This window comes from Pseudomonas petrae (genome assembly GCF_021728295.1).
Classification (GTDB): Bacteria; Pseudomonadota; Gammaproteobacteria; order Pseudomonadales; family Pseudomonadaceae; genus Aquipseudomonas; species Aquipseudomonas petrae.
Map to the genome: position 1 here is coordinate 1 of NZ_JAKJXE010000013.1, position 57,671 is coordinate 57,671.

The window sequence follows — 57,671 nt, forward strand, 5'->3', positions numbered from 1 at the left end:
AGCAACAACGGCGCCATGCCGAAAAGCTTCACTTCTTTGGTGTGCGACTCATGGGACAGCAATGCTTCCAGGTAATTTTGATGGCGCGTTTCCGGGGCTCGACGCTGAAACAGACGGAAGGCATTTCCGGAAAAATGCGTCTCGGCGAAGAACACCGGCAGCGCGCCGAGCACCAGGATCAGCAGCGCCCAAGGGGAAAAATGCACCAACAGCACCGCAAAGCTGACAAGCGAGATAAGGTTTTGCGTAAGCCCCAGGCCTTTTGTGACGAGGCCCAGTGGCCGGGTCGATGCATCCCGGCGCACGCGCACCAACTTGTCGTAAAAGGCCGAGTCCTCGAACTGCAGCAGCGAAAGGGTCTGGGCCTTTTCCAGGATCATCAGGTTGACCTTCTGCCCCAACTGCACCCGCAGTAGCGCCTGTTGCATTGAAAGCGCCCGTTGCGCCCCGGCCAGCAAAGCTAATACGCCCGCCTCGGCCAACACATAACGCAGGACGGGCCATACCGGCGCCTGGCTGCCATTGCCATGGATCTGCATCGCCTGAACCACCGCATCGACGATCCGCTGGCCGATCCAGGCGGCAAGCGCGGGTAAAATGCCGGCGATCAGCGTCGCCACGATCAAGCCGCCGAACAAGGGGCGGGAAGTCGCCCAGACAAGGCCGACCGCCCTGCCGCTCTGGGTTGAAAATGCAGTCAAACGATTGAACAACGACATTAAGGGCGCAGGCTCCGGGTTGTCTGTGACAGGGGATTGTACCGGCTAGGTCGGCCGGCTTCGCCGGTCTTGTTGATCGCTCCAGCGCGCTCTCCGGATGAGCCCGGTTCGCCCTGAAGGAATGAGTGATGCGGTTTTGGTAAATTGGTTAAGGCTATCAAGCTTTTAAGCAACACATAGCGCCGACTGTTCGCTCCCAATACCTATCGAAACAGGCTTTGACGGAGGTTCACTTCTCTTCCGACGCCGACCCACTGCAGACCTTTGGGGTATTGAAGCGATTTGCTCCTAAGTTCCATTCGTCAATCAGGCGGGTCAGAAACCGGAAGCCTTAGCCAAACGCCTCTTTCTCTAGCGCCTCAATCTGCGGGGGCAGATGGGTGATCAGTTGAATGTTGACCTGTCTCATGCATCGTCCTTAATGCGTGGAAACCTGTCTGGCTGAAGAGACCCTTCGAGCGCACCGCCATCAGCAATGGTTGATCTCACGCCTTGCCAATACCAAGCAATGAACGCAGCCAGCCTGCCGACTTCCTTTCATAGAAGGGTGTGGTTTCCTTGAGGAAGTAATCGCTGAGGCCTGATTCACCTTCGTGAACGCGATAGAGATCAACGGGATCGCCATCCGGAGCGGTATCCCCGGCAACGGCACCGGCTTCGCGCATGACCCGTTCAAAATCTCCGTCCGCTTCAATGCCAATGATGAGATGAGGCTTCTGATCAATCGATGCGTCATGCATCAACGCCAGAAATGCACGTTTTACATTGCGATGTTTGGCAAGTAACTGGGTGAGCGAGTTGACCATCCTCGACGGGTATTGCGACGGCTGTCCGAGCAGCACGTTCGTGTCTTTTTCAACCGTGCGCTGCACCGGCTTTTGGCCGATCTCGTCGGAAAGCAGATGGCGCACTTCCTCCGGCAAAAACTCTTTGCCGTAAGGAGACTTTGGGTTGATGACAAGAGGGCTGCCCAGTGTGATTTCAAACAGCGATCTGGCCGGAATTTCTACGTAGGACTCTTCGCTATCTATGGATGCTTGCAGTGTTTGCAATGAAGAGAAAAACGGGATCACAGCGGAGCCGTCAGCCTTGTACCAATTCGCGATGCTGATGTTGCTACCCGCTTCGAGTGTGACATGACCTTTGCCAGTCCCGGCAGTGCCGAGGACGTAGACGGTGGAACTCAACAGCGTCTTGAAAAAGTCAGGTCGATGGGCCGGCTCATCCGCCGCCAGCCTGAGTGATTGTTCGAGGGTGTTTTCTTGCTGGGTATCCATGATATCCATCCGTAGCTCCATCAGATCAGACAAAAATTGAGCGCAAACAGCGCGTAGTTTTCCACGCAACTGTGAAAACAGGAAGAACAGGACCCTAATGAATCTGAGGCATGCGAAGAGTCACCCTGAAAGGATTTCCGAAGAGCGCGCCGGCCTGGCCTTGGTGGACGAAGAACCAAATGCGGTTCGTTCCTGCCTCCCGTCAGCCAATCGGCTCGAACCGCCGCCGCTTCAGGAACAACCCTATTCCCAGCGCAACGGCAAAGATCGCCGACAACGCCAGGTCAAACCCCAATATACGGACCTGGCTTGCGGCAACGCAGCCAACCGCACCCACCGCCACCAGTAGCAGGGCGAGCCACTTGCGCAGCCTGTACGACTTAACAAACCGATCGAGCAGAAAGTACAGCACCAGGGCAATGACCATCTGGGTAATGTCGGACATGTGTTTCTCCCGTCAGGTCTTGATGATCAGCGTCGAACGGCTGCGCTGCGGGCCGATACCGCCGTTTACCTGCGCCTCGATGCTGACCAGCACGTCGCCTGCATGATAAGTGGGCAGGGTTTCGTTCACATACATACGCACACCGGCCCCGACAGGAACACCCACGTACGGGGAGGCTACATAAGAGGTGGCGCCAGCGAAGGCCGAGGCCGCAAGGTTAGCGATCCTGGTACGTTGGGCGTTGAGGGTATCGCCCTGTTGACGGGTCAGCGGCTTGGAGATGCCGATCATCATCAGGCACGGAAGGTTCTTGGCCAACATCCTGTCGTACAGCGGTTGACCTCATAGTGGGCGCTTCTCGCCTCACCAAAATGCAGCTCGCTGAGGCGTCCACGATCACTGTCGATGAGGGTGATCTGCGAGACGTTGAAAACGATTCCGTGATTGCCAATGTATTGGAAAGTCCCTTCGAACTTCATCGCACGCATCCTTTCGAGCCAGAGACGGGAATTCTCTACAAGTAGCGCATGGGGTTCAAATCATTTCACCCTGGCAAGGTGTATGCGGCCGCAAGACTTAGCCCAATCGGGCTTATCAGCTTTTCTTCTCTGTTTTTTTGTCATCAGACCCCGGGCCGCGAGTGACCTCAAACCGCCTCACATTCTTGCGCAACCAACTCATAAACCCACTGGCATCCGCAACCACCGGCTTAGCTTCCAACAACGCCGCCCGAGCCTTGACGCGATACTTAGCCAGCCCTGCCAACGCCCCAATCAATTCCGGATGCTCTACCAGCCACGGATCCAGATCGGCCTTGTCGATGCGATAAATCATGCAGTCGGTATACGCGCAGAAGCGCGCCAGCGTCGGCGTCGCGTCGAGGAAACCGGTCTCACCCAGCAGCTCGCCCGGCCCCATGCGGCCGACTTCGAGCCAGCCATCCGGCCGTTGCAGCGACGCCGACACGACGCCGGACTCGATAATGAAAAGCGCATCAGGCACCACCCCTTCAGCAAGCACGATGTCTTTCGCCGGATAAGCGCCCAGGCGCATGTGCTGTTCCAGTTGCGCACGGTCGGCATCGCTGAGCATGCGCAGCGCATTCACGGTATTGAGCACGGCAGACTGGCGGGTTGTGGGGCGCTGCTGGTCCTGGCGAGTTTCGGTCGACGCCAGTTGCCGATGAATCAGGTCGAACAGCTGATTGCGCACCGATGAACGCCGGTCCCGGGATTTCACGTAGCCGGTCACTTCGTATTCGACGATGCGCAGGCCGGACTTGACCACCACCGCCGACGGCGCGGGCTGGGCCAGTAATTCGCGGCAGCCGAGCAGCGCCTTCTCCAGGGAATCCAGCACCAGGCTGGGCCGCAAGCGCGTCGACAGTTCGATGGACAGGGTGACCGAATGGAAATGGTCCGGCCGGCTGAAGTTGACGATGCGAGTCTTGGCGGCCATGGCGTTGGGAATCACCGCCATGCTGCCTTCGGAGGTCAGCAGGTGGGTGGAGCGCCAGTCGATTTCGATGACTTTGCCTTCGATGTCGTCGACGCGAATCCAGTCGTCCACCCGAAACGGTTTGGTCGCGTTGAGGACGATGCCGGAGAACACATCGCCCAGTGTGCTCTGCACGGCGAGGCCGAAGATGATCGCCACGGCGCCGGAGGTCGCCAGCAGACCTTTGACCGGCAGGTCGAGCACGTAGCCAGCTGCCGCCACAGCCGCGACGAGGAAGATGATCGCGCCCATCACGTCTTGCAGCAGATGGCCCTTGCCGCCGATCCGCGGCTCCATGACCACGGTGGCGAGCACCGTCAGGGTCCGCGCGCCGAACAGCCACCAGGCGATGGTCAGAATCGTGCCGAGCACATGCCGGGGAACGGACCAGTCGGCGGGCACCGGATACAGCGGACTCAGCCCGCCATCGAGCAGCGCCATGCTGAACAGCACGAACAGCGCAAGCCGGCACGCCAGCTTGCGCCGCAGCCAGCGCGGCTCCAGCCATTGCCAGAGCGTAAGGTCGATGACCAGCAGCACGGCAGCGCTGATCAACGGATAGGCGAACCACAAATGATCCATCGATGTTCCCTGACGGTGGACAGCCCGTGGAGCTTAGCTGAATACCCTGCAGGGAAGTGTCGGTCACATCATCTGGGCAGCAATGGAGCGAATTGGGGCGAAGGCTGATGCTGGTGCTGATGTCAACTCTGAAGGAGCCGGCTTGCTGGCGAATGCGGGGGGTCAGGCGGCTGGATGTCGCAGCTGATATTTTTCGCGGGCAAGCGCGCTCCTACAGTTGATCTCGACAACATCCGAAATCTTCGGTGCACATGAATTTTGTAGGAGCCGGCTTGCTGGCGAATGCGGGGGGTCAGCGACGACGATTTTGACCAATAGACTGCGTTCGCCAGCAAGCCGGCTTCTACGGAGTGAGTTCGTCCGATCGTGGCCCGAAGTAAGTGAGCTCCTACGGAGTGAGCGGTGAGTCAGTCAACCGTGTGGAGAATGATCAGACGAATCAAAACGCCGTCACGCCCCCATCCACCGCCAGTGAGTGCCCGGTGGTGAACGCGGCGCCGTCGCTGCACAGGTAGAGCACGGCGGCGGCGATTTCTTCGACTTTGCCGATCCGCCCGACCGGGTGCATGGTCGCGGCGAATTCGGCCTTGCGCGGGTCGGCTTCGTGGGCGCGGCGGAACATGTCGGTGTCGATCACCGCCGGGCACACGGCGTTGACCCGTATGTGTTTCTTGGCGTATTCGATGGCGGCCGACTTGGTCAGGCCGATCACCGCGTGCTTGGACGCGCTGTAGATGCTCATTTTCGGCGCCGCGCCCAGCCCGGCGACCGACGCCGTGTTGACGATCGCCCCGCCACCCTGGGCCAGCATCAGCGGCAACTGGTATTTCATGCACAGCCAGACGCCCTTGACGTTGACGCCCATGATCGCGTCGAACTCGGCTTCGCTGCCTTCGGCGAGCCGGCCCTTCTCGATTTCGATGCCGGCGTTGTTGAAGGCGTAATCGACGCGGCCGTAGGCGTCCACGGCTTGGGCCATCATTTGCTGCACCTGGGCGTCCTTTGTCACGTCACACGGCAGAAACAGCGCTTCCCCGCCCGCCTGACGAATCAACTCGGCCGTGCCCTCGCCGCCCGCGCTGTCCAGATCCACCACCAGCACTTTCAGGCCATGTTCGGCAAACGCCAGCGCGGTCGCTCGGCCAATGCCTGCAGCGGCGCCGGTGACCAACGCGACCTGGCCGGAAAACGTCATGCTCATGGGTTCGTCCTTTTTTGTACTTATTAACGGAAGGTTCGGCAAACGCCTGTGATGCGCCGCAGCTTAGCGGTCGCGGCACAATCAGCGTCAGCACTATCAAGAGGCCGGTTGCCGGGCCATTGGCGGCGATGATGATCAAAGACGAGCGCCATCATCAGCATGGATCGGCGGGCATTCGGTGCAATGGCAATCCTTGCTGTCCGGGTCGTTCCGGTCTATCACTGCCGCTTCGCCGATAATCGAGAGCCCTGCCATGACCGCCTTGAACAACCGCCAATTCCTCCTCGCCCGCCGCCCGGTGGGTGCTGCCAGCCGTGAAGATTTTACCTTCCAGACCGTGCCCGTTGCCGATCTCGCTCCGGGGCAGATCCTGGTGAAAAGCGAATACCTGTCGCTGGACCCGGCCATGCGCGGCTGGATGAACGAAGGCAAGTCCTACATCGCACCCGTCGAGCTGGGCGCGGTCATGCGCGCGTTGGGTGCGGGCAAGGTCATCGAGTCGCAGCACCCGAAATTCGCGGTGGGCGATTACGTTCAGGGTGTGCTCGGGGTGCAGGATTATTTCGTCGGCGAGCCCAAGGGCTTCAACAAGGTCGACCCTAAACTCGTGCCGTTACCGGTTTACCTGGCAGCGTTGGGCATGACCGGTATGTCGGCGTACTTCGCCTTGCTCGAAGTCGGCCAGCCAAAAGCTGGAGACACCGTGGTCATTTCCGGGGCGGCGGGTGCGGTCGGCAGCATTGCCGGGCAGATCGCCAAAATCAAAGGCTGCCGGGTCATCGGGATTGCTGGCGGCAAGGAAAAGTGCCAGACCCTGATCGATGAGTTCGGTTTTGACGGCGCCATTGATTACAAGAACGAGGACATTCATGCGGCGCTGAAACGCGAATGCCCCAAAGGCGTGGACGTGTATTTCGATAACGTCGGCGGCGACATCCTCGATGCGGTCCTGACCCGCCTGGCGTTGAAGGCGCGGGTGGTGATCTGCGGCGCCATCAGCCAGTACAACAACAAGGAAGCGGTCAAAGGCCCGGCCAACTACCTGTCGCTGCTGGTCAATCGCGCGCGCATGGAAGGCTTCGTGGTGATGGACCATGCCGAACATTTCGCCAAAGCGGGAATGGAAATGGCCGGCTGGCTGGCCCAGGGCAAGCTGAAAAGCAAAGAGCACATCGTTGAAGGCCTTGAGACCTTCCCCGAAACCCTGCAGATGCTGTTCAAGGGCGAGAACAGCGGTAAGTTGATCTTGAAGGTGTGAGTTGAAGGTATGAGCTGAAGGTGTGAGCTGGAGGTGAAGCCTCAAGGTGTAAGCCGTCGCTGATAATCCGCTGAACAACTCACGGATAACGCTGCCAAAACCACCAGAGGGCGCACTCTGGTGTAAGCTCGTGCGCTGTTGATCCGACCCATCGAGAGGCTTATGCGGGCTCCCTTCCGACGTTCTACCCTTGCAGCGCTGCGTGGTTTTGAATCCTCCGGCACGGCGATCACGATTCTGCCGAGTGCAGCCGATTACCGGCAGACACTGCTGGCGAAGATTGCCGCCGCCACCCGGCGGATTTACATCGTTGCCCTGTACTTGCAGCAGGATGAAGCCGGCCAGGAAGTTCTCGATGCGCTATATGCCGCCAAGGCTGCGCGCCCGGAGCTGGACGTCGTCGTACTGGTCGACTGGTTCCGTGCCCAACGCGGCCTGATCGGCGCCGGCAAGCAGGCCGGGAACTCGGCGTGGTATCAGGCGCAGAACCTGGAACACGATCAGGAAGTGCCGGTGTACGGCGTGCCGGTGCAAACCCGCGAGCTGTTCGGCGTGTTGCACCTCAAGGGATGCGTTATCGACGATTGCGTGATTTACAGCGGCGCCAGCATCAATAACGTTTATCTGCACAAGCTCGGCAAATACCGGCTCGATCGCTATCACCTGATCGAAAGCAACGGCCTGGCCGACTCGTTCCAGCGCCTGGTGCAGCAGGACATTCTGCCGTCCGACGCGGTGCATCGCCTCGACCTGCCCTCACCCCCGAGTTCACGCAGCCTGCGCGGGGAGATTCGTCAGTTCCGCCAGCACCTCAAGCGCGCCAGTTACGACATCAACGATGGCGTCCGTGACAATGGCGAGCTGCGCGTCATCCCGCTGCTGGGCATCGGCAACAAGAACCCGCTGAGCAAAACCCTCTGCGACCTGATTGCCGCGACCGATGAGCAACTGACGCTGTGCACGCCGTACTTCAACATGCCGCTGGTGGTGAAGCGCGAGATCAATCGCGCGCTCAAGCGGGGCGTGAAGGTCGACATCATCATCGGCGACAAGACCGCCAACGACTTTTTCATTTCGCCGGAGGAGCCGTTCAAGGTGATCTCCGCGCTGCCGTATCTGTACGAGATCAGCCTGCGTCGGTTCATGCAGAAGCATCAGACGGCGATCGCCAGGCACCAGCTGAACATCCATCTGTGGAAAGACGGCGACAACACCTATCACCTCAAGGGGCTGTGGTCGGACGACCGCTACACCCTGCTGACCGGCAACAACCTCAACCCGCGGGCCTTTCAGCTGGACCTGGAAAACGCCGTGCTGATCGATGACCCCAAGGGCGAATGGCTGAAGCCGCGCGCGGAAGAGATCGCGTTGCTGATGCGCAACACCCATCGGGTGGGCAAGTTCGACGAGCTGGATACCCTGAGCGAATACCCGATTGGCGTGCGCACGTTTCTGCGGCGGGTCAGCCGGGTCCGCGTCGAGCGCCTGCTCTACCGGATTCTGTGAAGAGCATGGGCAAAAGCACCGGCGTGCGTGCGCAACAGGCCGATCAGACCCGGGCGCGCATTCTTCAGGCGGCGATCACGGTATTCACCCGCGACGGCTATTCCGGCGGGCGCATCGAGAAGATCTCCGCCGAGGCCGAATCCAACGACCGGATGATTTATTACTATTTCGGCAGCAAGGAGAAGCTGTTCGTCAAAGTGCTTGAGCACACCTACGAGCAGTTCAACCGCGCCGAAAGCCTGCTGTCACTGGACCCGTCGACGCCGGTTCAGACGCTGCGCCAGTTGGTGGCGTTCGTCTGGGACTATTACGTCAGCCACCCGGAATTCGTCGCCATCCTCAGCATCGAAAACTTGCACAAGGGCAGGCACGCGCGCCAGTCCGGTGAGCTTCGACGCCTGTCAGGCGAAGCCGTCGGCGTGCTCAGACCGATCATCGATGCCGGTCAGACGCAGGGTTTGTTTCGGCAGGACCTCGACATCAAGCACGTGTATTTGATGATCGCGTCGCTGTGCTACTTCTATAACTCCAACCTGCATACCCTCAGCTCGTTCCTGGGTCAGGACATGGCCGCTGAGGGGGAGCGCACGGACTGGCTGGCGTTTATTCAGGATTTGGTGATGCGTGGCGTCATGGTGTTGCCTCAGTAGCCTGATCGATAAAGCACCTGTAGGAGCGCGCTTGCCCGCGAATGCGGTGAGTCAGGCGCGTGGATGTCGCAGCTGATATTTTCGCGGGCAAGCGCGCTCCTACAGTCGAACCTGGCAATACCTGATGGCCGCGGCGTACGCAAAATCGATCTTGGGAGCGCCTCAAATCTTCGGCGGACGCATGACCTGTAGGAGCCGGCTTGCTGGCGAATGCGGTGGGTCGGGCGCGTGGACGTCATGGGCTGACAGTGTTCGCGGGCAAGCGCGCTCCTACAGTTGATCTCGGCAACATCTGCAATGTTCGGCGTACGCGTCATTTGTAGGAGCCGGCTTGCTGGCGAATGCGGTGGGGCAGGCGCGTGGACGTCATGGGCTGATATTTTTCGCGGGCAAGCGCGCTCCTGCAGTTGATCTCGGCAGCATCTGAAATCCCCAGCGAGCACCTTCAGTTTTTGTGGCGTTAGTGGGTGCCGAGATTGGCTTTCAGATGCGCCACTTTCTCCGGCAACCCCGTCCACTGCGGCTCATTCGGCGCGAAGCGGCTGCGCAAGTACGCGGCCAGGTCGCTGATCTGGGTATTGGACAGGCTGTCCTTGAAGCCCGGCATATAACCCAGATCCGCCGTCGCCGGTTTGTCGATCCCTTGTTGAATCACTTTGATCAGATTGTCCGGCAGCGTGCTGTGGACGTTGGTATTGGTCGCCAGCGATGGGCTCACGCCAAACAGCTTCGGCCCCAGACCGTCGGCATGACAACCCTGACACGAGCCTTCGAACACCCGCTGGCCATTGCTCAACGATTGGGGCGAAACGCTTGGCCTCTCTGCGAGACGGGCCTCCGTTGCCGGACGGGCATCGGCGCTGCCAGACACAGGCTCATTCAACGCCGCCAGATACACCGCAATCGCACGCACGTCACTCTTCGGCAGTTTCGCCAGTTCCGAGACCACCGGCCCCATCGGTCCTGCCGCGACGCCGTGGGCATCGGAATACCCCGTGCTCAGGTAATTGAACAACTGATCCTCGGTCCACGGCGTCGGCGCTTTCGACAGGCTGTTGAGCGCCGGCGCTTCCCAGCCGTCCACCGTGCCGCCTGCGAGAAACGACGTGCCGCCCTTCTCCGCCCCCAGCAGATCCCGGGGCGAATGGCAGGCGGCGCAATGCCCCAGACCGTTGACCAAGTACTGGCCGCGATTCCACTGAGCGCTTTGCTGCGGCTGCGTCTGCACCTCGCCGTTGCGCAGGTACAGCGCGTTCCAGCCGGCCATCAACGGCCGCACGTTGAACGGGAAGCGCATGTCATTGACGGGCTGCAGTTGGTTCACCGGCGTCTGCGACATCAGGTACGCATACAGCGCCTGCATGTCGGCGTCTTCGATGTTTCTGAAGGCCGTGTAGGGAAACGCCGGGTAAAGGTGTTTGCCATCACGACTGATGCCGTCACGCATCGCCCGCTCGAACGCCGGATAGGACCAGTTGCCGATGCCGGTTTCCGGGTCCGGGGTGATGTTGCTGCTATATAAAGTACCGAACGGCGTCTGCATCGCCAGCCCGCCGGCATTGCTGGCGCCAGTCGGGGCGGTGTGGCAGACCGCGCAGTCGCCGACCGCTGCCAGTAAACGTCCGCGTTCCAGGGTCGCCGATGACCAGGTGCCCGCTGCGGGCGGCGTAATCGGCGCGATTTCCGCCCGCCAGGGCAACGCCGTCGCAGCCATGCCCAGCAACGCGCCGAACGCTGCAAACAACGAACCGAACAGCCACTTCGAGCGCCTGGCTTTCGGCGATTGCGGCGGGTGGCTGTTGGATTCCACGCCAGCGCCGTTCAGCGCGGCAAGAATGCGTTCCGCAGTGATCGGCAGCTCGCGAAAGCGAATCCCGGTCGCGTCATACACGGCGTTGGCAATGGCCGCCGCACTCGGCACCGACGCCGACTCCCCTGCCCCCATGGGCGGTTCGGCCTGGCGCGGCATCATCAGGACGTCGACTTTCGGGACTTCCGGGAACGTCAGAATCGGGTACCCGCCCCACTCCTTGCTCGCCACCGTCGACTCCTCGAACGTCACCCGCTCCTTGAGCACGCGGCTGGTGGACTGGATGACGTTGCCGTGAATCTGATGCTGCACGCCGGCCGGGTTGACCATCATGCCGGCATCGTGGCCGATCACCACGCGGGTCACCGACACATCACCGGTGTGCTTGTCGATCGCCACGTCCGCAACCCACGCCGCCCACGCTGCGCCGCAGCCGGGAAACTTGCTGTGGATGTAGCGCGCGTAAGCAAAGCCTCGCCCGCGCAGCACCCCGTCTTCTTCCGGAATCTGCATCGGCTGGGTACGCGGCGTCCAGTCAGCCCGGGCAGCCGTGGCGCGGACCAGTTCGGCAGCGCGCTCGTCGTGCAGGTAGCGCAGGCGATATTCGATAGGGTCAACGCCGGCCGCGAAAGCCAACTCGTCGATGTAGGACTCATGAGCGAACGTATTGGGAAGCGCTGACACACCGCGCATCCACGAGGCCCGCACAATCGGCGCCATGTCGTGAATGGTGACGCGCATGTGTTCAATGTCGTACGGCGGGATCGAGGTGCGATCGCCCATTTCGAACATCGTCGCCACCGGTTCCACGCGCCCGGTCAGCAACAAGGCCAGGGTCGGCGAGTTGTTCGACGGGTAACGGGTGCTGAAGTCATAACCGGCGATGCCGCCATCGGCGTTGAGCCCGCCGTCGACTTCCATCAGTTGGGCGGTGCCTTTTGGCTCCCAGGCATGTTCCTGCTCGCGGGTCAGTTGCACGCGCACCGGCCGGCCCACGGCGCGTGACAGCAACACCGCATCGGCGCAGACATCATCGGCGCAATTGCGCCCGTAACAACCGGCCGCTTCCATGCGGATGATGTCGATGCGCTCTTCGGGGTATTCCAGCAGCCAGGCCAGATCGGCGCGCAGCATGTGGGGATTCTGCGTGCCGGACCAGACCCTAATGCCTTCTTCGCTGTAGTCCGCCAGCCCGCAGGAAGGTCCGATGGAGCCGTGAATCTGGTAGGGCCACAGATAGGTTCGCGTCATCCGCTCGCTGGCCTGGGCCAATGCGTCATCGACATTGCCCTGATCGAGCACCACCCGCTGAATGCTCGGGTTGTCGCGTATCGCCTGCTCGATGTTGCTCATGTCCGGCAACTGATGCCGCCAAGGCTTCCAGGTGACCTTGAGTTCACGCGCCGCCTTGGCCGCCTGCTCTTCGCGCATCGCCACGATGCCGACGAAATCGCGAATCACCACCACGCGGACGATGCCGGGAATGTGTGCGATAGAAGATTCGTCCACTTCCAGCAAGCTGGTGCCGACGAAGTCGCCCGTGTCGTAACCGGCGTAGGGCGGTCGTACGACGCGACCGTGGAGCATGTCCGGCAAACGCATGTCGTGCACGTAGGTCAATTCGCCAGTGGCCTTGCCCGGAATGTCGACACGGGCGGCGCCCTGCCCCACCAGCTTGTAGTCCTCCAGCCGCTTGAGTGGCGCGTTGCCGGAGATGCGCAGCTCGACCCGCTGATCGACCAGCAGTTGACCAAACGTCAATTCGCGCCCGTCCTGCGCCTTGATCACCCCGCTTTCAATGACCAATGAATCCACACCGACCGCCCAGTGCTGCCCGGCCTGTTGCAGCAGATAGCGCCGCGCCTCGGCGGCAGCATTGCGCAACGGAATGGCGGAGATCTGCAGAGTGGCGCTGGCGATGGTCGCGCCCTGATTCGGCGCACGCTCGGTGTCGCCCAGAATCATCGTCACCTGATCCATCTGCAGGTCCAGCTCTTCGGCGACGATCTGCGTCAGCGAGGTGCGGATGCCGGTGCCGAGGTCGACATGGCCGTTGAAGGCATAGACACGGCTGTTCTGATCGATGGCGATGAACAGCCCCAGCTCCATGGGCCGGACCGTTGGCGTGCCGCCTTTGGCGACCGGACCGGAGGGCGGCAGGATGTCGTCGACGATCAGCAGCACGCCATTTTGGGCGAGCAATTCATCGCGCGTGGGCAAGGTCTGGGTCATTGGACGGAATCCGGGCTGGGCTGATGACGTGCGGCACGCATGACCGCACTCAGGATTTCCAGGTGTGTGCCGCAGCGGCACAGGTTGGCCGACAGTTCGTTGCGGATCTGCGTTTCGGTGGGGTGCGGGTTGCGGTCGAGCAAGGCTTTGGCGGTCATGATCATGCCGTTAATGCAGTAGCCGCATTGCGCGGCCTGTTCATCGATGAAGGCTTGCTGCACCGGATGCGGGCGGTTTCGCGTGCCGATGCCCTCCAGCGTGGTGATCTGCCTCCCTTGCGCGCCTGCCAGCGGAAACACGCAGGAACGTGCGGCGACGCCGTCGATGATCACCGTGCAGGCGCCGCACTCGCCCAGCCCGCAGCCGTATTTGGGGCCATTGAGGTGCAGGTCGTTGCGCAGGATCAGTAACAGCGGCGTGTCAGGCATTGCCGTGACGCGTGTGGTCTGACCGTTGACGTTCAGGGTCACGGTCTTCTCCGCCGCCCGCGGCAGCTCGCTCGTGTCAGCCTTCATGTGTTACCCGCTGTAGCTTGCATTTGATGAAGTGATTACTTCATGAAACGAGAGCAGGAAGCATGCCAGCGGAGAAACGGCTGTAGGACGTTGGAGTTTTCCGGATGGATATGACGCCTGACGAGGGGGTCAGGCGGCGTTATTCATCGCCCTCATCGATCAGCTTGCGCAGCAGAAACAATACGGCCACGCGTTCGGCGGGGTTGAGTTTGCTCAGGGTCAGCTCACTGATCTGCGCGGCGCGGGGCACGGTTTCCTGCACCAGTTGCAGGCCGCTGTCGGTCAGGCTGCAGATGACTTTGCGGCGATCCTGCGGGTCCGGCTCAAGGCTGATCAGGTCCCGGGCTTTCAGGCGATCGACGATGCCGCGAATGGTCGCCTGATCCACGGCCGTGGCCTTGACCAGCTCGGTTTGCGAACTGGGGCCGTGATCACGCAACGCGCACAGGGTCACGAACTGCACCGCCGTGAGCTGCGAATCGCCGACATTCTGCTGGAAGATCGCCAGATGCCGCTGGTAGGCCTTGCGCAGCAGATGGCCGACTTGCTCGGAAAAGGTGTAGGACGAATTGTTATTGGAAGGGTTGTCAGTGGACACGGATGGCTCGTTCGGCAGGATCTGAAAAGTGGTGGCTACAGTAACGTCTGCGGGGGTTGAGGGGAATCTTCGGAATGAGCGCGTTTATTCGCCCAGACATGCGCGGAGGGATAAGGCGATATGAACTGTAGGAGCGCGCTTGCCCGCGATCGCGGTGGGTCTGTGACGTGAATGTCGTCTGACACACCTTTCGCGGGCAAGCGCGCTCCTACAAGTCTGCGGTGGGATGGAAATCTGCCTCAGGCCTTCGACGCCTCGGGCGCCACCACTTCGCCGGCCAGCACCACGGCCTGGTCGTCGAGATAAATGTCGCAACGACGCAGCGGGATATCCAGATGGCACGGGGTTTTGCGGGTGCCGCCGACTTCGGTGTTCGGCCCGGTGGAGAAAAGGAAATTGCCATAGAACGCCCGGGCGTCCATGCACATGCCGTCGTTCTTGTCGTGCAGGCCCATTGCCGTCCACTGGGCGCGGGGTTGCAGGCCCCAGCCGATGTGGGAAATGCCGTAGACCTCCGGGTCGTTGAAGTACTTCAGGTAATCGCGCAGGTATTCAGCCTCGAATCCGCCATGAATCCCGGTGATAAAACCCTTGTCGATTTCCAGGGTGATCTGCTCGCGGGAGTAGGTTTTGAACGGCAGCACGATGTCGCCGACATCAATGACCAGCGTGCCCTCGGCGGTCTCTTCGTTGGGCCAGGAAAACAGAAAACCGCTGGGCCAGTGGTCCCAACGGCCCGGCTCGTCAGCGAAACCGTATTCGGTGACGGAAGGGTATTGCCCCAGTTGCGCACGAAAATCGCTGCCGGCGCGGGACTTCACCTGAATCGAGCGCGCCGCCTTCAGCACCTGTTCGGCGGCCAGCACCCGTTCCTTGTCCGCCACCGTCGGCAGCATCCGCGCCAGCACTTCCGGGGGCTCCACCGCCAGCAAAATCCGCGTGCCGGTCTTGAGGATCTGCTCCTGCTCCGGCGAGTGCAGCAGCATCATCGTGTCGACAATCAGGTCAGCTGCCTCAAGGGCACGTTGCGCCGCGACGTTGCCGGTCAGCGCGGTGTCGCCGCAGTAGGCGGTCATGTCGTTGCCCATGGCTTTGGGATGATTGAACGAGGGCAGCTCGACCGCATAAACCTTCGCGCCCAGGCGTTGAGCGGCGTCCATGGCGGCGCGCACCGTGCGCGCATCGGAGTAGTGGCTCTTGAGCACGGCCACGCTCTGGGTCGCATCCACTTTCGACAGTGTCAGGACGTGCTCGAACATCTGGGTCAATTCGCAATCGCTAACCGGCATCTCTTTTTTCCTCTCGGGGGATGACCGGTCGGATGCACCATCGCAAGGCATCGCGCATCAGACCGGTGCATTTTTAAAGCGTACACACTTATTTAAAGCGATAAGACATCAATCCGGACGCCGCTGCAATAGGCACGCCATAGTGTTACTCGACCACACAAATCCCTGCATATTAGGGTTACAGAGGGTTACATGCCTGATTGCGACGTCGGCTGACGTTTCTGGAAATATCGGTTCACTTTTAAAAATATGAGCGTATACACTTTAAAAACCCAGCGACGCGACAGACCCGTTTCGCCTCGCCGTCATCCAGAGCTCCTGTCATTCAGAACTCATGAACACGAAGGAATGCGCGCCATGCCAACCCCGCAAAAAATCGCCATCGTCGGATCCGGTCTGGGAGGCGCTGCGGCTGCGACGCTGTTGCAGAAAGCCGGCTTCCAGGTCGACATCTACGAGCAGGCCCCCGCGTTTTCTCGCATCGGTGCCGGGATCCACATGGGCCCGAACATCATGAAAATCTTCCGTCGCATGGGCATCGAGCAACAGCTGAGCGACATGGGTTCGCACCCGGATTTCTGGTTCAGCCGCGACGGTGCAACGGGGGATTACCTGTCGCGCATCGCCCTTGGCGAGTTCTCCCTCAAGGAATACGGCGCGGCCTACATCACCGTGCACCGTGGCGATTTGCATGCACTGCAGATGTCGACACTGGCGCCGGGCAGCGTGCATTTCAGCAAATGCCTGACCACCCTCGAAGAACGCGACAACGGCGTGCGTCTGAATTTTGCCGACGGCACCCACGCCGATGCGGACATCGTGATCGGAGCAGACGGCATCAACTCCAAGATTCGCGAAGAGCTGCTGGGCCATGAGAAACCGCTGTATAGCGGCTGGGTCGCCCACCGCGCGCTGATCCCCAGCGAGGTGCTGACCAAATACAACCTGAATTTCGAGAACTGCGTGAAGTGGTGGAGCGAGGACCGTCACATGATGGTTTATCACACCACCGGCAAGCGCGATGAGTACTACTACGTGACCGGCGTGCCCCATGCGGCATGGGATCTCGAGGGTAATTGGGTCGACAGCAGCCGGGACGAAATGTACGAAGCCTTCGCCGGTTATCACCCCACCGTGCAGGCCTTGATCGAGTCCACCGAGAGCGTGACCAAGTGGCCGCTGCTCAACCGTAATCCGCTGCCACTGTGGAGTCGCGGCCGCCTTGTTTTGCTCGGCGACGCCTGCCACCCGATGAAGCCGCACATGGCCCAGGGCGCCGGCATGGCCATCGAAGACGCGGCCATGCTGACCCGCTGCCTGCAGGAAACCGGCCTCACCGACTACCGCACCGCGTTCCAGCTCTACGAAGCCAATCGCAAGGAACGCGCCTCTCGGGTGCAGGCGGTTTCCAACGCCAACACCTGGCTGCGCACCCAGGAAGATCCGGCCTGGGTCTACGGTTACGACCTGTACGGCCAGGAGCTGAAATCGGGGGTGGCAGCGTGAGCACCTTCATACACGGCGGCAACGTCCACGCTAACGGCATCCGTCAGCATTACCTGCGCTACGGCGGCGACAAACACTCCGGCAAACCGGCGCTGATCCTGATCCCGGGCATCACCAGCCCGGCGATCACCTGGGGTTTCGTCGCCGAACGCCTGGGCCATTCTTTCGACACCTACGTACTGGATGCGCGCGGTCGCGGGCTTTCTTCCACGGGGCCGGATCTGGATTACAGCGTCGACACCTGCGCCGATGACATCGGGGCGTTCGCCGCCGCCATGGGCATCGACAGCTACCACTTGGCCGGTCATTCCATGGGCGCGCGTTTTGCGGTACGGGCTTCGGTTCGTTGTCCGCAGGGGCTGAAAAGCCTGGTGCTGATCGATCCGCCGGTGTCCGGTCCGGGGCGTCGTGAATACCCGGCGAAGTTGCCGTGGTACGTCGACTCGATCCGCCAGTCGCAACAAGGCATGAGCGCGGAAGACATGCGCGCGTTCTGCCCGACCTGGACCGACGAGCAACTGCAGCTGCGCGCCGAATGGCTGCACACCTGCTACGAACCGGCCATCGTGCGCGCCTTCAATGATTTCCATGACGTGGATTTCCATCAGGACCTGCCGAAGCTGCCTGTCCCTGCCCTACTCATCGTCGCTGAGCGCGGGGGGGTGATTCAGGCGGAAGACGAAGCCGAGATCCGACAGCTACAACCGAACATTCTGATTTCGCGAGTGGAAAACGCCGGGCACATGATCCCGTGGGACAACCTGCCGGGGTTCTTTGCCGCGCTCGGGGATTTTCTGGGCATGCCGCTGGCTTGACACAGAGGAGTACCGAATATTTATGTCAGGCGCTGGACTTGTAGGAGCGCGCTTGCCCGCGAAGGGATGCTCCAGACACATCACCGCCAACTGACCCGGCGCGTTTCGCGGGCAAGCGCGCTCCTACAGGTGTCCTGCGTTGACAAGAATCTCCGTGCTCAGGCCGGGGGCCGTTCAGGATATTTATCTAGCGCGACGCCAAATCGACTTCAATCCTATTGAACGAGGTAAACGCAATGACCGACCCACAAAGCGCAGACGCCAACTATCAGGGCGTCTGGGGCAATCGCATCGGTTTTGGTGCAAAACCGGCCCTGTTGATGATCGACTTCATGCAGGGCTACACCCAACCTGGCGCGCCTTTATATGCGCCGGGCGTGGTCAGCGCCGTGGCCGAAAGCGTCGAGCTGCTGGCCTGCGCGCGGGAACACGGCATCGCGGTGGTGCACACCAACATCCGCTACCACCCCACGCATTTCGCGGACGGCGGCATGTGGGTGAAAAAGGCGCCGGTGATGAAGGACATGGTCGAGGGCAACCCGCTGGCCGTGTTCTGCGACGCCGTGCAGCCATTGCCCGAAGAGGTCGTCATCAGCAAGCAGTACGCGAGTTCGTTCTTCGGCACGTCACTGGCATCAATGCTGCACGCCCAAGGGATCGACACCGTTGTGCTGGCCGGGTGCTCCACCAGCGGCTGCATTCGGGCGACAGCGGTGGATGCCGTGCAGCATGGTTTCCGGACCATCGTGGTGCGCGAATGCGTGGGCGACCGGCACCCCGATCCCCATGAAGCGAACCTGTTCGACATCGACAGCAAGTACGGGGATGTGGTCGGCAAGCAAGAGGCAATGACGCAAATGCGAGCGGCAAGCGGTAAGCGATGAGCTGCAAGTGAAGAGCAGACGCGCATGGCTTGGCGCTTGCCGCTTCTCCCCCATATGACAACGCCGCAAACGCAGGCAAAATCAGCCGCCGCGCTCACCGGCCGAAGAACCGCCAGGAGACACCCATGCCCTCTGCGAATGTAGAAACCTCCGCGACTGTTGCCGCGGACCCGATCAAAGCGCTGTACACCAAGATCACCTGGAAGCTCATTCCCTTCCTGTGTTTCTGCTACCTGGCCGCTTACCTGGACCGCATCAACATCGGCTTCGCCAAGCTGCAGATGCTCGACCAGTTGCACTTCAGCGAGACCGCGTTCGGGCTGGGCGCCGGGCTGTTTTTTGTCGGCTACATCCTCTTCGAAGTGCCGAGCAACCTGGTCCTGGAAAAGGTTGGCGCGAAGATCTGGATCGCGCGGATCATGATCACCTGGGGTTTGCTGTCGTCCTGCACGCTGTTCGTCAGCACGCCGACGCAGTTTTACGTGCTGCGGTTTTTGCTCGGCGCGGCCGAAGCGGGCTTCCTGCCGGGGGTGCTGTTTTACCTGACCACCTGGTTCCCGACCTACCGCCGTGGCCGCATCATCGCGCTGTTCATGATCGGCCTGCCGCTTTCCAGCGTCATCGGCGGCCCGCTGTCGGGCTGGATCATGGGCCATTTCGACCAGACCGCCGGGTTGCGCGGCTGGCAGTGGCTGTTCTTGATCGAGGGCATTCCCAGCGTGCTGCTCGGGGTGATGACATTCTGGGCGCTGCCGAACAACCCGAAAGAAGCCAAATGGCTGAACGGCGCCGAACAAACGTTGCTGGAAGGCGAACTGCGCCTGGACGACGTTGAGGGCAAGGACAGCAAGCACAGCTTTCGCGACGGCTTTTTCAATCTGAAAGTGTGGATGCTCGGCGGTATCGATTTCTCGATCTTGCTCAGCGCCTACGCCATGGGCTTCTGGATGCCGACGTTCATCAAGAACGCCGGGGTCACCGACACCTTCCACATCGGCGTGTTGACCGCGTTGCCCAGCGTCGCGGCGCTGATCGGCATGTTGATGATTGGCGCCAGCTCCGACCGCCGTCGCGAACGACGCTGGCACATCATCGTGCCGTTCTGGATTGGCGCCGTGGCCATGGCCGCCAGCCCGTTCTTTACCCATAACCTGGTCGCGACCGTCGCACTGTTCGCCGTCGCTTCGGCCGCGATCATTGGCGCCGTGCCGGTGTTCTTCAGCCTGCCGGCAACGTTCCTCAAAGGCCGGGCGGCAGCAACAGGGTTTGCATTGGCCTGCTCGCTGGCGAACATCGCCGGGCTGGTGAGCAACTCGATGATGGGCATCGCCATCGACGTGACCGGCAGCAGCGCCGGGGCGTTATGGTTTTTTGCCGGGTGCCTGATTTTGAGCAGCCTGCTGGTGGTTGCGCTGCCGGCGAAGCTGGTGAACAGATAATTCGCCCTGCTGGACGTATATCCTGCAGGAGCCGGCTTGCCGGCTCCTGCATGGGAATTGTATTTTTCCAATAACAACGGTGGAAACCGCTCATGCAGGCGTTTGTAAAAAGCTGTGCCCTGGCCCTGACGATGGGACTGTCCGCGACCTCCTTGCAGGCGGCGGAAAAGGTCATATTCGACACCGATTTCAACGTGCTCAACGACGACGGCCAGGCCTTCATCATGCTGGCGCAACTGCACGCGCAAAAGCGCATCGACCTGCTGGGCATGACCCTCGTCAGTGGCAACGCGTGGGTCGATCAGGAGCAGGTCGATGCGCTGAAGGCTGTCGAGCGCATGGGCGTGGAAAAGGACATCGGCGTGTACTCCGGCGCGGCATACCCGCTGCTGCACGACTTCGCCACGTATGAACAGGAAAAAGCCCTGTTCGGCGCAGGCTGGCCGGGGGCGTTCAAGACCCCGCGTCCGACCTCGGCCTCGCAGTTGGTCACGCCGCCGGACGGGCTTGCTACGCACACCACATTGCGCAGCCAATCCGCCGCGCAGTTCATCGTCGACAGCGTGAAGAAAAACCCTCACGAAGTGACTCTCCTGGCCGTTGGCCCGTTGACCAACATCGCTCTGGCGATTCGCAGCGCGCCGGAAATCGTGCCGCTGATCAAACGCATCGTGTACATGGGCGGCGCCATCGAGATCCCCGGCAACACTACGCCAGCGGCGGAATTCAACTGGTGGTTCGACCCCGAGGCCGCAAAAATCGTCCTGCGCTCGCCCATCGAACACGTGATTTTCCCCAACGATGTCTGCGAAAAGGTCATCTTCGACGCCTCGGTCTTCAAGCGCATCGTCGCCAGCAAAGGAGTGATTCCCGACCTGTACAAAACGGTGCTGGGGCCTGAGTTCGACAAGGACCCGAACCATCACAGCTTCACCTGGGACAGCCTGCCCGCGCTGTACCTGGTGCGTCCGGAACTGGTCACCGAGTCCAAAGACCTGTGGGTCGATGTCGACGCCCACTTCGGACCGGATTACGGCCGCTCCATGGGCTACAAAAAGGGCGCGCCCGTCGGCACACAGAAGGCGAAAGTGGTGTACGCCGTGGACCAGAAGAAGTTCTGGGATGCGTACGTGAATCTGGTCACTCTGCCTGCGCCGGTCAAACGCTGATCGCCTCAGCTCCTCTCGCTTCGCCTTCGCCATGGGCGTTTTTCCTCTCAGCCCGGAAGGTCTCCGGAGATCGGAAAAACTGAATAGAACGCCCGCACCTCTGCACAGTCAGCGATCCGACGATCGCTGACTGATTGTTCGCGCCGATGATCTGAAACGGCGCAACCGGCTGTAGGCAGGATCAGCCAATCAGGGCAATCAGCTGATGGCGCTGGGCATCGGTGAGTAAAGGCCCTCTGGCTGCTTCCGCGTTTTCCTTCATGTATTTCGGATTGCCCGTACCCGGAATCGCGCACGTCACCGACGGATGGGAGATCAGGAACTTCAGCGCCAGCTGCGCCCAACTGCCGGCCTGTACTTCTCCGGCCCAACCCGGCAGGGGTTTGTCGCGCAATCGCCCGAGCAGACCGCCGCCACCAAACGGCCGATTGCAGATCACCGCCACCCCGCGCTCACGACACAACGGCAACAACCGCGCTTCGACGGCGCGATCGTCCAGCGCGTAGTTGATCTGCAGAAAATCGAACGCCTCGGCCTTCAGCGCGGCCTCCACATCGGCGTAGGCTGACGGGGTGTAGTGCGTCAGGCCGATGTAGCGAATGCGCCCTTCCTCTTTCCACTGACGCAACGTCGGCAGGTGGGTTTTCCAGTCGAGCAGATTATGGATCTGCATGAGGTCGATGCGCTGGGTCCGAAGCAGCCGGAACGAGGCTTCCATCTGGGCGATGCCCGCTTCGCGGCCTCGGGTCCAGACCTTGGTCGCCAGAAAAGCCGGGGAGGACGGCTGATGGATCGACAGCAACTCACCGGTGGTTTCCTCGGCGCGGCCATACATCGGCGAACTGTCGATCACCGTCCCACCCGCATGGAGCAGCTGGTCCACAACGGCGGGCAGGAGTTTGTACGCATCGCTGCCAGGCTCGACGTCGAACCCGCGATAAGTGCCCAGACCGATCATCGGTAACGCTTCGCCACTGGATGGAATGACTCGGGTGAGCATGTTCCGTTCTCCTGCTTGACCGGGCAATGCGCCGGCGGATGGGACTTCAGTTGCCTGCGCACGGCGCCCGACGGCGCCAAAAACCAGCGCCGCCGAGGCACCTGCTGACAGGGTGAGCAGTCTTCTGCGGGTGAGCGGGCGTGGGTCGGTCACGGGCGTGTCTCCGGTTGGTCGGACGTGAGCGCACAGTGATTGATCGACCCCTCGCGTGCGCCGTCGGTTCAAGTCGGTACGACCACCTGCGCAGATCGGGGGAACGCTGGTCAGCCTGATGCGTCACAACTGCATCTTGAACACTGGAGGACACGAAATGAAAACCGTCATCACCCTGAACGAACTCGCCGAAGCCGACCTGCGTCCCTACACCGAAATCTGGTTGACGTCCGCCGCCGCCGTCCGCGAAGCCGGCCACAGCGAGGACGAACTGTGCTTGTGGCGCGCCAATCAGGTTTTCTCCCACGACATGCTCAGCGAAGGCACCCATGGCCAGAACGTCATGCCTATCTGGCTGGTGCTCGACAACATTGACGACCCGGATCAGGTGCTGGAAGTTGAAACCCAAGTGCGGGAAAGGCTGCTGACCGCCGGGCTTGAGGGGGAGTTTTATCCGGCGGAAGTGGGCGAGCGGACGGACGGGGTCAAGTAATCGGATGGAGCGTCGTTGCGACTGACGCAAAGCTTTCATGTTTCAACTCGGTCCGCAGGAGCCGGCTTGCTGGCGAACGCGGTGGGTCAATCACTTTTGCAATGCCTGAACCCATGGGTTCGCCAGCAAGCCGACTCCTACAAGTCCGCCTCTCATCCGAAACAGCCGGAATCTCTGCTTTCTAGAAAATCCGGCATTTCTAGCGCTTCAAGCTCATTGCTTGAGCGCGTCATAGGCTTCCAGCGCGTGCATCGAGTAGATGTACGCGGCGCCGGCGTTCAATGAGATCGCGGTGGCGAGGGCGGCGGCAACTTCTTCGCGGGTCGCACCGGCAGCGATGGCGGCCTGGGCATGGCTGGCGAGGCAGCCGTCACAGCGAGTGGTGACCGCGACGGCGAGGGAAATCAATTCGCGTGTCTTGGCGTCGAGGACGTTGTTCTCCGCAGCCGCTTCGCCAAGGGCCATGTAGGCCTTGACCATTTTCGGGTTGGATTTGGACAGCGCACCAAACGATTGCTTGATGGTGGAAACCAGATCGGGCCAATTGCTGAACATATTGGTATCTCCTGAGGGCGGCGACTAGACTGCGCCGGAACACCTTCAGTCTCCGCCAAGCACGGCGCGGCGACTTGCTCGTTTGGCTCATTTTTTTGTCCGAAAGTCGCCTATGACCGCCATTGATACGCTCATTTCCCTTGCCGAAGTACGCGGAAGCCTGGACCTTCGCTGCCAGTTTCAGGGCGACTGGGCCCTCGACCATCATCAGGAACCTGCAGGCACCTCGCCCTATCACATCGTGCTGGCCGGCCACTGCCACGTGCAGATGGCCGATCGACAACGATTGACCCTGACGGCGGGGGACATTCTGGTTCTGCCGCGAGGCAGCCAACACGTGTTGTTAAGCCCCGGCCAGCGCGTGACGCCTTCCCGGCCCCAGCGCGGAACCGACGCAGGTTTACTGCCGGTGCAGCGCTTCGGCGACGGAGTGGAGCTGGATTTACTGTGCGGCCGCTTCATCCATCAGCCCCACGCGATGCTGTTCTCGTCCCTCCCCGACCATGTGAAAGTCTCGACCCAGGCGCTGGGCAGCGGCGACCCGTTGCCAGCGTTGGTCTCGCTGCTGCGCAGTGAAGCGGACGCCAACCTGGCGGGGGGCCAGTTCATGGTCAACGCGCTAACCTCGGCGCTGTTCACCCTGGTATTGCGAGAGCACCTTCGTCAGTCGCCGCAACATACCGGGAGCCTCGCGCTGCTGACGGACAAACGACTGGGACGGGCGTGGCAAGCGATGCTGGAAAACCCGGCCCATGACTGGAACGTCGACGCCTTGGCAGAACTGGCGAACATGTCCCGGGCGAGCTTCATGCGCGCCTTCGCGAAACTCAGCGGCAGCTCGCCGTGGATGTTGCTGACCCAGGTCCGCATGCAACGGGCTTATGGGTTGTTGAGTCGGTCGAAAGAAGGCCTGAGCGACATCGCCGCCCAGGTTGGTTACCAATCCCAGGCGGCCTTCAGCAAAGTCTTCAAGGACACCTACGGCATGGCGCCCGGTCAGTTGCGGCGCAGCCTGATCACCAATATCGACGGCTGACCCAATGCTTCAAGCCGGCGGCGTTGCGCCCAGGCGTTTCCACATCGGTTTGGTCAGCCGCTGGGTGTGCTTGTAACCGGTCCATGGATCAGCTTTTAGCTTGCGCAACCGCTGCTGCAGATTGGCGATGTTCCACTGCGCCGACGACTTCACCTCCGTCAGCTCGTCACGGCTGATCGGCACCGATACCGGCAACCCCGGCCGCGCCCTCGCCGAATAGGCCACGACCGTACTGGCGCCCCGGCTGTTGCGCAGGTAATCGATGAAGATCTTGCCAACCCGGTTCTTCGGCCCGGACGTCGCGGTGAACCGGTCAGGCAACTCCCGCGACAGGAATTGCGCCAGCGCCTTGGCGAAGGCTTTGACCGACTCCCAATCGGCGCGGCGCGCCAGCGGCACGACGATGTGCATGCCCTTGCCACCACTGGTCTTGATGTACGCATCCAGGCCCAGCTCGTCGAGGGTCGACAGCGTCAGTTGTGTCGCCTCGATCATGCTGCGCCAAGGCAACCGATCGTCCGGGTCGAGATCGAGGACGAAGTGGTCCGGCAGCTCGATCTGATCGTAGGTCGCGCCCCAGCTGTGCAGTTCAATGGTGCCCATCTGCGCCGCACCGACCAGCGCCTTCACGCTGTCGATTTCCATCAAACGCGCGTGGCCGGGGTCGAGCTTGGGGTCCAGCTGCTTGATGTTGGGGATCGCCATGCGCTCGGAATGCTTCTGGAAAAACTGCTCGCCTTCCACGCCTTCGGGGCAACGCAACAGCGCCACGGGACGGTGGTCGAGGTGCGGCAGAATCCAGTCCGCCACCGACTCGTAATACTGCGCCAGCTCGATCTTGTGCAGACCGCTCTCCGCGTCGATCACCCGTTCAGGATGGCTGACCATCACGCCGGCCACGTCGATGCGGTCTTTGGCAGAGCGTTTACTGGCCGGCTTGGGTTTCTCGGCTGCAGCATTGTGGGTGGCCGCGGATTTCCTGGCGGGCGCCGAGGCCTTGGCGGCACTGGGCTTGAACGGCGCTTTGATGTCTTTCGGCGTCCTGGGATACTCGTGGCCCACTTCGCTGGCCGGCTTGTCGCTGCGCAACGACACAAACGCCGAATGACGAATGATGCCGTCGCGGGTCCATTCGCCGAACTCGACTTCCGCCACCAATGTCGGCTTTATCCAGTGCACGCCCCGGGCCTGAGCACTGGTGACTTTTTTCCCCAGCGGGGACGCGTCCTGTTGCAGCGGCTTCATCTGCTCAAGCAAGTCGCCGAGCATCTGCTGATTGAAACCGGTGCCGACCCGTCCGGCATACACCAGGCCCGCACCCTCCTCGTTCACCGCCAGCAACAGCGCGCCAAAACCATTGCGCGCGCCTTGGGGTTTGGTGAAGCCGACGACGACGAACTCCTGCCGCAGCTTGCACTTGAGCTTGATCCAGTCGGCATTGCGCTTGGACTGATACACGCTGCCGGCGCGCTTGCCGATGACGCCTTCAAGGGACATCAGACTCGCGCTTTCAACGATGTCGCGATGGCCGGCGGAGAATGCTTCAGAGAACCGCAGCAGACCCTTTTTCTGTCGCCCCAGCACGTTCTTCAGGGCCGCGCGGCGTTCTTCGACGGGCGTCTCGCGCAGGTCTTCCCCGTTCAGGAAAGGCACGTCAAACAGGTAATAGAGGATGTCCATGCTGCGGTCGATGTCGAACGCATTTTGCAACGCCTGGAAATCCGGCAACCCGGCGTCGTTGAGCACCACGACTTCGCCGTCCAGCCAGGTGTTGTCCAGTTTCAAATCGCCAATGGCCTTGGCCTGCAACGGCAGGCGCTCGGTCCAGTCGTTGCCGCTGCGGGTGAAAAACTTCACCTCGCCATCGATGATGCGGGTCAGGATCCGATAACCGTCGTACTTGATTTCGTAGAGCCATTTGCCTTCGGGCGGGGCGTCCATGAGCGTCGCCAACTGCGGCGAGAGCTTGGCCGGCACGCTGCTCCTTTTAGGCGAAGGCGTCCTGGCTTTTTGTTCCACTGGCTTTTTTGCCGGCTTCTTCAGGACTGAGGTTTCTGCGGGTTCAGAGGCGGCCGATTTACGTTTCCCGTTCCTGGCCGGCTTGCGCCCCTCGCCCACAGTTGCGCCACTGACCACGCTTGCCGGCTTGTCGACGACGATGTCGTATTCCTCGCCCGAGCGCACGGCATCATCCTTTTCCTTGATCAACAGCCACTGTTCCTTGTCGCTGTTGCCCGGCAAACGGGTCCGCACCAACGCCCAGTCGCCAGTAAGTTTTTCGCCGATCAGGGTGAATTTGAGTTTGCCCGCCTTGTAGGTTTCCTGCGGGTCGCCGTGGGGCTGCCAGATGCCGCGATCCCAGACGATCACGTCGCCGGCTCCGTATTGGCCCTCGGGAATGCTGCCCTCAAAGCTGCCGTAGCCGAGCGGGTGGTCTTCTACATGCACCGCCAGGCGCTTGTTTTTCGGGTCCAGACTGGGGCCCTTCGGCACCGTCCAGCTTTTCAGCGTGCCATCCAGCTCAAGGCGAAAGTCGTAGTGCAGATTGCGCGCATCGTGCTTGTGAATGACGAAACTCAGCGCCTTGCCTTTCTTGCTTCGCGTCTTGCCATCACCTTCGGCCGGCTCGGACGTGACATCGAAGTTGCGCTTGCGGGTGTATTCACTCACAGGTTTTGTCATGACGATGAACCTCTGCGCATTGAGACTCTGCATCTTTTAACGCTACATCACGACTCGCGTTCAAGAGGCCTTGGTGGTCTTCTTCCGGGGCGGAGCACGGCGTTTTGCCGGTGCATCATCCTTGGCTTCGGCCTTGCCTTTGCTCGCGGGTTTGGCTTTTGCAGGCGCCTTGGCCGCGCTGCTGCGCCCGCCCAAGCTGCGTTTGAGCAGCTCCGTCAGATCGATCACATCCGCCGACTTACGCTCGGTGTCGCCTGCATCGGTCTCGACATTCTCGATCTTGCCTTCGCGGGCCTTGGTTTCCACCAGCGACATGATCTGGTCCTGGAAGGTGTCGCGGTACTCTTCGGCGTCTGGCGTCCATTCGGTGCTCATGTCCTTGATCAGGCGCTTGGCCATGTCCAGCTCGCTTTTGCTGAGCTTGACGTCGGTGGCTTCCTTGGGCAGCTCGAGGCTGTCGAGCCCGCGCACTTCCGAGGGCCAGCGCAGCAGCACGAGGACGATCGCCGACTCCAGCGGCATCACCGCCGCCAGGTGCTGACTGGTACGAATGACCACATGGGCCAGCGCCACCTTGCCGGTGTCGACCAGCGCCTGGCGTAACAGCGCGTAGACCTTTTCGCCGCGCTTGTCGGGGGCGAGGAAGTAAGGCGTGTCGATGTGCTGGAGCGGTATCTGATCGCTGTCGACAAAACCGAAAATGTCGATGGTCTGGGTCGATTTCGGGTGCGCCGAGCGAATTTCATCCTCGCTGATGACGACGTATCGCCCCTTCTCGTACTGCACGCCCTTGACGATGTTCTCTTTATTGATCTCCTTGCCGGAGACCTTGTTGATGCGCTTGTAGCCGACCGGATCCATGCTGCGCTTGTCCAGCCAGTCGAAATCGACACCTTGCCGGGACGTCGCCGACACCAGCGCCACAGGAATATGCACCAGCCCAAAACTGATCGCGCCTTTCCAGATTGCCCGAGGCATAGTTGTAGTTCCGATGGGGTGTGAGAGGGATGTGTGTAAGCAGTGACCGGAGCGCACGCGGAAAAGTTTCGGCCGAGCGACCGGTGCGTCGCTTGCATCAATGCAGATGGGCGCGGCCTGCCCGGCTTTGGTGCGGACGTGGCATCGGGCCGTATCCCGTGCTGATCGACGCTGCACGATTCCCTTGCCGCCCCTTCTTAACGCAACGAAAAAGCGTTAACCTCGCGCCACTCTTTTCTGCAGGCCGTACCAGAGCCTTCTCTGCCAGGCGTGCGACTTCTCCGGGTATTCCCATGACGTCTATTTCTCCCGCAACCCACGGCGCCACCATGACCAAGGGCCTGGCGATGCTGTTCGCGTTCTGCTGCGGCGCGATCGTTGCCAACCTGTATTACGCGCAACCCATCATTGGCTTGATTGCGCCGGACATCGGCCTGTCCGGCACCCTGGCCAGCTTTATCGTGTCGCTGACGCAGATCGGCTATGCCCTCGGCCTGTTCTTCCTCGTGCCGTTGGGCGACTTGCTGGAAAACCGTCGCCTAATGATCGTCACTACCGGGGTTGCCATTCTCAGTCTGCTCAGCGCCGCCTTCGCACAAACGCCCAATCTGTTCCTGCTCGCCTCGCTGCTGGTAGGTTTTAGCTCGGTGGCGGTGCAGATTCTGGTGCCACTGGCCGCCAACCTGGCGCCGGAAGAAACACGCGGGCGCGTGGTCGGCAGCATCATGGGCGGCCTGCTGCTGGGCATTCTGCTGGCGAGGCCCGCGGCCAGTCTGATCGCCGACCATTTCGGCTGGCGCGCGGTGTTCGGCACGGCCGCCGTGGTGATGCTGCTGATCAGCGTGGTGCTGGCGACCACTATTCCGAAGCATCAGCCCGCGCACACTGCCACCTATGGCCAGTTGCTCAAATCGTTATGGACCCTGCTGCGCAGAAAACCGGTGCTGCGCCAGCGCGCGTTTTATCAGGCGTGCATGTTCGCCACCTTCAGCCTGTTCTGGACCGCCGTGCCGCTTGAACTGGCGCGCAATCACGGCCTGTCGCAAAGCCAGATCGCCCTGTTCGCCCTGGTCGGGGCGATCGGCGCCATCGCCGCGCCCATCGCCGGCCGCCTGGCCGATGCCGGCCACACCCGCGTCGCCAGCCTGTGCGCCATGCTGTTCGCCGCACTGAGCTTTCTGCCCAGCCTGATCGAACCGGCATACGCCGTGATCGGCATGGCCGTGACTGGGGTTATCCTCGATTTCTGCGTGCAGATGAACATGGTCCTCGGCCAGCGCGCGGTCTACGCCCTCGACGCCAAAAGCCGCAGCCGGCTCAACGCGCTTTACATGACCAGCATCTTCATCGGCGGCGCGATCGGCTCCGTGGTGGCCAGCGCGCTGTATGACCATGGTGGCTGGGTCTGGATTGTGATCGTGGGGAGTGTATTTCCGGTGTTGGCGTTGTTAGGGTTTTTGAAGAACTCACGGCCATGAATAACGGAGCACGGCACGCGCAGGATGATCAGGCCATAGGCGTAAGGCGCTGATCGCCGCCCAAGAAAAAACCGCCAGTTCGGCGGTTTTCTTGTGAAGAGTCAGCCCCTGAACCCGGCCATAGGGCCTGCCGGTTCAAGGTCTCTTTCAATTTCGAGCGCAACGCGCAGAAAATGCATCTGAGAGGGGATAATCTCGGCAGCGCGTTTGCGGGCTTCGGCACGGAATTCAGCGATCGACTGCAGTTTTTGTCTGCGTTTCCTTGTGTTCATGAGCACCTCCCTGCTCTGGTCGTGAAAGTCATATTAGGAACGACCTGCCGAAATGACAAGGCATCCATCCGCATCGAACTGGAAACCCAGCCTTTGGTAGTAACTCACCACACCTGGCTCGGGGCTCTCAATCTGGATGACTTCACAGCCCAGCATCCTTGCGTAAACACCTACCGCTAGAAACATCAACCGGGCCACCAGTCCTTTTAGGGGATGCCTCATGTTCGGCTGACCCTCGAGCAGGATGACCTTGATCCGCAAATGGCTCCTTCGCGGTGTTGCATAACACAAACCGCAAAGCTCATCGGCATGCCAAAGGGCGAGATCAAGCCCCTTGGCATCTTTGCGTTTCCAGCGCGGTACGTCCCCCCATGGATAAGAGCTGCCATACCACCCATGACTGATCTCTATCGCGGCTGAATCTATAGGCGAAAAGCGTACTAAACGCCCATCAATGCCAAGCGTGCTTAGCCCGGGCGAGTTGGCAACTGCTTTATTGACCTGCTGGCGCGCCTCCGACCTAGCGATCTGATCGCGCATTTGGGTGTCCTTTCCGTGCCTTCTCATCGCCAAACTCGCCCAAACCCGAGGCAGCGAATAATGGCGAACTCATCAGATCAGCCTGCGGTACATATTTATCGCGACCGAATTTTAGCCCTTCGAACGATCAACTAATTCCGGCATGTCTTCCGCCCGATCTGGCAGAGACGTTTAAGTGAAAGACCCACAATTTGTATGGTTCGGAATGAATCACGGCCTTTTCAGCTATCAACCATCGCCTCAAACCCCCTCCGCAAATCCTCAATCAACGCCTCCACATCCTCCAGCCCAATGTGCAGCCTCAGCAACGGATTCAGGGATTTGTCCGGGCCGTTATCACGGTCGCCGACATTCGCAACGATGATCAGGCTTTCAAACCCGCCCCAAGACGCACCCAGGCCGAACAGCTGCAGGGCGTCGATGAAGTGTTCCAGATGGCGAGGGTCACTCTCGGCGAGTTCGAAAGTGAGCAAACCATTGCTGCCGCTGAAGTCGCGTTTCCACAGGGCGTGCCCCGCATGATTAGGCAGCGCTGGATGGAAAACGCGTTTGACCTGCGGCTGTTGCTGGAGCCAGTGCGCGACCTGCAATGCCTGACGCTCGTGGACGTCCAGCCGCGCGGCCAGGGTGCGGGCGCCGCGCAGCACCAGATAAGCATCGTCCGGGCTGACGGCGTTGCCGAAGGTGTCGGTCATGACGGCCAGACGCTGCCAGACGGCTTGCGTGGTACAGACGCTGCCCATGACCACATCGCTGTGACCGCCCAGGTATTTGGTCAGGGCCATGATGGAAATGTCGGCGCCGAGTGTCAGCGGCCGGTACTGATACCCGGAGCCGTAGGTGTTGTCGACCGCCAGCAGAATCCCTTTCGATTTACACAGCGCGGCAATCACCGGAAGGTCGCACAGTTCATACAACAGCGAGCCGGGAACCTCGGTGTAGACCATTCGGGTGTTGGCTTGCAGCTGTTGCTCCAGACCGCTGCCGTCGGCAGAAAAGTAGCTGTACTGGATACCAAACGGCGCCAGGAAGGCCTCGGCGATCTGCCGCACCGGTGAATACACCGCGTCGGTAATCAGCACATGATCCCCCGGGCGCAGATAGGCCAGAAATGTCTGCGCAACCGCCGCCAGGCCCGTGCCGAACAGGCGTGTGCGGTAGCCGCCCTCAAGCTCGGTGATCAGGTCTTCCAGTTCGAACGCTGTCGGGTTACCACGCGCGCCGTAGCTCAGGACACGCTCAGTGTCGCGGCGCTTTCGTGCGTCTCGCATATCGCCAAGGTTGTCAAATAACACGGTGCTCATTCGCGACACCGGCGGGTTCACACCGCGCGGCCCATCGCCCTTTGCGCCTCGGGCGGCATGCACCAGTCGGGTCCGAACGCGATCTTCCTCCGCGATGGCCGACAAGGGCTTGAGACTGGCGATCTCCTGTTCGGTCATTTGCCCCAGCAGCCCGATCTCCCAGGCCAGGTACTGCCGCGCCGCCGCTTTGTTGCCCGAATGGCGGTCATGGGTGAAGAACAGAAAATCAATGCAGTCCTCGTCAGGCGGATTGCTGGCGCTTTCGCTGAGGTTGAAACCTGCCGCCTGCCATGCGTTGAAATCCAGCCAGCGAACCGACCGGCGCAGATCCTCGGGTAACTCCCGTGCAGCCAGCGCAGCCACGGCCGATTGATCAGCCACCAGCACGACAGGCTTCCCCCTGGTGATCGCGTCCGCAGCCAGCCGCGAGCGAATCGACCAGCGCGAGCCTTCGATATGGCCTTTACGAAACGCCATGCTGCCGCGCAGGTCGAGCAGCGCGACCGTATTGTCTCGGAGCGCATCAGCCAGTTCTGCAGCGCTCACTTCAGCCAAGGGCGGCAAGACACCGGAGTTGTGGATCGGCAGGTGCAAGCCGCTGCTTAACCCGCCTTCAAGTACATAGGTGTCGTGGCCCAACTGACGCAGCCAGGCGGCGACGATCGGCGCGCGCACGCCGTCGTTGTCCACCAGCACCAACCGCGCCTGACGCACGCCGATGTACAGGTCGGTGCTCTGAATCAACTGCCCACCCGGCGTGTGTTGCGCACCCGGCAAACTGCCCAGCGCGAATTCTTCCGGGGTCCGCACATCGCACAGAAACAGGCTGCGGGATTCTTCGGCCGACCACGCCAGAACCTGCGCCGCATCCACTGCCTGCACCCCGGCGCGCCGGGCGAGCTGTTGAGCGGCCTGACGCTGGGTATCCAGCGACACGCCGGCCGGGACGTTCGGGTATCGGCGATCGCTGCCATGCTCCAGCGGCAAGTCGGCGAGGTACCAGCCCTGAGTGCCGTTTTCCAGGGCGTAGACCGGATTTTTCACCCCCAGGTCGATCAGCGTCTGCGCGCCTATGATGCTGCGCGTGCGGCCGGCGCAGTTGACCACGATGGGCGTGGTGTCATCCGGCACCAGCTCGCTCAGCCGATAGCCCAGCTCACCATTCGGGCAGCAGACGGAACCGGGAATGGTCATTTTGCGGTATTCATCGAACGGCCGGCCGTCCAGCAACACCAGCGGCTTGCCACTCGCTTGCATCGCTGCCAGCTCGGTGGCGCTGATGTGTGGCGTATGGCGGGCCTCTTCGACCAACTCGCCAAAGGCCTTGGACGGCACGTGTACCCCGGCAAACAGCTCCCGTCCGGCGGCGCGCCAGCCATCGGTGCCGCCCTCAAGAATATGCACGCCGCTATAGCCCAGCGCTTCAAGACGCTGCGCGGCACGTAAGGCGAGGTCGCCATCATTGCGGTCGTAAACCACCAGGCGAACCCGAGGATTGGGGGCCAGGCGATGCACGTCCAGCTCGAGGCGGCTGTACGGCAGATTCACCCCGTGAAACAGATGCGCCTCACCGTACTGGCCGTGTTCGCGGACATCGAATACGGCGATTTCCTGCCCGTCGAACAGCCAGGCGTGTAATTGTTGCGGGGTGACTTTTTGGCTCATGACGTTCTCGTGATTCTGTTGTAAAGCGCCATCAGGCATAGGCCTTGATCGACGGGACCATCTGCGAGGCGTTGTAATTGAGCACCTTGCCTTCCTGATTCACGCCATAGCGCCCGTTCAAGGATTCCAGCGGGCGCCCGTACAAGTGGAAATGCAGGGTCGGCTTGTCGCCCTCGACCTTGATGCCGTGCAGGTCTTCACCGAGGAAGCTGATGGGCGTTCCGGGCTGCACCACTACTTCCTTTTCCAGCGCCAGTCGGGCGAATGCCGGATCGCTGCCGTCGTCCGTGCGCGCCCACACGTAATTGATCTCCTGCCCCTCGACCGCAACGATCACCGCCCAGGTTTCATGGTTGTGGGGCAGCGTACTTTTGCCCGGCAGCAGTGAGTTCATGTACAGCGTCGGGGTCTCGCCGTCGTCGTTCAGCCGGTAGCGGAATGCAGTGTCGCCCTCGCCCGGCACGGGTGCGGGAAAGGTGTCGAAGTTGAACAGATCACGACGCTCCGCAAGTCCCTCAAGCAGGGTGACGATGCTTTTGAGTGCGTTGCGGTCGACGCCACGCTCATGGATCGCACGTATCTGCTGAAGAAATGCTTCGACGACTTGGCCGCGGTTTTCGGTGCTCATCAGGTGCTCCTTATAGGTGTTCAGGCTCGGCTTTTCAGACTCAGCGATTGGCTCAGACCGACAGGCTGTAACGGCTGATATTGCTCAACAGAAACGGATCGCCACTGGCGACCGGACGGCGTCCGGCGTCGCCCAGGGCATGACGCAAAAAAGTCTGGGTCCGCTCATTGGTCGGACGCTGGAAGATGTGTTCGGGGCTGCCGTGCTCGACGATCAGGCCGTTTTCGGTGAAATACACGACATCGCTGATGTCCTCCGCGAAACGCATTTCGTGTGTGACCAGCACGCAGGTCATACCTTCTTCGGTCAACTCGCGGATCACCGTCAGCACCTCGCCGACGGTCTCCGGGTCCAGCGCCGACGTCACTTCATCGAAAAGGATCAGCTCCGGCCGCATCGCCAACGCTCGCGCAATGGCGACCCGTTGCTGCTGACCGCCGGAAAGCTGCCCCGGATAAGCATCGGCCTTGTGCTCCATGCGGACTTTGGCGAGCAGTTCGCGCGCGTGCTTTTCAGCGTTCGTCGCCGTCTCGCCCAGCACTTTGCGCGGTGCGATCACCAGATTTTCCAGCACCGACAAATGCGGGAACAGGTTGTACTGCTGAAACACGAAGCCCACGCGCTTGCGCAGTTCGATGCGCTGAGCCTCGCTCTTCAGCGCGTGGACATCGGTGTCGCCCACGCGGATGCTGCCGCGCTCGGTCGGCAACAACCCGGTGATACAACGCAGGATGGTCGACTTCCCCGAACCCGACGGGCCGATGATCGACACCGCCTGGCCGCGCTGCACGTCGAGGTCGATGCCCTTGAGCACGCGGTTGCTGCCGAACGACAGATGAACATCGCGCAGGCTGATCAAGGGTTGTCCGACGCGCGTTTCAGGAGAAGGCATAACGTCGCTCCAGGAATTGAGTGAATCGGGAAATCGGATAGCAGTAGGCGAAAAACAGTGCCAGCACGCTGAAGTAGATCAGCACCGTGAAGCCGGTCCGGTTGACTGTGTTGCTCGCGATCTGCGCGGTGTCGATAAGGTCATGCACACCCACCAGCGAGGCCAGCGCAGTGCCCATGGTGATCACCGCGTAGAGGTTCATCCACGGCGGTAACATGCGTTTGAAGCACTGCGGCAGGATGATCGAACGGAAGATCTGTGCGCGAGTGAACGCCAGGGAGCGCGCGGCTTCCCATTGCGTGCTGGGGATGGAGCCAATGGCCCCGCGAAAGATTTCCGCGACGTTGGCGCTGGCCGGCAATGCCAGGCCGAGGGTGACTTTCACCCAGTCCGGAAACGAGATCCAGGACTTGCCGATGTGCAGCTCGAACGGGAAAACGTAGGTGGTGAAATAGATCAGCACCAGCCACGGTGCGTTGCGAAATACCTGCACCCAGATCTTCGCGGGCAGCCGGGTGATCCACAGCGGCGACACCGCCAGCGCACCCACCAGCAGGCCGAGCACAGAGCCGATGGCAATCGCCAGCAGGCTGATCAGAATGTTCTGACCAAAGCCCGCCGCCAGCGCTGGCGACCACTCCCGGAGCGCCGCAAACACCGGGCTTTTCGGGGCGCCGAAGACCAGCCACAACAGCACCGCGGCCAGCAGCACCAGCTTGCCCGGATGCCGACGCGGCCACCCAAGCGGCAAGCTCACAGGCGAATCAATGGCCATAACCGGGCATCCTCAATTTGGCTTCGAGGGCACGGCCCACGCAGTTGACGACGAAGCTGAGCAGGCCGAAAAACGCCAGCAGCAGAATCATCAGTTCCAGCACGTTGTCGCTCTGGGTCCAGATCATGATCGAGGCGTAGGTGATGTCGCCGACGGCAATGGCCGAGGCAACGGCGGTCATTTTCACCAGATCGATCAGGTTGTTGATCAGCGAGGGCAAGGCGAAGCGCATTGCCAGCGGCAACTGCACGTTCCACAGCAACTGGCGGCGGCTGAAGGCCAGGGAACTGGCGGCTTCCAGCGTCACGCGCGGCACTGCTTCGATGCCGGCGCGCAAGGCCTCGGCGTGGAACGCGCCCTTGTGCAGGGAAATCACGATGACCACCCAGGCGAACGGCGTCAGCGGGTTCGCAGCGCCAACGGCCTGGGTCAGCAGCATGTTCAGCACCAGGAACGCGCAGTAGAGCTGCACCAGCGTCGGCGTATTGCGGGTAACTTCGATGAACACTCGCGCAGGCCTGGCGAACCAAGGCCTGCCACTGGTCAGCATCGCGGCAAGCGCAAGGCCTGCCAACAGGCTGCCGACGATGGTGAATGCGCATAGCGCAATGGTTGTTATGGCGCCATTGACCAACGAACCGCGCTGGTAAGCGTCCAGCAGAAAGCCGTAGTTCAGACCGAACTTCGCCGCCGCCTGCACGAACAGTTCAAGCAGGTCCGTCATGCGCTCGCCCCGTTCTCAAGCCGCAAGATCAAGCGCCCGCGGCCTGGAACTTGTCGTGCAGTTCGACCAGCGCAGGTGACGGCGGGCTGATGTGATGGCGCTTTTCCGCGTCGATCAACCAGCCCGTGCGGTGCCAGCCTTTGACGATCGTGTCGAGTTTCGCCTGGGTGTCGGTCTCGCCGGGGCGCGTCCAGATCACCGACGGCGCAGGATTGAGTTCGGGACTGATAGCGCGGTAGTTCTGCCATTCAGGGCTGTCGGCCACTAACGGATTGATCAGCGTGGCGTCGTGCACCGCCGCGACGCAGTTGTTGCCGCGCAGGGCCAGGAGGGATTCCGACGAGCTTTTGAATGCTTTCAGTTCAGCGCCGAATTCGGTCAGCGGCTTGACGTAGCTGCTGCCCTGGGACGTGCAGACCGGCTGGCCCTTGAGGTCTTCCCAGCGGGTGATCTTGCTGTCTTTGAGCACCGCCGCCGTGCCGCCGACACGATAGAACGGTGTTGGCACAAACCCCAGCTGCTGGCCGCGCTCGGCGGTCCACTCCATGTTGGCGATCTACAGATCGACCTTGCCCTGTTGCAAGAACTGCACGCGGTTGGCCGGCAGTACGGGCACCAGCTCAACCTCGGCGCCGAGCTGGCGTCCTATGTCTTCGGCGAGGTCTACGTTCAGGCCCTTGGGTTTCTGCGTCGTCGGGTCAATAGAGCCAAACGGGCCGCCGGACAGCAGCACACCCACCACCACGCGGTGGCGCTGTTCGATCTTGTCCAGGGTGGCGTCGGCCTGAGCGGCGAAACTGGCGCCAAGTGTGGCCAGCGTTGCGACGAAAAGCGGCAGGCACCGAGCGACTGGCGAGCGCGTGTATGGCATGGACTTCCCCTGGAATGATCATCGGCTCGGCGCTTTCAGATGAGCGCCTGTGTGATTGCATCCTAGGGTTGGTGGGCGGCTAACGGAAATTCAAATATCAAATATGGTTATAACTTTCTGGTTTTAGGTGTCAGAGCAAAAAGGCATAAGCCTTATTTTATTGGGTCTTATCGATATTTTTAAAAACAGGGCTTTCCCCATTCATAAAATTCCGTAATGTATTAGCCCGTTCAGCTGATGTAATACGCACCGGTAGGAGCGTGGCTTGTCCCGCGATCGGCGGGGAACCCGTCGTCAACCCAGCGAATGCATTACACCTGAGGCTACCGAGCGGTCTGATTCTACTGACGGTACCCGACAGATCGCGGGACAAGCCACGCTCCTACAGAACTGACGCTTACAGGATAGAAAACATGTCCTCGACCCTAGACCTCGAACTGCTGCGCACTTTCGTCGCCGTCGTCGATCACCACAGCTTCGCGGGCGCCGGGGCGCAGCTGTCGCGCACGCAGTCGTCGGTGACCCAACACATGCAGCGCCTGGAGCAACAGATTGGCGTCAGCCTGTTCCAGAAACAGGGCCGTCAGAAGCAACTCACCGAACCCGGTCGGCAGCTGTTACGGCACGCCCGGCAGATGCTCTCGCTGAACGACGACGCGCTCAACTCGCTGCGCGAAAGCAGCCTGAGCGGCGTGCTGCGTATCGGCTCGCCCCACGACATCGCCGACACCATCTTGCCGCCCATCCTCAGCCACATCGCCCGTTCGGCGCCGAAGCTGCGACTGGAGATCGATGTCGGTCGGAGCCCGTTTCTGATGGAGGATTTGCATCGCGGCAAGGTTGACATGGTGATTTCAACCCGCGAGGATCCGGCGCTGGAAGGGTTTGCCCTGCGCACTTCGCCGGTCTGGTGGATCTGTTCGGCGCAGTACCTGCACGTCCCGGGCGAACCGATCCCCCTCATTCTGGTGGATGAGCCCAGCATTTATCGGCGTTACGCCATCGAAGCGCTGGAGCGCGCCGACATCGCCTGGCGTCAGGCGTACCTGGCGTCGAACCTGATCGGCATCAAAGCCGCCACGCGCGCGGGCCTTGGCGTCACGGCGCGCAGCATGGAGATGCTCGGGCCGGACATGCGGGTACTGGGGGAAGCCGACGGCCTGCCTAGGATGCCCGACGTCACCTATCACCTGTGGATTCGTCCCAATACGGTGAATCCGCTGGCACGCCGGGCGTATGAGTTGATTCGTGGCAGTCAGGGCCTCTAGCGGCCCTGGCCTCTTCAGCGTCGAATCATTTTTGCAGTTGCGCTTCCAGCCAGTGCTTCAAGTCCGCCACTTCAGCCGTTGTAATCGTATGCCCTGCCCCGGCGTAGGCATGAAACTCGGGGACGATCAGCAGATTCTCCAGCACTGCCTTGGCGTCGGTCGCCCCCGAGTAAGGCACGCGGGTGTCGGCCGAGCCGTGGCCGATGAACACCTTGAGTGGCTTCAGGCGCTCGTCGGGTTCAAGGCGTGAATGGAGGGACGCGAGAATCTTGCCACTCAAGGGTGCGATGCCGTGCACCAGTTCCGGGTATTGCAGGCCGATCTGGTAGCTCATCATCGCGCCCTGGCTGAAGCCGACCAGGATCACTTTATCGGGCTGGGTCTGGTATTTCTCGGTGGCCTGCTGGATGAAGGTGCGCAGCAGATCGGTGCTTTTATCGACATCGCTCGTCATGCCTTCGTATTCGGCCTGATCGGTGTCCTGGGTGAACCACTTGTAGCCGCCGCCGTCGACTTCCTGCGGCGCACGCACGGAGAGGTAGGTGTCATTCGGGGAGAGATTGTTTTTGATATCGAGCAGGTCGCGCCCGTCGCTGCCATAGCCGTGCAGGAAAATGATCAGGGGTTTGTCTTTGGATTCAGCGGGCGCCGCTGCCAGATACGGCAGGGCAAGATCGGTGAGCAGCGCGGGTTCTGCGTGGGCCATGCCGGTGAACACACACAGCAGCGCGGCGAAAAACTTCATCATTAGCGTGAGCCTTTTTGCGAAAAACGTTGGGCTCATCATACGCAGCATGTCGCGAATGTCAGCCCGTTAGTCATCGGGTGGAGCTGTCGGGGGGCTGTACGGGTGATGGATTTCATTGGGGCCGGGTTCACGACTCCAAGGCCCCTAACCCCAAATGCTCACGCAGGGTCGAGCCTTCGTAGGCGGTGCGAAACAGCCCTTTGCGTTGCAGGTGTGGAATGACGCTCTCGACAAACTCGCTGAACGAGCCCGGCAAATACGCCGGGGAAATCACGAACCCGTCGCAACCGCCCAACGTGAACATCTCCGCCAGTTGATCGGCGATCTGCGCCCCCGTGCCGACCAGTTGCGGCACCCGAACGCTGCTGGCGAAAATCCTGCCCAATTCCTCCAGCGTCGTGTCCGGTCCCTGCATCAGCAGCTTTTCCGCCGCAGCGGGCGGTATCGACGGCGAGCGTGCGATCTCCGCCAGGGTCGCGGACAGCGGAAACGGTGAGAGATCCACGTTCAGTTGCGACGCCAGCGTGACCAGCCCCAGTTCGGGCCGCGCCAGTGCGTTGTGCTTGTCGCGCTTGGCCCGTGCTTCGGCTTCGCTGCCGCCAATGAACGGCATCACTGCCGTCAGCACTTTGCAGTTGTCGGCGTCGCGGCCTTGCTGCACGACCTGTTCGCGCACGTCCTGGCGAAACGCGTGCATGGCCTTGAGGTGCGGGTGAATGGTGAAAATCGCCTCGGCCCAGCGCGCGCCGAAACGCCGTCCACGCCCCGACGAACCCGCCTGAATGAGTACCGGCCGCCCTTGCGGGGTGCGCGGGATGTTCAGCGGCCCTTCAACCTTGAACCACTCGCCGTGATGCTGCACCGAGGTGATTTTCGACGGGTCGGCCAGCACGCCGCTTTCCCGGTCCAGCTTCAACGCATCCGGCGCCCAGCTGCGCCACAACTTAAGCGCCACTTCGACGAACTCGTCAGCGCGGTCGTAGCGCAGGTCGTGCTCAAGGTGCTTGTCCTTGCCGAACAGGCGCCCTTCGCTGTCGTTCATCGACGTGACGATGTTCCAGGCAGCGCGGCCTTTGGACAGATGATCGAGGGTGGCGAACTCCCGGGCGATATGCGCAGGCTCGTAGTACGTCGTCGAGCGGGTGGCGCCGAGGCCCAGCTTGCTCGTTTGCCCGACCAGATAGGACAGAATCGGCAGCGGGTCCAGACGCGTCGCATCCTGCGCGCCATAACGCAGGGCCACGTCCCGCGACCCGCCCATCTGGTCGCCCACCGCCAGCCGATCGGCGAAGAACAGAAAATCGAACAGCCCCTCCTCCACCACTCGCGCCGTACGGGCGTAATACTCCGGATCAAGGTAGTGACCAACCGTCTCGGGATGGCGCCAGACCGCATGACTGTGGACGACCGGCCCGGTCAGCAGGAAGGCCGACAGGTGAATGTGACGACTCATGATCGCGCTCCTGACTTATTGGGCGTGCGGGGTCCAGACAGCGATGTCGGACACCTTCAGCGCTTTGGGATCATCCCGGCTTCGAAATAGAAGTTGGCGATGCGCTGCTGTTCGGCCAGTTCATCCACCTTGACCGGGACGATGTCGTAACTGCGCCGGCTGTTGGCTAGTTCAACGGTCTGCGGCGGGATGTTGCCCCACAGCGGCGCCAGGTTCGCCGCCGCTTCCTGGGGATGACCTTTCACCCACTGCCCGGCCTGATGCAGGGTGTCGAACACCACTTGCAGTACCTCGGGATGCGCCTTGGCGAAACTTGTGTTGGCCACGTAAAAACGGTTGTAGTTGGCAATGCCGCCGGAGCCGTCGGTCAGCACGCGGACATGATGCTCACGTTGCTGGGTCGCCAAAAACGGGTCCCAGATCGCCCAGGCGTCGACGTTGCCGCTGGCAAATGCGGCGACCCCGTCGGGGGCCTCCAGGTAAATCGGCTTGATGTCCTTAAGGGTCAGCCCGGCGCTTTTAAGCGCAGAAATCAATAGAAAATGACTGCCCGAGCCCTTCGACACCGCGACGGATTTGCCCTTGAGATCAGCAACGCTGCGAATCGGTGAGCTGTCCGGGACGATGATGGCCTGCGCCGTCGGGGAAGGATTCTCACGGGCGTAGTAGGTCAGCGGTGCATTCGCCGCCTGCGTGAACAAGGCAAACGCATCGGCGACGTCGGCATGCAGGTCCACACTGCCGGCATTCATCGCGCTGAGCAGTCCGCTGCTGAATTCATGCCATTTGACGGTGAAGCCCAGCGGCTTGAGTCGTTCCTCCAACTGGCCGTCGTTCTTGAGCAGGATCCACAGCGTGGACGAACGCTGATAACCGATATTGATGACCTGCTCGGCGTGAGCGGTAACGGTCGCGAGCATTAACGCGGCGGCCACGATGATCTTTCGCAGGGACATGAGAATCCTTGAACGGGCGCAGGAGGAGCGCTCAGTACGAAAACGAATGAGCACATCGGAGCAGCTTCACTTTCATTATAAAAAACGATGTAGGTTATGAAAGAAACTTATAGATCTATGCATATGCCCGAAGCGCAACGGAACGGCTGAATACCCGCTGCGGTCTAGGGATAAGCACATCAGTCCGTCGCCGAACCAAGGAGCACCCGTGAACATTTTCGAAGCCCTGAGAGAGAGTCATGACCGGCAACGCGGCTATGCCGATGCCTTGATCCAAACCCATGGCGACAGTGAGGAGCGTGTCGAGGTCTACAAACAGCTGAAAGCTGAACTGCAGGCCCACGAAACCGCCGAAGAGCGCTTCTTCTATATCCCGCTGATGCAGTACGACAACGGTGTCGATCTCAGTCGCCATGCCATTTCCGAGCACCATGAAATGGACGAAATGATGGAAGAGCTCGACGAAACCGAGATGTCCAGCCCGTCATGGATGGCCACGGCCAAGAAGCTGTCGGAGAAGGTCCACCACCACCTGAAGGAAGAAGAGCAGAAGTTCTTCCAGTCGGCGGGCAAACTGCTGGACGACCAGCAAAAGCAATCGCTGGCCCGTGAGTATCACAAGGAGTATGAGGAGCAACTGGCTAAAGCTTAAGCCGCTCCGAATGCTCAAAGCCCCGACTTTTCGGGGCTTTTTTTGGCTGTTTTTCGCTGCCGCATTTTGTTGGCGATGCGGTGTTTTCGCTGAAGACCGGCGGGGTGCGGTTTTGGCGGAGTGCGCAAGAAGTTGCTCACTCGTTTGGTAAAAGCTGGGTGGGTGATGCTCCGCAGCCCACGTCTTTTTTGGCGTGCAGGCGACTGCGCAAGAAGTTGCGCAGGGGTGCGCAACTTCTTGCGCACTTTTTCTTTGTTTTAGGGTTTAGCGTTCGCTTAACCCTACCGTTATTTCTCTTAAGTTATTGATTTTGTTTGGATAATTAATATCTGGCATAGCCCTTGATATCTCCGTGGCCCCCGGATTGGCATTCACGCCTTTTCGGATGGTTTTTTGAGCACGGAGAGCATCCTTGGCAAACCCCGCAGTGACGTCCGGCAGCGACGCAAATAACGAGCCTCAGGTGGCGATCGTTCCGCTTGATCTGATTCAGCTCGAGGACGTGGGAGCGGGTGCGGCCAATGTCGATGCCTGGCTGCAGGACATCAGCGGCGGGGTTGTCTCGCTTGAGCGGATCAAGAGCGCTGCCGGGTTTTTGCCTGTGGTGGGCAACATCATGGCGCTGGTGGATGCGCTGAATGACATCGTCCGGCTGGCGACCAGTGAGAAGCGCGATCCGCTGGATTGGGTCAGTTTGGGCATCAATCTGATTGGGGTGCTGCCGACGCCGCCGACCATGGCGGCAGCGCGGATGAGCCTGCGGCCGACGCTGTTTCTGGTGCGTCAGGAGATGCGTCAGGCGGGCAAGATGGTGCTTGGCGATTCACTGATCGAGGTGCTGATCGGGCACCTCAATGCGGACATCATCGGGACGCTTGATGATTTTTTAACTCAGGCGCAGACCAAGCTTGCTGGCATTCTCGATGACGCGGGAAAGCTCGGCGAAGGCGTGCTGAACGAGATCGCCAAGGGTCTGGAAAGCGTGATCAACGGCGATCTCGATGCCGAGGGCAATCTGATCGAGGCGGTGCAGCTGATCAGCGAGGGGCGCAAGCAGTGGGACTACGATCCCAAAGGCGCGATTTCCAACATCTTCATCGCGGTTGCCGATGTTTACATCGCAGCCGGCCAAAAAATCGTCAACGGCACCGTCGAACATCTTGTGCCTGAAGCGCTGAAGGACCCGGTACGCAGGCAGGCGAAAGCGTTGCGTGCCATGGGCTCGGAGCTTCGCACTCAGATAAATCGTCTGGCAGATCCTGGGGCTCAGCACTCGATCGGTTCGCTGCTGCAGATGTTGGCTGGGGCGGTTGTTAGTTGGCGTTCCCGCAATGGGCATGGGCAGGCCTTCAACATCAAGCCCGGGGTGGTTAATCAGGCCAAGCGCCGGGCCGGCGAAGGCAAGCTCGAAGTTGTTCAGCACGAGAGGCCTGCCAAGGGCCGGCCCAACGAGCAGAAGAATTGTGCCTGTGCTTCTACGGCCCACAGCATCAGCTTTGCGATGGGCTCGGAGTCGGTCAGTCACACCGATTTCAGCCTGCCGGGGCCGTTTCCCATTGAGTGGACGCGGACTTACTGTTCGAGTCTGGATGCCTACGATCATGACGTGGTGGGGGCGCGTTGGATTACGCCGTTTACCACACGCTTTGATCTCGTTGGCGACGGCCTGGTATTTCACGACGCTGATGGCCGCAGTCATGAATTCCCCCTTCCCAAGGTCAAGCTGTTTCACTTCAACGCCATCGAAAATCTGACCGTCGTTCGCCTCAGCAAAGATCGGTTAGTGCTGATGCGGGGGCTTGAGCACAGGGAAACCTATGTACGGCGGGGTGATCGTTTTGTATTGATCAACAAGGTGTTGCCCAATGGCGCCGGGGTCATGCTGCATTACGAGCATCGGCACGGTGGGGATTCGGTGCTCTCCGAGTTGGTTACTTACTCGGAGAAGGATGTAAATAAATTCCATCTTCGCCTGGGCACTTTGGTTGATGACCAGGGGCGGTTGACCGGCCTTTGGGAAGTTCGTGACGGCGACGTTAAACGCCAACTGTGCGCGTATCAGTACGATGATTCTGGCGACCTTGTTCTGGCTCAGGACGAGAACGGCGCTGCGTGGCGTTATCAGTATCAAAACCATCTCATCACTCGGTACACCGACCGCACCAATCGTGGTTTGAACCTGCAATGGCAAGGCACGGGTTCAGACGCCAAGGCCGTGCGCGAATGGGCCGACGACGGGAGTTTCGACACGCGGCTGGCGTGGGATGAAAACATCCGCCTTACCTACGTCACTGATGCCCTCGGCCACGAAACCCGGCACTACTACGACAGCCTCGGCTACACCTATCGCATTTGCCACGCGGATGGGCGTTCGGAGTGGTTCTTCCGTGATGCGGCGAAGAACATCATTCGCCATGTGCACACCGACGGCAGTACCGACCGGTATCGCTACGATCAACTGAGCAACCTCACCGAGCACACCCGCGCTGATCACAGCGTCATCAATTACGCTTACGACGATAAAAGTCATCTGATCAAAATCAGTGATGGCGAGGGTGGGTTGTGGAAACGGGACTACGACCTTCGCGGAAATCTCGTTGAAGCGATCGATCCGCTAGAGAACACCACCGAATACGCCTACAACAAGTTTGGTCTTCCTACATCCATCAAGGACGCTAACGGCAACACGAAGGCGTTGGCCTACAACGATGCCGGACAACTCGTTAAGTACACCGACTGCTCGGGGAAGGTGAGTAGCTGGGAATACGACGATCGCGGCCAGATGGTTCGCTTCACCGACCCTGCCGGGCACAGCACGACGTACGAGTACAAATTAGGTCAGCTGGTCCTGATCAAGCACCCCGACAAGACAGAAGAGCGATTCAGCCGCGACGCCGAAGGTCGCCTGCTCGCCCACTCCGACGGCCTGGAACGCTGCACCACGTGGCGCTACACCGCGGCAGGCTTTATTACCGAACGCGTCGACGCCGCCGAGCAAACCCTGCGCTATCGATGGGACAAGCTCGGCCGGCTGGTGGCGCTGGAAAACGAAAACGAACGCCGCGCCCACTTTCACTACGATCCAGTCGGGCGACTGCTGGAAGAGCGCGGCTTCGACGGGCGCAGCACTCGTTACCAGTACGACCCGGAAACCGGGCGCCTTGCCGAGACTATCAACGGCCAGCGCACCATCGCACTGACCTTCGACCCCATGGGCCGCCTGACCGAACGCCGCGCCACCCTCGGCGAAAAGTCCCAAAGCGAAACTTTTGCCTACGACGGCAACGGCCATCTGGTCATGGCGACCAACGCCGCCAGCCGGCTGCAACGGTTCCATGACCCAGCAGGCAACCTGCTGCGCGAGCATCAGCATTATTCAAATCTTGATAAACCCCTGGTTGCGGTCTGGCAGCATGAATACGACGCTCTAAACAACCGCGTCGCGACCGTTCGCCCGGACGGTCACCGCGTCAGTTGGCTGACCTACGGCAGCGGCCATCTGCTGGGATTGAGGCTCGACGAGCATGAACTGGTCAGCTACGAACGCGATGACCTGCACCGAGAGGTCGCCCGCCATCAAGGCAACAGCTTGCTGCAAACCCAAAGCTGGGACCCAGCGGGACGCCTTCAAGAACAACTACTGGGCCGAGCAGACGACAAATCCACGCTCATAAAACGTGCCTACACCTACGACGCCGCCGGCCAACTCACCGACATCAATGACAGCCGTCGCGGCCAACTAAGTTATCGCTACGACCCGGTCAGCCGCCTGCTCGCCGCAACGAGCCGCCTGGGCACCGAAACCTTCGCCTTCGACCCTGCAAGCAACCTGCTCAACGACAGCGCCGCACCCGTCCGCCGTCCACTCGACCCCGAACCTGTCCGCCACAAACTGATCGATAACCTGCTGCGTGACTACGCTGGCAACCACTACGAGTACGACGAACGCGGCAACCAGACCGAGCGCTGGACCAACGGCTTGCGCAGTGAACTGCACTGGGATCTCTTTGATCGCCTCGTACACTTCTGCGATCCGCGCCTCACCGTCGACTTCGGCTACGACCCCCTTGGACGTCGCCTCTACAAACTCTCCAAAGCCCACTACAGGCCACGCCCCGAAGCCGGCACCGGCTGGAACGAAAACGAACACGCCCGCAAGCAACGCGAGCTTGGCTGCGGCTTCACCCTGTACGGCTGGGATGGCGACAACCTCGCCTGGGAAAGCAGCCCGCCGCCATACGCTGGCGCACTCGGCCGAACCGTCCACTACATCCACGAGCCCGGCACCTTTGTCCCGGTGGCCCAGGCCATCCGCCACGAAACCATCCGCCTCGTGAGCCAGCCGACCTACCAAGGTCGCTACAACTTCAAAGAAGACCCGCTGTGGACCTACAAACCCGTCGCACTGCCAATCGACGTCCTCGCCTGGTACCAATGCGACCACCTCGGCACGCCGCAGGAAATCACTGACCAAAACGGCAACACCGCCTGGAGCGCCCAGTACAAAGCGTGGGGCGAAGCGCAAGAACAGCGTTCTGAACTCGCCCAACAGATCGGCCTGACCAACCCGATCCGGTTCCAAGGTCAGTACCACGACCACGAGACCGGCCTGCACTACAACCGCCATCGGTACTATGATCCAAGGGTCGGGCGGTTCATCAGTAAGGATCCGATTGGCTACAGTGGTGGGCTGAACCTCTACCACTACGTGCCAAATCCCACGGGTTGGATCGACCCGCTGGGACTTTCAGCTTCCTCAGATCTACCAAGAATGAAAGGTCGGAGCGTTGCCAGAGCAGGAGTAATGCTGGAAAGCGCCGGATTCTCAAAAATAAAGGATAACGGTGTGAATGAAATGTGGACTCATAAGGACGGATCCGAGGTGCGAGTCCACAAATACGGCAACCAGAACCCTTGCCGCTACAAGTCAGGTAACAATGCGCACATACACAAAGAGGACCCATCTGAAAACCAGCTTGACGATCAAGGGGAGATAACAACCAATCCAGACAAGTACCATATTGGTATTCGTAACCCTAAAGATTTACCTATCGTCCGGGGGAGGCCACACGGACTATGAGCTATGAATTCAGATTAGTATTCGCGGACTCGCTTTCAGCTCGCAATGTCCTTGACTCGGTAAAAACCAGTACGGCATACATTGGTGGAGCTGGTGAATGTATTTACTTAAAAGAACTGAGTGTGAAAAGTGAAGCGGCTTATGATGCGAGACTAACACTAGAGGGCTCTAATTCGCTCTGGCTCGAAGTAGGCTTTCGATCCCCTAATTTGTACGAGTTGCTGAGGGCTGCAGTTGGCACCAAACAATACAGATGCTTAGAGGGTGGGGAACAAGATGATGAAGTTCCGTTATATAAGGCCTTTCGTCTTAAGCATCCTCCAACAGTACAAAGGAGCTAAAGGGGACGGACCCCTTTAACTCCTTGAATTCGCCGAACAAGTCGGCCTGACCAATCCGATCCGATTCCAGGGTCAATACCACGACCACGAAACCGGCCAGCACTCACCAAGGAGCTCAAATCAACCGTTCGCTGGCCGCTCCAATTTACATAAACAAAAAGGAACAGCTTCTTTAATTTTCGTTAATTATTGATCCAATTGGGAGATTCATTCGCCTCAAATCTAACCACAACCAATTAACACCCTAAGCTTTCACCCTATGAGATATTGCATGCTTACCTATAAACTCGACTTCAACTTCTACACAGCCTGCGCCCTGGCCTTCGCCTTACTCTCGGGCTCAGCTATGGCCCAAGGTGTACCGGAGAAGGATCTAGCCCGTCAACTAGACAATGCGGTGATGGAATACGCTTACTCTAAGGACGCCGCAGACCTGGCTACCGTCAATACATTGCTAGCGAGCGGCGCACGACCGGACACTAAGATTTTGTGGCATGCAACCTATTACCAACGGCCTGATCTGGTTGATCGCCTACTTGAATTTCCTATTGATGTGAACCGTACCCTTGATACCAGCGGAGAAACCGTCCTGCTAACTGCACTTAGGCACGGCAAAGACCCTCAAGTATCACAGGATGAATTAAAAATCGTGGAGAGTCTGCTCAAGGCCGGCGCCAATCCTAATGTTATTGCGCATGCGGGAACGACTACACCACTCAAAGCGGCACTCGAAGCACAGCGATTTCCCCAGCCGGAGCTCGTCAAAATGTTGCTGCATTACGGTGCTGACCCCAAGCTTTTGAGTCCTCAGCGGTTCTCCCCGCTGATGGGTAAAGGGGCTACCAATATTGAAGTCATCAAACTGTTGATCGCAGCCGGCACCGATCCTTATGGTGTCAGCAAGGTTGCTTCAACCCCACTCCATTATGTCTGTACGCGATCTTTTGAGCTGAACGATCAGCCGGATCCGCAAGCTGCAGAGCGCATAGCCCTATTACACAAAAAAGGAACCTCGATTGATGCACTTCCACCACAAGAGAAGCCGTGGCCCATTGGTACGCCGTTGGCGGAAAACTCGATGAGCCGTAACCCCGATTGTATTAAAGCGCTAATGGACGCCGGGGCCAGCAAAGATGCACCGGCCTTCACGCCAGAATATGTGGCTAAATTTCCAGAACTGAAGGGTCAAACGGTCCGCGAGCACGTACTCAAATCAGCCAAGAGCTCACCAATCCTGTATTCCGAGGCTGTTTTAAAACTATTTGAATGACAGTCTCCCAGCCGAGTGGCGCATTTCAGTCTGACCGGGACGCCCTTTTTTAGATTTTATACACGCGACCATCGACCTTGACTGACCATCGCCCACCCCCACTCCAAAACGCAAAAAGCCCCGAAAAATCGGGGCTTTTTCACTACGCCATTCAGCGAATAAACACCCTCAAGGATCAACCTGCGCCATCAACTCCACCACCGGCTCCGTCCGCTTCGCATACCGCTGAGCCACCACCGCGCAGACCATCAGTTGAATCTGGTGAAACAGCATCAGCGGCAAAATCAGCAGCCCGATCGTGCTCCCCGCAAACAGCACTTGCGCCATTGGCACGCCGGTCGCCAGGCTTTTCTTCGAGCCGCAGAACAGGATGGTGATGCGGTCTTCCTGGTTGAAGCCGAACAGCTTGGACAGCAGGGTCGCGGCCACGAGCACCAGCGTCAGCAGCAGGCAGCACACCACCACCAGCCCTGCCAAATCCCAGACCGGTGTTTTCTGCCAGATGCCTTCATTCACGGCCTCGCTAAACGCGCCGTAGACCACCAGCAGGATTGAGCCCTGATCGACGAATTTCAGCCAGTTCTTGTTGCGTCCGACCCAGGCGCCAATCCAGCGCCGCAGGATCTGGCCGGCAATGAACGGCAGCAGCAATTGCACGCTGATCTTCACGATCGCATCAAGGGTCGAGCCGCCTTCGCCGTGGACGTTCAGCAACAGCGTAACCAGCAGCGGCGTCAGGAATATCCCGAACAGGCTGGAGGCCGCCGCGCTGCATATCGCCGCCGGAATATTGCCGCGCGCCAGTGAAGTGAAGGCGATCGCCGACTGCACCGTCGCGGGCAGCGCACACAGGTACAGAATGCCCATGTACAGGTCTTTGCCGATCAGCGGCGACAGCACGGGTTTGAGTGCCAGACCGAGCAAGGGGAACAGGACGAATGTCAGCCCGGACACCAGCAGGTGCAGACGCCAGTGCCCTGCTCCGGCGATGATCGATTCGCGGGACAGTTTGGCGCCGTGAAGAAAGAACAGCAGCGCGATGGCGATGTTGGTCAGCCAGCCGAAGCCAACGGCCACTTGCCCAGTGGCCGGCAGGAAGCTGGCGATGATCACCACCGTGATCAGCATGAGGGTGAAGTTGTCGGGGAGAAAACGGGGGCGGGTCATCTGCGTCATCCGAAGGTGCCAGGAACATGCCCGCCACTTTAGCGCGCAATGTACCTGCCGACTAACGCCAATATGTCGATCAATAGCGGCTAACGGACACTTCGGACGATCTGGACCTACCGATGACCTATTCCCGGCTAAAGCCGGTCCCACTAGAAGCAGCGGGAGCAGCTTGCCGGACGTTGCGTCCACAAGCGGCTCAGCGATTAATCCGGGTTATGCCAGGCCAGACCGCCCTGAATCACGCGCATCACGGTCACGCGACGCTGACCGGGATTATCGGCAATGAGCCGGGACAAGGCGGCTTGCCACTTCAGTATGTCTTTCTCTTTCGACAGCATCATCAGTTGTTCCCAGCCCATCGGGCCACGGGGGCCAGCCTGCGTAGCGGCTTTCTCGGGACTGTCTTCGCGTTTCAAGAGGTTTGCTGCAATTTCCGAGAGAGTACTCATGGCCGGCTCCTGGCATGCGCGTCGTAGAGCATGCCGATTCAAAACTAAAGGTGATTTCAGGAGTGCCTTCGCGCCAATTTTCTGTGATCGAGGCCGCCTGTAGCAGGGATGTAGCAAAGTTCAGACCAAGAGAGATATTGCCACCCGTTATTCATTTCCCCCCCTCAACGCTGTCCGGGAAAGACAGGGCTGATCACCCTGAGTTTTGCAGTGTGGCGGCCGACGTTTTCCCGGCTAAAGCCGGTCCTACTAATCACGCGCAGTCCTACAGTGGGACCGGCTTCAGCCGGGAAGAGGCCAGTCGGATCACCCTGAGTTTTGCAGTGTGGCCCCCGACGTCTTCCCGGCTAAAGCCGGTCCGACTAATCACGCGCAGTCCTCCAGTGGGACCGGCTTCAGCCGGGAAGAGGCCAGTCGGATCACCCTCGATTTTGCAGCGTCTCGCCAATGCCTTCCCGGCTAAAGCCGGTCCTACTGAATCCACAAAAATCGCCGCCCATGCGCGTCGGTCGGTCTTCCCGCCGAAGCAGTTGACCCCTCCCGGCAGAGCCGCTTAACTGTATATACATACAGCTAACGAAAAGCAGGGCTTCACCATGAACGTCGTTTTTCCAGGTTTTTCCGCTATTCCCTATGGCCTACGCCCCACGTCAGGCCGTCCAGCCGCCCTGCCCCGGGCCTGCACTCGCCGCCCGCCGATGAATCCAGTCACTGCCCGGTTCAGCGTGGGCCATCATGATTCCGTATGAGCGCACCTTCGCGCTGATCGACTGCAACAGTTTCTACGCCAGCTGCGAACGGGTCTTCCGCCCGGATCTGATAAGGACGCCCATCGTCGTGCTGTCCAACAACGACGGCTGCGTCATCGCGCGCAGCCACGATGCCAAGCCGTTCGTGAAAATGGGCGCGCCCTATTATCAGATCAAGGACGACCTGCGCCGTGCCGGGGTGGTGGCGTTCAGCAGCAATTACGCGTTGTACGGCGATATCAGTGAGCGTGTGATGACGATCATCGAGTCGATGGTGCCGGCGCTTGAGGTGTACAGCATCGACGAAGCATTCGCCGAGCTGACCGGCATCCCCGGCGACCTGAAACAGTTTGGCCGGGGCATTCGCGAGCGGCTGATCAAATGCACCGGCATCCCGGTGGGCGTGGGCATTGCGCGGACCAAGACGCTGGCCAAACTCGCCAATCACACCGCCAAGCGGCTGTCACACATCACCGGCGGCGTCGTCGATTTGAGCGATCCGTTCAAACGCGACTGGACCCTGCGCAACACCCATGTCGGCGAGGTCTGGGGAGTCGGCAAACGCATGAGGGCGCACCTCGAAGGCATGGGCATCAAGACGGCGATGGACCTGGCCCGGGCCGACCCGTGGACCTTGCGCAAGACCTTCAGCGTGGTCATCGAAAAGACCGCCCGCGAGCTGGCCGGCACGCCGTGCCTGGAGCTGGAAGACGTCACGCCGCCGAAACAGGAAATCTGCTGCAGCCGAATGTTTGGCGCACGGGTCACCGACATCGAACCGATTAAAGAGGCGGTCGCGACCTACACCCAGCGCGCCGCCGAAAAGCTTCGGGCGCAGAACTCGCTGTGCAAGAAGATCCGCGTCAGCATCCGCACCGGGATGTTCAACCCCGAGGAGGTCAAGTACGCCAACGCCGCATTGGTGGAACTGCCCTACCCCACCAACGACGTGCGCCTGATGACCAAGGCGGCGACCGAAGCGGTCAATCGGCTGTTCCGGCCGGGCTTCAAATACAGCAAGGCCGAAGTGCTGTTGATGGATTTGCGCCACCCGGGCGAATTCACCGATGACCTGTTCGCCCATTCGCAACCCACCGACGCCGGCAAGGTGATGGAGGTGCTTGATGAAATCAACACGCGATGGGGGCGGGGCACACTGCGCTCGGCCAGCGTCCCGGCCGCGCCGGAATGGGCCATGCGCCGAGACCTGATGAGCAGCAGTTACACGACGCGGGTTGATCAATTGTGGACGGTGAAAGCGAACTGAGCCTTACGCTTGATGCGCCAACGGAACCGTAGCCCCGAAGAGCGCCACACAGGGTCTTTGTCTGGGGAAGCCTTCGTTATGCCGTCGAATCGTATTTCTTCTCTGCCCTTGCGTCCGAACGTGACTGCGCCTCAGGAGGAAAGTCGCGCTCAACCCGGCGCCTCCTCATCCCGTCATCGACGCACCCGAACCGGCGAGCCACGACCCGAACCTCGCAAGCGACCGGACCCCATCAAACCAGGTAAAGATCAGGTTTACCTGTCTGCCAAGCGCGGCCCGATCATCGACCTGAACATGGAAGTCACCCAGCCGTTGGTTGAATGCCGCCATCTGGCGTTCAACTATTTGTTCGCGGATGAACCAACGGGGCTGCGCGGGGGCAAGGATTTTCTGGACGGCGTGGCGAAATCCAAACCCGACTTGCAAACCTTCTACACTCACCCCAGTGACCCTCACGCCCGCGCCGACAATGGCACGGACGAACTGGAGTTCAGGACCGGGCGTAACAACCCATTGCTGACCCCAGCGCATTTCCCACGCTGGCTGGACGATATGGTTCGGCAGGTCGTCGACAAGGGCCTGCCTGAGGCCCGAATCATGCTACGCACCTACAACCATGATTTGCCGGTCCACATTCAGAACAAAGATCAACGAATTACCGTAGCGTTTTACGACCCCAATGATACGAACGTGCATCGCCGGATCGAGCGCTATCCCGACAAAAGCATTTCCGATGTCACCTTCGACCAGGCGTTTCCTGACAATGAAGGCTATTTCAAGGCCGGCAGATACCCCTTCATACAGGCGGTGAGCGGCGATGTGGGCCATCCAGCGAATGACATGAAATACTTTCGCGATGGCTCCAGGTTACCTGTTCAAGTGGACAAGAAATTGCTGTTCAGCCTCTGGAACGTCAACTCCAGCCAGGCGTTTCTGGGTTTGTGCGAATACATGAGTCGCAAGGGGCTGGTTGGCAGCAAGGCGGTTCCTTATCTGCAGGCCAATCCAGAACGTTTGCGTCGGTTTGCGCAAGGCGTGATCGACAAGACGATGAACTATGACTTGCAGCACCGCAGTTTCAGGGTCATGGCCACTGGATTGAGCACCTTGAAAGTATCCCCGTCGGTGGCCAGACAGATCCTCGCACCCAGGGTTGAAGGTGCACGCAACCCGATAGGATGCGCGCTGCATTCGAAAACGAGCCATCCCGAGTTCGTCACCGACTACCTGCGTTTATTACGAGTTGCAGGGCTGCGCAGTGCTGACAGGTTCGATGTTATCCGCGGCGAGCCCGGCGATAACAATGTGGCGGTGGCAATGGAGCATCAGAAACTGAATGACTTTCATCGCCTGTTTGACGAACTTGAAAAGCTGCGTCTCGACAAAGGCCAGCTGGCCGGGCTTCTGGGTGCCAGAACGTCGAGTGGGGGGACAGCGTTGAGCGACGCCGCATCGTTCGGCCACCCTGCGATGGTCGACGCCTTCGTCAAGCGAGTCAGTCAGAGCGCCGCGCTGGACAAAAAGGAGAAACATCGTCTGCTGCAAGGCAAGGATAACGACGTCGATACATGCCTTCAGCGTGCCGCTGCCTACGAGGACGCGGGGTGCATCAGCGCATATCTGAGTGCTTTGCGAAGCGGCGATTTCAGCTCGCGGGAGCTGGGCAAATTGCTCGGCAACCCCGAACAGGACCAGCCAAACATCATCCCGGACATCTGCCTGTCGCCAAGCACTGGCTGGACGCCAAATGCCGTGGCGAACGTCAAGGCAATGCTGGTGGCCTACTTTAGCGGGATCGCCGCGTTATCCCTGCAACCCCGCACGCTGCACAAAGTGCTCGCGCCAGGCGAGGCAGAAAGCAACGCCGCCTGCCGGGTCATTTCGGGCAACGACCCGGATGTGAGCGCCGCATTCAATGCCGTACTGGACGGCTTGCCCCCGGCGGACGCCATCGACCTCATCAAGGGAAGCACGGCGCATGGCCGCAGCACCCTGGACCTGTTGCGCACGGCCAACGACGCTCATCTGGAAACAGGGTACTTCAAACTGCTCGACCGCCAGCAGCAGCGACTGACCGCTACGCGCGCGGGTGAACGGCAACATGCCGAGCATCAATCAGACCAGTTCAGGCGTCGGCATTTGGTCGGTGAGCACTGAGCCGCTGTGACCGCTTTCGAGCCCCACGCACGTTGCGGCGTGGGGCTTGATAGCGTTCGCAGTCAAGCCTGACCTTTCCCGAACACCAGGGCTACCGCCTCGCCAACAACCGCGCCAAATCCGGGACTTGTTCTGAGTTTCCAATGCAGCGGATCCCTGATGAGCTATCGAGCGCTGCGCACCCTGCACGTGCAGGCGTAACGGCATATTCATAACGCCCCAAATTCGGTGAACTATGTTCCCGGCGAATTGATCCCAAACGATGCGCATCCTGCGCGGCCCTGATGGGTCAGTTCATCTGCACAGCATAAGCGTCAGTAAAATAGGGAGCCGTCGTGAACACTACCACCCATCTTGTCTACAGAAGCCCGCCAGGCCCGCTACACGCGATAATGCTTGGCGGAACCGTCCCGCTGTTTCTCGGCGCATTGCTGAGCGATATCACCTACTTTCAGACTTACCAGATTCAATGGAGCAACTTCGCCTCCTGGCTTATCGCCGGGGGGCTGGTGTTCTGCGGACTCGCGGTGCTGTTCGCGCTCGTCAATCTGATCCGGGCCGATCGCAAAGCCGGGCGCCCCGTGATCTACCTCGTCTTGTTGGTGGTGACCTGGGCACTGGGGCTCGTCAACGCCTTTGAACATGCCAAGGATGCCTTCGCCACCATGCCGTCGGGCCTCATTCTCTCTGCACTGACCACGCTGTTGATTGGCGTGACGGCGTGGCTGGGACTCACCAGCATCCGTTCGGGAGAAGGACAATGAGCCACTCGATCAAACTGACCGCGATCAGCATGGCGTTGTTATTAAGCGGCTGCGGTGACGCAGGGGATAACAGCCAGGCGCTGGGTCCTGACCCGAAAATGCCGGCCCCCCAGCGCGGTCTTTTACCCAGCATGAAGATTGCAGAACCGACGTTGTGGGGCGATCAGAAGCCGACAGTCCCTGAGGGTTACAGCGTGACGGCCATCGCCGCCGACTTGCAGATTCCTCGCCAGACGCTCGTGCTGCCCAACGGCGATATCCTCGTGGCTGAAGGTCGCGGCGGAAACGCCGCGAAACTCAAACCCAAGGACGTGATCGCGGGGTATATCAAGGCCCAGGGCAACACCAAGGTTAAAGGCGGCAACCGCCTGACCTTGCTGCGGGATGCAGACGGCGACGGCGTCTACGAGACGAAGACGGTATTCGCGGAAAACCTCAACGCGCCCTATGGGTTGGCGTTTGCCAACGGCAAATTGTACGTGGCCAACCAGGACGAACTGGTTCGTTTCGATTATGAAGAGGGTCAGACCAAAGCCAGCGGCCCACCGATCAAGGTCACTGACCTGCCCGGTGAAATCAACCACCACTGGACCAAGTCACTGGCCGTCAGCGACGACGGCCGCACCTTATATGTAGGCATCGGTTCGAACAGCAATGTGACCGAGCGCGGCATGGAGGTCGAACTTGACCGGGCGAGGGTTTGGCAGGTAGACGCCGAGACGGGGGCCCACAAAGCGTATGCGACCGGTATCCGTAACCCGACGGCGTTAACCATCCAGCCGCAAACCGGCCAGTTATGGGCAGTGGTCAATGAGCGCGATGAACTGGGCCCGGATCTGGTACCGGACTACCTGACCTCGGTTCGCGAGGGTGCATTTTACGGGTGGCCGTACAGCTATTGGGGCCAGAACGTAGACACGCGTGCCCAACCGCAGAACCCGAAAATGGTCGCTGCCGCCATCAAACCCGACTACAGCCTCGGGTCCCATGCCGCTGCGCTTGGCGTGGATTTTTCCATCCCGGCGATGGGCGAAAAGTACGCCGAAGGGGTGTTCGTGGGCGAACACGGCAGTTGGAACCGGGAGAATCCGGTCGGTTACAAAGTCATTTTCGTGCCGTTCAGCAATGGACGTCCCGAGGGCGAGCCGGTTGACTTCGCGACCGGCTTTCGGGGTGCCGACGGGAAAACCCGCGGGCGGCCAGTCGGCGTAACGGTGGACCCACGTGGAGCACTGATCATCGCCGACGACTTGTCGAACACCTTGTGGCGGGTCACTCGTAATCGATGAAGGATGATTCCAGGCAGGGCAAACCTGCCTGGAATGCACAAAGGCCGTTACCGCTCCACTGGCGTGGATTGATTCAGGCTGCTCACGTTGGGCATCCAGCAAGCTACTAACCCATGGGCAACCGACCGACACCGGCACGATGAGGCCGAAGCACCTTGCCCTCGGTCTCGGGTGGCCAACCGCTCAAGCCATATCAATATCAGGATTGCGATCCCGCCGACGTACGTGGTTGTCGTATTCGGCGCGCAAATCCGCAGCCGTGGTCACCGCAGCGCGGGCCGTCCGGTCAGCCAGCGAGCCCACCGCCCTGCCCCCGGCAACAGCTTGATCGCCAACGAATGTCGCGGTCGCAGACGCAGCGTGTTTGACGCCATTCTGCAGCAAGTCTTCGGCGGCTTCGGTGGCCGGGCCGGTGACGACGCCGGCAGTGGTCCAGCCGGCGAACACCGCTGATGAGGCAGCGGTGTTGGTCAACTGGCTGACAGCGGTTTTCAGGTACGGGTTGCTGATGTTCTTTGTCGCCATTTCCTGAAGTTTGCCGACACCCGCGAATCCGCCGGCCAGGGCGAGGCCGTTTTGCGTCAGGCTGGTGGCGGAGACCAGGCTGCGGACGGACTTGC

At 60.5% G+C, this 57,671-nt stretch carries 43 protein-coding genes and 4 pseudogenes (1 of these 47 running past the window's edge); 19 read left to right on the forward strand and 28 right to left on the reverse strand.

The annotated features are described in order from the left end of the window. The 6 genes and pseudogenes from L4G42_RS20490 to L4G42_RS20520 form a co-directional block, all read right to left on the reverse strand. A pseudogene (locus L4G42_RS20490) lies at positions 1–719 on the reverse strand (ABC transporter ATP-binding protein); the annotation flags it as partial. A gap of 485 nt (positions 720–1,204) precedes the next feature. Then, complete coding sequence (sseB, locus tag L4G42_RS20500; RefSeq protein WP_237252430.1) at positions 1,205–2,005, reverse strand: enhanced serine sensitivity protein SseB; 801 nt, start codon at positions 2,003–2,005, stop codon at positions 1,205–1,207. Between the two features lie 193 nt (positions 2,006–2,198). Beyond that, positions 2,199–2,441 (reverse strand): hypothetical protein, encoded by a 243-nt coding sequence (locus tag L4G42_RS20505; RefSeq protein ID WP_237252429.1) that lies wholly within the window; start codon positions 2,439–2,441, stop codon positions 2,199–2,201. A 12-nt stretch (positions 2,442–2,453) separates the two neighbouring features. After that, a pseudogene (locus tag L4G42_RS20510) lies at positions 2,454–2,920 on the reverse strand (hypothetical protein). A 115-nt stretch (positions 2,921–3,035) separates the two neighbouring features. Next, positions 3,036–4,520 carry a mechanosensitive ion channel family protein gene (locus tag L4G42_RS20515; protein WP_237252428.1) on the reverse strand — a complete coding sequence of 495 codons (1,485 nt, stop codon included), beginning with the start codon at positions 4,518–4,520 and terminating at the stop codon, positions 3,036–3,038. Between the two features lie 439 nt (positions 4,521–4,959). Then, the gene (locus L4G42_RS20520; RefSeq protein WP_074892538.1) at positions 4,960–5,721 is read right to left on the reverse strand and encodes an SDR family oxidoreductase; all 762 of its coding nucleotides are present in this window, start codon (positions 5,719–5,721) and stop codon (positions 4,960–4,962) included. A gap of 253 nt (positions 5,722–5,974) precedes the next feature. Between L4G42_RS20520 and L4G42_RS20525 the strand changes: the two genes are divergently transcribed. The 3 genes from L4G42_RS20525 (at position 5,975) to L4G42_RS20535 (ending at position 9,135) form a co-directional block, all read left to right on the forward strand. Next, complete coding sequence (locus tag L4G42_RS20525; RefSeq protein ID WP_237252426.1) at positions 5,975–6,979, forward strand: NADP-dependent oxidoreductase; 1,005 nt, start codon at positions 5,975–5,977, stop codon at positions 6,977–6,979. Positions 6,980–7,141: 162 nt separating this feature from the next. After that, positions 7,142–8,485, forward strand: coding sequence for a CDP-diacylglycerol--serine O-phosphatidyltransferase (pssA, locus tag L4G42_RS20530; RefSeq protein WP_237259779.1), 1,344 nt, complete (start codon positions 7,142–7,144; stop codon positions 8,483–8,485). Between the two features lie 5 nt (positions 8,486–8,490). Continuing rightward, the gene (locus tag L4G42_RS20535) at positions 8,491–9,135 is read left to right on the forward strand and encodes a TetR/AcrR family transcriptional regulator (RefSeq protein WP_237252421.1); all 645 of its coding nucleotides are present in this window, start codon (positions 8,491–8,493) and stop codon (positions 9,133–9,135) included. 460 nt (positions 9,136–9,595) lie between these two features. On the opposite strand, the gene L4G42_RS20540 is transcribed toward L4G42_RS20535, so the two are convergent. From L4G42_RS20540 to L4G42_RS20555, 4 genes are all read right to left on the reverse strand, one after another. After that, a complete protein-coding gene (locus L4G42_RS20540) occupies positions 9,596–13,177 on the reverse strand; it encodes a molybdopterin cofactor-binding domain-containing protein (protein WP_237261165.1) in 3,582 nt (1,193 codons plus the stop codon). Further along, the gene (locus L4G42_RS20545; protein WP_237252417.1) at positions 13,174–13,692 is read right to left on the reverse strand and encodes a (2Fe-2S)-binding protein; all 519 of its coding nucleotides are present in this window, start codon (positions 13,690–13,692) and stop codon (positions 13,174–13,176) included. The genes L4G42_RS20540 and L4G42_RS20545 overlap by 4 nt, the downstream gene beginning before the upstream one ends. Positions 13,693–13,831: 139 nt before the next feature. After that, a complete protein-coding gene (locus tag L4G42_RS20550) occupies positions 13,832–14,290 on the reverse strand; it encodes a MarR family winged helix-turn-helix transcriptional regulator (RefSeq protein ID WP_237252415.1) in 459 nt (152 codons plus the stop codon). 239 nt (positions 14,291–14,529) lie between these two features. Next, positions 14,530–15,579: a 2,5-dihydroxypyridine 5,6-dioxygenase NicX family protein gene (locus L4G42_RS20555; protein ID WP_237252413.1), complete on the reverse strand. Its 1,050-nt coding sequence runs from the start codon at positions 15,577–15,579 to the stop codon at positions 14,530–14,532. A gap of 357 nt (positions 15,580–15,936) precedes the next feature. Between L4G42_RS20555 and L4G42_RS20560 the strand changes: the two genes are divergently transcribed. The 5 genes from L4G42_RS20560 (at position 15,937) to L4G42_RS20580 (ending at position 21,392) form a co-directional block, all read left to right on the forward strand. Next, positions 15,937–17,085, forward strand: a complete 1,149-nt coding sequence (locus tag L4G42_RS20560; protein WP_237259777.1) for an FAD-dependent monooxygenase — start codon at positions 15,937–15,939, stop codon at positions 17,083–17,085. Continuing rightward, positions 17,082–17,900 carry an alpha/beta fold hydrolase gene (locus L4G42_RS20565; protein WP_237252410.1) on the forward strand — a complete coding sequence of 273 codons (819 nt, stop codon included), beginning with the start codon at positions 17,082–17,084 and terminating at the stop codon, positions 17,898–17,900. The genes L4G42_RS20560 and L4G42_RS20565 overlap by 4 nt, the downstream gene beginning before the upstream one ends. A 236-nt stretch (positions 17,901–18,136) precedes the next feature. After that, positions 18,137–18,784, forward strand: coding sequence for an N-carbamoylsarcosine amidohydrolase (locus L4G42_RS20570; protein ID WP_237252408.1), 648 nt, complete (start codon positions 18,137–18,139; stop codon positions 18,782–18,784). 125 nt (positions 18,785–18,909) lie between these two features. Further along, positions 18,910–20,223, forward strand: a complete 1,314-nt coding sequence (locus L4G42_RS20575) for an MFS transporter (protein ID WP_237252407.1) — start codon at positions 18,910–18,912, stop codon at positions 20,221–20,223. Positions 20,224–20,315: 92 nt separating this feature from the next. Continuing rightward, on the forward strand, positions 20,316–21,392 hold the full coding sequence (locus tag L4G42_RS20580; RefSeq protein ID WP_237252406.1) for a nucleoside hydrolase: 1,077 nt from the start codon (positions 20,316–20,318) through the stop codon (positions 21,390–21,392). A gap of 181 nt (positions 21,393–21,573) precedes the next feature. On the opposite strand, the gene L4G42_RS20585 is transcribed toward L4G42_RS20580, so the two are convergent. Beyond that, positions 21,574–22,545, reverse strand: coding sequence for an aldo/keto reductase (locus tag L4G42_RS20585; protein ID WP_237252405.1), 972 nt, complete (start codon positions 22,543–22,545; stop codon positions 21,574–21,576). 157 nt (positions 22,546–22,702) lie between these two features. Here L4G42_RS20585 and L4G42_RS20590 point away from each other — a divergent pair, with 157 nt between their 5' ends. Next, a complete protein-coding gene (locus tag L4G42_RS20590; RefSeq protein ID WP_237252404.1) occupies positions 22,703–23,038 on the forward strand; it encodes a hypothetical protein in 336 nt (111 codons plus the stop codon). Between the two features lie 213 nt (positions 23,039–23,251). On the opposite strand, the gene L4G42_RS20595 is transcribed toward L4G42_RS20590, so the two are convergent. Continuing rightward, on the reverse strand, positions 23,252–23,593 hold the full coding sequence (locus L4G42_RS20595) for a carboxymuconolactone decarboxylase family protein (RefSeq protein WP_237252403.1): 342 nt from the start codon (positions 23,591–23,593) through the stop codon (positions 23,252–23,254). Between the two features lie 112 nt (positions 23,594–23,705). Here L4G42_RS20595 and L4G42_RS20600 point away from each other — a divergent pair, with 112 nt between their 5' ends. Further along, positions 23,706–24,629 (forward strand): AraC family transcriptional regulator, encoded by a 924-nt coding sequence (locus L4G42_RS20600; RefSeq protein WP_237252402.1) that lies wholly within the window; start codon positions 23,706–23,708, stop codon positions 24,627–24,629. A gap of 9 nt (positions 24,630–24,638) precedes the next feature. On the opposite strand, the gene ligD is transcribed toward L4G42_RS20600, so the two are convergent. Together ligD and ku are read right to left on the reverse strand one after the other, a co-directional pair. Continuing rightward, positions 24,639–27,311 (reverse strand): DNA ligase D, encoded by a 2,673-nt coding sequence (gene ligD / locus L4G42_RS20605; RefSeq protein ID WP_237252401.1) that lies wholly within the window; start codon positions 27,309–27,311, stop codon positions 24,639–24,641. A gap of 60 nt (positions 27,312–27,371) precedes the next feature. After that, positions 27,372–28,289 (reverse strand): non-homologous end joining protein Ku, encoded by a 918-nt coding sequence (ku, locus tag L4G42_RS20610; protein ID WP_237252400.1) that lies wholly within the window; start codon positions 28,287–28,289, stop codon positions 27,372–27,374. A gap of 293 nt (positions 28,290–28,582) precedes the next feature. Here ku and L4G42_RS20615 point away from each other — a divergent pair, with 293 nt between their 5' ends. Then, the gene (locus tag L4G42_RS20615; protein WP_237252399.1) at positions 28,583–29,767 is read left to right on the forward strand and encodes an MFS transporter; all 1,185 of its coding nucleotides are present in this window, start codon (positions 28,583–28,585) and stop codon (positions 29,765–29,767) included. A 101-nt stretch (positions 29,768–29,868) separates the two neighbouring features. On the opposite strand, the gene L4G42_RS20620 is transcribed toward L4G42_RS20615, so the two are convergent. From L4G42_RS20620 to L4G42_RS20655, 8 genes and pseudogenes are all read right to left on the reverse strand, one after another. Next, positions 29,869–30,039, reverse strand: coding sequence for a hypothetical protein (locus tag L4G42_RS20620; protein WP_237252397.1), 171 nt, complete (start codon positions 30,037–30,039; stop codon positions 29,869–29,871). Between the two features lie 33 nt (positions 30,040–30,072). Then, entirely contained in the window at positions 30,073–30,579 is a 507-nt protein-coding gene (locus tag L4G42_RS20625) for an N-acetyltransferase (RefSeq protein ID WP_237252396.1), read from the reverse strand. A gap of 221 nt (positions 30,580–30,800) precedes the next feature. Then, positions 30,801–33,548, reverse strand: a complete 2,748-nt coding sequence (gene metC, locus L4G42_RS20630) for a cystathionine beta-lyase (protein ID WP_237252395.1) — start codon at positions 33,546–33,548, stop codon at positions 30,801–30,803. Positions 33,549–33,579: 31 nt separating this feature from the next. Then, positions 33,580–34,176: a cysteine dioxygenase family protein gene (locus tag L4G42_RS20635; RefSeq protein ID WP_237252393.1), complete on the reverse strand. Its 597-nt coding sequence runs from the start codon at positions 34,174–34,176 to the stop codon at positions 33,580–33,582. Between the two features lie 52 nt (positions 34,177–34,228). Then, the gene (locus L4G42_RS20640; protein ID WP_237252391.1) at positions 34,229–35,068 is read right to left on the reverse strand and encodes an amino acid ABC transporter ATP-binding protein; all 840 of its coding nucleotides are present in this window, start codon (positions 35,066–35,068) and stop codon (positions 34,229–34,231) included. Beyond that, positions 35,055–35,843 carry an amino acid ABC transporter permease gene (locus tag L4G42_RS20645; protein ID WP_237252389.1) on the reverse strand — a complete coding sequence of 263 codons (789 nt, stop codon included), beginning with the start codon at positions 35,841–35,843 and terminating at the stop codon, positions 35,055–35,057. The genes L4G42_RS20640 and L4G42_RS20645 overlap by 14 nt, the downstream gene beginning before the upstream one ends. Beyond that, the gene (locus L4G42_RS20650) at positions 35,833–36,567 is read right to left on the reverse strand and encodes an amino acid ABC transporter permease (protein ID WP_237252387.1); all 735 of its coding nucleotides are present in this window, start codon (positions 36,565–36,567) and stop codon (positions 35,833–35,835) included. Before L4G42_RS20650 ends, L4G42_RS20645 begins: the two co-directional genes overlap by 11 nt. Before the next feature lie 28 nt (positions 36,568–36,595). After that, positions 36,596–37,438: pseudogene (locus L4G42_RS20655) on the reverse strand (transporter substrate-binding domain-containing protein). A 413-nt stretch (positions 37,439–37,851) separates the two neighbouring features. Here L4G42_RS20655 and L4G42_RS20660 point away from each other — a divergent pair. Then, positions 37,852–38,706 carry a LysR substrate-binding domain-containing protein gene (locus tag L4G42_RS20660; RefSeq protein ID WP_237252385.1) on the forward strand — a complete coding sequence of 285 codons (855 nt, stop codon included), beginning with the start codon at positions 37,852–37,854 and terminating at the stop codon, positions 38,704–38,706. A 25-nt stretch (positions 38,707–38,731) separates the two neighbouring features. Here the strand turns inward: L4G42_RS20660 and L4G42_RS20665 are convergent, their stop codons facing one another. The 3 genes and pseudogenes from L4G42_RS20665 to L4G42_RS20675 form a co-directional block, all read right to left on the reverse strand. Beyond that, complete coding sequence (locus L4G42_RS20665) at positions 38,732–39,454, reverse strand: alpha/beta hydrolase (protein ID WP_237261168.1); 723 nt, start codon at positions 39,452–39,454, stop codon at positions 38,732–38,734. A gap of 127 nt (positions 39,455–39,581) precedes the next feature. After that, positions 39,582–40,907, reverse strand: a complete 1,326-nt coding sequence (locus L4G42_RS20670; RefSeq protein WP_237252381.1) for an LLM class flavin-dependent oxidoreductase — start codon at positions 40,905–40,907, stop codon at positions 39,582–39,584. A 15-nt stretch (positions 40,908–40,922) separates the two neighbouring features. After that, a pseudogene (locus L4G42_RS20675) lies at positions 40,923–41,863 on the reverse strand (aliphatic sulfonate ABC transporter substrate-binding protein). Positions 41,864–42,071: 208 nt separating this feature from the next. Here L4G42_RS20675 and L4G42_RS20680 point away from each other — a divergent pair. The 3 genes from L4G42_RS20680 to L4G42_RS20690 all read left to right on the forward strand — a co-directional run bounded on the left by L4G42_RS20680 (position 42,072) and on the right by L4G42_RS20690 (position 49,206). Then, positions 42,072–42,515, forward strand: a complete 444-nt coding sequence (locus L4G42_RS20680; RefSeq protein ID WP_237252379.1) for a hemerythrin domain-containing protein — start codon at positions 42,072–42,074, stop codon at positions 42,513–42,515. Between the two features lie 412 nt (positions 42,516–42,927). Beyond that, entirely contained in the window at positions 42,928–47,595 is a 4,668-nt protein-coding gene (locus L4G42_RS20685) for an RHS repeat-associated core domain-containing protein (RefSeq protein ID WP_237261170.1), read from the forward strand. A gap of 612 nt (positions 47,596–48,207) precedes the next feature. Further along, entirely contained in the window at positions 48,208–49,206 is a 999-nt protein-coding gene (locus L4G42_RS20690; RefSeq protein WP_237252377.1) for an ankyrin repeat domain-containing protein, read from the forward strand. Positions 49,207–49,374: 168 nt separating this feature from the next. Here L4G42_RS20690 and L4G42_RS20695 read toward each other — a convergent pair whose 3' ends face one another. Together L4G42_RS20695 and L4G42_RS20700 are read right to left on the reverse strand one after the other, a co-directional pair. Further along, positions 49,375–50,373 carry a bile acid:sodium symporter family protein gene (locus tag L4G42_RS20695; RefSeq protein WP_237252375.1) on the reverse strand — a complete coding sequence of 333 codons (999 nt, stop codon included), beginning with the start codon at positions 50,371–50,373 and terminating at the stop codon, positions 49,375–49,377. Between the two features lie 206 nt (positions 50,374–50,579). Then, the gene (locus L4G42_RS20700) at positions 50,580–50,825 is read right to left on the reverse strand and encodes a hypothetical protein (RefSeq protein WP_237252373.1); all 246 of its coding nucleotides are present in this window, start codon (positions 50,823–50,825) and stop codon (positions 50,580–50,582) included. 735 nt (positions 50,826–51,560) lie between these two features. On the opposite strand from L4G42_RS20700, the gene umuC reads away from it, so the two are divergent. From umuC to L4G42_RS20720, 4 genes are all read left to right on the forward strand, one after another. Next, a complete protein-coding gene (umuC, locus tag L4G42_RS20705; RefSeq protein ID WP_237252371.1) occupies positions 51,561–52,841 on the forward strand; it encodes a translesion error-prone DNA polymerase V subunit UmuC in 1,281 nt (426 codons plus the stop codon). Positions 52,842–53,135: 294 nt separating this feature from the next. Continuing rightward, positions 53,136–54,998 (forward strand): hypothetical protein, encoded by a 1,863-nt coding sequence (locus tag L4G42_RS20710; RefSeq protein WP_237252369.1) that lies wholly within the window; start codon positions 53,136–53,138, stop codon positions 54,996–54,998. A gap of 335 nt (positions 54,999–55,333) precedes the next feature. Then, positions 55,334–55,762 carry a DUF2231 domain-containing protein gene (locus L4G42_RS20715; RefSeq protein ID WP_237252367.1) on the forward strand — a complete coding sequence of 143 codons (429 nt, stop codon included), beginning with the start codon at positions 55,334–55,336 and terminating at the stop codon, positions 55,760–55,762. Beyond that, positions 55,759–57,051, forward strand: a complete 1,293-nt coding sequence (locus L4G42_RS20720) for a PQQ-dependent sugar dehydrogenase (protein WP_237252365.1) — start codon at positions 55,759–55,761, stop codon at positions 57,049–57,051. Before L4G42_RS20715 ends, L4G42_RS20720 begins: the two co-directional genes overlap by 4 nt. A gap of 183 nt (positions 57,052–57,234) precedes the next feature. Here L4G42_RS20720 and L4G42_RS20725 read toward each other — a convergent pair whose 3' ends face one another. Beyond that, positions 57,235–57,671, reverse strand: partial view of a type III effector gene (locus L4G42_RS20725; protein ID WP_419789393.1) — the final stretch only. Its footprint extends 862 nt past the window's final position; only the last 437 of its 1,299 coding nucleotides appear in the window; its start codon lies off the right edge, out of view; the stop codon is at positions 57,235–57,237.

Excerpts from the sequence above, each read along its gene's own strand:
- L4G42_RS20590 (WP_237252404.1), top strand. The coding sequence starts at position 22,703 with ATGAAAACCGTCATCACCCTGAACGAACTCGCCGAAGCCGACCTGCGT.
- metC (WP_237252395.1), bottom strand. The coding sequence starts at position 33,548 with ATGAGCCAAAAAGTCACCCCGCAACAATTACACGCCTGGCTGTTCGAC.
- L4G42_RS20545 (WP_237252417.1), bottom strand. The coding sequence starts at position 13,692 with ATGAAGGCTGACACGAGCGAGCTGCCGCGGGCGGCGGAGAAGACCGTG.
- L4G42_RS20640 (WP_237252391.1), bottom strand. The coding sequence starts at position 35,068 with ATGCCTTCTCCTGAAACGCGCGTCGGACAACCCTTGATCAGCCTGCGC.
- sseB (WP_237252430.1), bottom strand. The coding sequence starts at position 2,005 with ATGGATATCATGGATACCCAGCAAGAAAACACCCTCGAACAATCACTC.
- L4G42_RS20505 (WP_237252429.1), bottom strand. The coding sequence starts at position 2,441 with ATGTCCGACATTACCCAGATGGTCATTGCCCTGGTGCTGTACTTTCTG.
- L4G42_RS20710 (WP_237252369.1), top strand. The coding sequence starts at position 53,136 with ATGGAAGTCACCCAGCCGTTGGTTGAATGCCGCCATCTGGCGTTCAAC.
- L4G42_RS20670 (WP_237252381.1), bottom strand. The coding sequence starts at position 40,907 with ATGAGTCGTCACATTCACCTGTCGGCCTTCCTGCTGACCGGGCCGGTC.
- L4G42_RS20535 (WP_237252421.1), top strand. The coding sequence starts at position 8,491 with ATGGGCAAAAGCACCGGCGTGCGTGCGCAACAGGCCGATCAGACCCGG.
- L4G42_RS20665 (WP_237261168.1), bottom strand. The coding sequence starts at position 39,454 with ATGATGAAGTTTTTCGCCGCGCTGCTGTGTGTGTTCACCGGCATGGCC.
- L4G42_RS20625 (WP_237252396.1), bottom strand. The coding sequence starts at position 30,579 with ATGCGCGATCAGATCGCTAGGTCGGAGGCGCGCCAGCAGGTCAATAAA.
- L4G42_RS20660 (WP_237252385.1), top strand. The coding sequence starts at position 37,852 with ATGTCCTCGACCCTAGACCTCGAACTGCTGCGCACTTTCGTCGCCGTC.
- L4G42_RS20570 (WP_237252408.1), top strand. The coding sequence starts at position 18,137 with ATGACCGACCCACAAAGCGCAGACGCCAACTATCAGGGCGTCTGGGGC.
- L4G42_RS20595 (WP_237252403.1), bottom strand. The coding sequence starts at position 23,593 with ATGTTCAGCAATTGGCCCGATCTGGTTTCCACCATCAAGCAATCGTTT.
- L4G42_RS20635 (WP_237252393.1), bottom strand. The coding sequence starts at position 34,176 with ATGAGCACCGAAAACCGCGGCCAAGTCGTCGAAGCATTTCTTCAGCAG.
- L4G42_RS20650 (WP_237252387.1), bottom strand. The coding sequence starts at position 36,567 with ATGACGGACCTGCTTGAACTGTTCGTGCAGGCGGCGGCGAAGTTCGGT.
- ku (WP_237252400.1), bottom strand. The coding sequence starts at position 28,289 with ATGCCTCGGGCAATCTGGAAAGGCGCGATCAGTTTTGGGCTGGTGCAT.
- L4G42_RS20645 (WP_237252389.1), bottom strand. The coding sequence starts at position 35,843 with ATGGCCATTGATTCGCCTGTGAGCTTGCCGCTTGGGTGGCCGCGTCGG.
- L4G42_RS20520 (WP_074892538.1), bottom strand. The coding sequence starts at position 5,721 with ATGAGCATGACGTTTTCCGGCCAGGTCGCGTTGGTCACCGGCGCCGCT.
- L4G42_RS20600 (WP_237252402.1), top strand. The coding sequence starts at position 23,706 with ATGACCGCCATTGATACGCTCATTTCCCTTGCCGAAGTACGCGGAAGC.
- umuC (WP_237252371.1), top strand. The coding sequence starts at position 51,561 with ATGATTCCGTATGAGCGCACCTTCGCGCTGATCGACTGCAACAGTTTC.
- L4G42_RS20515 (WP_237252428.1), bottom strand. The coding sequence starts at position 4,520 with ATGGATCATTTGTGGTTCGCCTATCCGTTGATCAGCGCTGCCGTGCTG.
- L4G42_RS20620 (WP_237252397.1), bottom strand. The coding sequence starts at position 30,039 with ATGAACACAAGGAAACGCAGACAAAAACTGCAGTCGATCGCTGAATTC.
- L4G42_RS20695 (WP_237252375.1), bottom strand. The coding sequence starts at position 50,373 with ATGACCCGCCCCCGTTTTCTCCCCGACAACTTCACCCTCATGCTGATC.
- L4G42_RS20575 (WP_237252407.1), top strand. The coding sequence starts at position 18,910 with ATGCCCTCTGCGAATGTAGAAACCTCCGCGACTGTTGCCGCGGACCCG.
- L4G42_RS20580 (WP_237252406.1), top strand. The coding sequence starts at position 20,316 with ATGCAGGCGTTTGTAAAAAGCTGTGCCCTGGCCCTGACGATGGGACTG.
- L4G42_RS20555 (WP_237252413.1), bottom strand. The coding sequence starts at position 15,579 with ATGCCGGTTAGCGATTGCGAATTGACCCAGATGTTCGAGCACGTCCTG.
- L4G42_RS20525 (WP_237252426.1), top strand. The coding sequence starts at position 5,975 with ATGACCGCCTTGAACAACCGCCAATTCCTCCTCGCCCGCCGCCCGGTG.
- L4G42_RS20540 (WP_237261165.1), bottom strand. The coding sequence starts at position 13,177 with ATGACCCAGACCTTGCCCACGCGCGATGAATTGCTCGCCCAAAATGGC.
- L4G42_RS20700 (WP_237252373.1), bottom strand. The coding sequence starts at position 50,825 with ATGAGTACTCTCTCGGAAATTGCAGCAAACCTCTTGAAACGCGAAGAC.
- L4G42_RS20690 (WP_237252377.1), top strand. The coding sequence starts at position 48,208 with ATGCTTACCTATAAACTCGACTTCAACTTCTACACAGCCTGCGCCCTG.
- pssA (WP_237259779.1), top strand. The coding sequence starts at position 7,142 with ATGCGGGCTCCCTTCCGACGTTCTACCCTTGCAGCGCTGCGTGGTTTT.
- ligD (WP_237252401.1), bottom strand. The coding sequence starts at position 27,311 with ATGACAAAACCTGTGAGTGAATACACCCGCAAGCGCAACTTCGATGTC.
- L4G42_RS20720 (WP_237252365.1), top strand. The coding sequence starts at position 55,759 with ATGAGCCACTCGATCAAACTGACCGCGATCAGCATGGCGTTGTTATTA.
- L4G42_RS20560 (WP_237259777.1), top strand. The coding sequence starts at position 15,937 with ATGCCAACCCCGCAAAAAATCGCCATCGTCGGATCCGGTCTGGGAGGC.
- L4G42_RS20615 (WP_237252399.1), top strand. The coding sequence starts at position 28,583 with ATGACGTCTATTTCTCCCGCAACCCACGGCGCCACCATGACCAAGGGC.